Origin of the sequence: Veillonella sp. LMAG:90, assembly GCF_008679445.1 — a bacterium.
Classification (GTDB): domain Bacteria; phylum Bacillota; class Negativicutes; order Veillonellales; family Veillonellaceae; genus Veillonella_A.
On sequence record NZ_NAND01000001.1, the window covers coordinates 932,672 to 990,342 of the forward strand.

Consider the following 57,671-nt stretch of genomic DNA (forward strand, 5'->3'; position numbering starts at 1 on the left):
TTAAATTCTAGTTTAAGGTGTGACCATGTTTGAGAGTAGTGTAAAACTAGTTTGGTCTCCAATTTGAATGATATTTGAGTTGTTACGTACGTAGTTTGAGAGTAGTGTAAAACTAGTTTGGTCTCCAATAAAAGGAGGGTGAGCTATGGAAAATGTAATGTTTGAGAGTAGTGTAAAACTAGTTTGGTCTCCAATACTATCGAACTACGGCTTGTAGACGACATCGTTTGAGAGTAGTGTAAAACTAGTTTGGTCTCCAATAGGTGAGAAGTATGAACACACAAGCAAGTGGTTTGAGAGTAGTGTAAAACTAGTTTGGTCTCCAATACCAAACATATAATACTACCCGAGCCTCCAGTTTGAGAGTAGTGTAAAACTAGTTTGGTCTCCAATGATATGCTCTTTACCATAGTCAATAGCCTTGTTTGAGAGTAGTGTAAAACTAGTTTGGTCTCCAATTGGCTGATGATTTGCTAGTGACCTTTGGGTGTTTGAGAGTAGTGTAAAACTAGTTTGGTCTCCAATAGGTCGGCAGGATTCGGCGCGAAATACTACGTTTGAGAGTAGTGTAAAACTAGTTTGGTCTCCAATGCCAATTTTTGGCGGCAAGGATATAATATAGTTTGAGAGTAGTGTAAAACTAGTTTGGTCTCCAATGTCGCTCGTGATGCGTTGGCCGCATCAATAGTTTGAGAGTAGTGTAAAACTAGTTTGGTCTCCAATTTTCTTTAACGATGATGAACTAAAGATGATGTTTGAGAGTAGTGTAAAACTAGTTTGGTCTCCAATCCGGCATATGCTGTAATGTATAACAATGACGTTTGAGAGTAGTGTAAAACTAGTTTGGTCTCCAATCGTACGCGCTAACGGAACGTTATGACAAATGTTTGAGAGTAGTGTAAAACTAGTTTGGTTTACTATTCATTTGTCAATAAATAGTATGAAATATCCTCTCTTTTTATACTGATTTAATCAAAATTGTACATTCATATATCATCAGTTTTGTGCGTATGAGAGTATCATTTATAAGCTTTATTTCGGCTTTTCTGTAAAAGAGCCAATTTTAATAGTTGTATATACTATCGTGTTATTTGATGCTGTAAAGTATGTAAGTCTAGTAGTGGCGTTTGAGAGTAGTGTAGAGCTAGAGTGGTCTAATTAGTGTATAGGGATAAGTGTGCTTTATTCGTACTTATCTCTATACAATATCTCGTTTTCTAATATTCCTCACAAAAAAATGTAAAAAAATTCATTTTGCCTCTTGCACACAAATTAAAATCGTGCTATTATATTTAAGTACCTGAAACAACGGTATTGCGGCCCCGTGGTGTAGCGGTTAACATGTCGCCCTGTCACGGCGAAGATCGTCAGTTCAAATCTGATCGGGGTCGCCATTTTTTTTGCCTCAAAAAAATATTTGCCTCGGTAGCTCAGTCGGTAGAGCAAAGGACTGAAAATCCTTGTGTCGACAGTTCGATTCTGTCCTGAGGCACCATTTAATAACAATTCCATGCGGTTGTGGTGGAATGGCAGACACGCCATCTTGAGGGGGTGGTGAGCTTACGCTCGTATGGGTTCAAGTCCCATCAACCGCACCATATCAGTAAATAAGCGCCTTGCGAGATTTCGCAGGGCGCTCTTTTTGTTTATTTTTTGTTTGTAGATTTCTTTTGTTCGTCTTTAGATTCGTTGACATTAATAATCACATTTTTCTCCTGCCAACTGCGTACGGCATCATTGACATACGAATTACGCAACTCATCAGCTTCTTCCGGAGTCATGATGATTTTTTTACGTGGGATAATGATTTCACGATTTGCAGGTACATCTTCACTATACGAATAACCATCATCAGGATCCCACTGATTGATGGTTGCGCTGCCGTCAGGATGGCGAATTACTTGCGTTTGCAATTCTGCAAAGACTGTTGTAGAACTGATTAATAGTAACCCCGAAAGGGCCATTAGCATCTTTTTCATAAAAACCTCCACAAATACAGATATAGAACCTGCAATTCTGAATAAACTTCAAAGATATAAACGAGCCTTCGAAATATACTTTCGGAGGTCTTTTCTATTTTTATAATGTAACTAAATTTTATGTTTTAATCGTTTGTTTTTTACTTTGAAAACAAATATCAAAACTTAATTCTATTATACAGTAATCATATGAAAAAATGGTAATTATTTACAACAACGGTAGCTGATTAATTCTTATTTTACTATCCGTATATAGGGGACTTTAAACACCGTATTGTGCTATAATAAAGTGATATATTTGAGACAAAGAGACCATTATTTCATGTTGTTTGTAAATTACAAGGAATTAAGGAGTAAACATCTTGGAATTATTATGGCTTATTTTTGACATGGTGGGCACCATTGCCTTTGCCGTTTCGGGGACGCTTGTAGGCATCGGGCGGCGTATGGATATTTTCGGCATGCTTGTTTTAGCTTTGGCTACGGCCATTGGTGGCGGTATTATGCGTGATTTAATTGTGGGTAATATTCCGCCAAATTCGCTTCGCACCGGCATTTATGTGGGAACGGTCATTGCGGTAACCTTTATTATGTTCCTTATTTATCGCTCACGCAGCGATCATTACATCGGGACTCGTTGGGTTCGCCGGATGTATTTGGCAGCCGATACGTTGGGGCTTGCATCCTTTACGGTTACCGGCGCCGGCATCGGCGTGTACAACTATCCGGATATGCCGGTTTTGAGCGTTATCTTAGGTTTGTTGACGGCCGTAGGTGGCGGGGTAATCCGTGATATCTTGGCACAGCGCGTACCGTCGGTGCTGCGTGAAGAAGTGTATGCCTTGCCGGCCATTATCGGCGGTATCGTGTATTGTGCGTTTTACTACGGAGGCATGTGGCAAATGGCGTCGTACAGTGCGTTTGTCATTGTAGTTGTTATTCGTACGCTGGCCATTCGGTATAATTGGAGCTTGCCGCGCATTAAATAAAATAGGGTCACATATTAACTTAGTTCTATATGTTTAATTAACACAAAATATGATATAATACTAGAGATTACAAGAATTTCGATGAAAATCGATGTTTATTATGTTAATATAAGTCAATTACATTTTATAAAAAAATCAAGTAAAGCTAAGAAGAAGGAGTGAGTGTATTGAAAAAACGATTTTCCTGGCTGGCAGGGGCTTTAGCGGCTGCTGTTTTATGGGGAACATCGCAGGTAGAGGCAGCTACCATTTTATTTGTACCGCAGGATAACCGTCCGGTTAGCTTATCTTACACCGTTGACACGGCGGAAGGTGCCGGTTATACGGTGATTACGCCGCCGGATTATCTGATTTCCGGTAAAAATTATCATGGTGAAGCGGATAAAATTTGGCAGTGGGTTGATGAAAACGCCGGCCGCGCCGATGTGATGGTGCTCAGCACGGATACGTTGGTGTACGGTGGCTTGGTAGATTCCCGTAAACACAACTTATCCTTGAATACGTTGTTGAACCGCACGAAACAAATCGGAACTTTGCACGACAAATTCCCGAATGTGCCGATTTATGCGTTCGGTACGGTAATGCGTTCGCCGCGAGCCAGTGGGGGCGGGGTAGAGCCATCCTATTATGATGAATACGGCCCGACTATTTTCCAGATTGCCGCGTTGCAGGATAAAATGGATGCCGGTAATTTGACACAAGAAGAACAGTCTTCATTGGTACAACTGACCGCTACGGTGCCGGTTGAATACTTACAAGACTGGTTTAACCGTCGTCAGAAGAATATGACGGTTAACCGTGCGCTTATTGATGAAACTCGCAAAGGCGTTTTCAAATATTTCGCCTTAGGTCATGACGATACGAGTACTTTATCGCAGTCAGCTTTGGAAAGTCGTTATTTGAAGTTATACAGCAAAGGGCTTAACATTGATCGTTACGGCAGCTTCCCAGGCGCCGATCAGCTCGGCTTGTTGCTTATTGCCCGCGCTCATGTGGACCGCAATAACTTGAAACCGTCCTTTGAAGTGATTTATCCGTTGGGCGGTGCCGGTGAAACGGTGCCTCATTACGAGGATCAGACCGTTGCCAAGACGATTGCGGAGCACGTGGAAGCCGTAGGTGGCACGCTGGCTACCAAAGGCAAACCGGACATTTTATTGGCCGTAAATACGCCGCTTGGCAAAGTAACCGGCGAATCGGAAGCGTTTGAAAACTTCCCGATGATTTCTGCCAGCACGAATGCCTTTTTAGACAAAATTCAGACCGCCATTGAACAGAACGTACCGGTAAGTGTTGCCGATATTTCTTACTCTAACGGCGCTGACAATACATTCGTATATGGACTCTACAAACGGGATTTACTCTACAAAGTAGATGCGTACAATGGTTGGAATACGGCAAGTAATACCGTAGGCTATGCCATTGCGCAGGGCATTTTGGGCAAAGCTATGCCAACTCAGGCTCATCGCGATATGTTGACGCAGCAGTATTTGGATAACTGGGCTTACCAGGCTAACATCCGTAAAGATATTTATCGCATGCAGGATTCGATTCGCACCGATAATGTGCGCTACACCGGTACTTTGAATGAAAAACTGGAAAGCTACATGGGTGAACGCGTTCAGGATTTTGCCGAAAAATATCTGAAGATTGATCCGCGTACTGTTTCAGCACGATTCCCTTGGGGCCGTCTGTTTGAAACAGATATTACTGTGTATGATCAGCCGATAGCACCTTTGCAAAAAGAATTACGTTTACAGCGTGAAGCGGAAGCCAAGGCTAAAGCGGAAGCCGAAGCAAGAGCCAAGGCCGAGGCGGAAGCCAAAGCTAAAGCGGCAGCCGCCGGCAATGCAGCCCCGGCAGCACCTGCTACGGGTGGCATGTCCACTCAAATTCCGGTAACGCAGGAATAAGTGAGGCAGCATCAAATCTTAGCGGCAAAGGGTTGCGATTCAGCCGTTAAGAATAAGTGATATAGCATCAAATCTTAGCGGCAAAGGATTGCGATTCAGCCGTCAGGAATAGTGATGTAGCCGTAATTTACCAAAAGAAGTAACAGATATATACGGGACGGAGGGCTTAGTCCTTCGTCCCGTTTGTGTTAGAGAGGAGATACTGTTTTGAAACAGGCCTTTTTACCTGAAATAACTTATATGCGCGGTCTCTGTATGCTTGGCGTTATCGGCATACACGTAGGCTCATTTGCCCTCGCCAATCCGCAAGCCAATGTACAGTTAATCGGTTTGTTGGAGATTTTATCGCGCTTTACCGTGCCGGCATTTTTCTTCTTGTCAGCCTTCGGTTTGTTTTATCACACGTCAAGCTTTGACGAGTTTTCCTACAAGGATTTTCTGTGGCGCCGTTCCCGCGTTGTCTTGTTCCCCTATATTGCTTGGTCTATTTTATATATTGCGTATGCCGGGGCGACAGTGGGCAATTTTGCAGGCTTAACACCGCGCCATTTATTGCCGGCCTTGTTTTTTGGCAACGGCTACTACCACTTGTATTTCATGGTTATTTTGCTCTGGTTTTATCTTATGATGCCCCTTTGGCGGGCCATGGTGCGCGGTATTTTGCAAAAGCCCATTCTTTGGTTGTCGCTCATCTTCGTGGTTCAAGTGGCGTTCAACTTTTGGTCGTCCTATTACAGTGGCCAGATTAAGTTTGCTAATCACTGGCTTCAATATGCGTACTCCATGAAGCTCAATTATTGGGTGCTTCACTATATTTGGATCTTCCTCTTAGGCGCGGTGGTAGCGGAACGCTATGAAGCAACCTGTGAGTTATTGTGGCGCTATAAAGGGCTTTTGACAATCATCTTTGCTTTTTCGGTGGCCCTCATGATAGGCAGTTATTTTTACGTCCTCAATGAGCGGCATTATACCTTGTTGGAAGCAATTTATACGGTTCATCAATTGAGTCCTATGGGGATGCTCTATACCGGTGCCGCCACGCTGTTCTTCCTGTTCTTTTTCATTGCCACGCCGATGAGCAGTGCTGCGAGGGCTATTTGGGAGCAGATTGGTGAGACGTCGTACGGGATTTACTTAATTCATCCGTTTATGCTCATCATTCTCTCGGCCGGTATGTTTGAGGCAAAATTGCAATATACGGCTTTGGTTGTTATCGGGATTTATATTTGTACGGTGTGTCTGTCTTATTTGGGGACGCTTGTTTTAAAAAAATTACCAAAACCGGTGCGTCGAATTCTTCTGGGCCGTTAATAATCTTTTTGACGGAGTACGCTGCGTTTGCTTGGCTGATAAACGATTTTGACTATACCGTAAATTGAATAGTTAATAAAATTATTTACCTTGTGGGCAAGTGTCCGTCGACTGTGCTATAATCGTTACATAAACAATATTTGATTTTTGTTGGATGTTCCCGATGTGTAATTTCGGGTTGCCACATAGGATATGCGAGGTGTTCTTATGAAAGAGTTAACCTATTTTAACGGTGAATTTGTAGAGCCTGGTGCTAAATGCGTCAGCTTAGACGATCGCGGCTATTGCTTCGGCGACGGTGTGTATGAAGTAACACGTGTTTTTGACGGCCGTTGCTTTGCTTTTTCGTACCATCAGGACAGACTCTATCGCTCCATGCGCTTCATGGATATTCCGGTAAAAATGCGTCCGGAAGATTTGCAGGAACTGCATGAAATTATGATTGAACAGAGTGGTATTACGGACGGCTATATTTATCTGCAGATTACCCGTGGTGTGGAACCGCGTCATCATGCATATGATCGCTCCAAATTGGAACCGACCATGTACATGTATATTCGCCCGATCAAAGAAGATTTGAGCAAATTGGGCGAAGGGGTCAAAGCAATCAGTTTGCCTGACGAACGTTGGCTTAATGTGGATATTAAAACTTTGAACCTCATTCCGAATATTTTGGCCCAGACTAAGGCTGAAAAGAAATTCGCTTATTCCGCCGTTTTATTCCGCGACGATATCTGCACGGAAGGGGCTACTTCTAACGTATTTGCTGTTAAAGACGGCATTTGCTATACCCATCCGGCCAATAACTTGATTTTAAAAGGTATTACGCGTCAGCTCGTAGTAACTCGCGTAGCTCCGACGGCAGGCGTTTCCGTCATTGAAAAAGAATTTGACCGTGAATTTGTTGAAAATGCGGATGAACTCTTCTTCACCGATACAATCGGCGGTATTATTCCGATTACGACCTATGACCGCAAGCCGGTTGGCAATGGTGAAGTAGGTCCTGTAGCCGCCAAATTGCGTGCCGGTTATGAAAAATTATTGGCAGAAGGGTTGGCTTAATTAATTTATGAATACCCGAATCATTACGGGGACGGGATTATTATTGGCGCTGGCTTTGCTTAGTCAAAGTCTGCGCCTTATTATTCCGTTGCCCAATATGGTAAGTATGTTTTTGATTGGCTCCTTAGTGGGGCTTTGTATGTTGGTGGCGGCCATGCGTTACGGCTTGGCAAGCGGTCTTGGTATTGCGTGGGCAACGCCGGTGATTGCTTTTATGCAGGCCATGTTGCCATTTGCGCCTTTCGTGCCGCTCGTGGCGTTAGGGAATACGGTATTTGTAATACTTGGTTATTTACTTAAAAATCAGTCCGTATGGCTGCAAGCTCTTGTGTGCAGTGTGGCCAAATGCGTCGTTTTATATTGCAGTTTTGCCCTGCTGTTTGTAGGCTTTGCCGTGCCATATCCGATTGGACGGGCCGTTCTGTTTATGATGAGTTGGCCGCAGATTGTGACGGGCACGTTGGCTGTTGTAGGGGCGAGGTTCCTTTTGAATCACAGCTCACTGGGAGGCAATAAATAATCTTATAAATGGTTATATAAGAACTCTATAGGTAGCTATATAAAAGCCCTATAAGCTGTCTATGAGTCTTCTATTGACAGTCATTCGCTACAGTGTTATGATTTTATCACGCTAAAAATACATAGGTTCATCAAGAGTTGACTGAGGGACTGGCCCTATGAAGTCGCGGCAACCATCCGGTAAGGAACGGTGCCAATTCCAACGAAGCTAGGCTTCGACAGATGAAGAAACTGTAACTCTTCATGTGTGTGAAGAGTTTTTTTATTGTATTAAATATATTTCAAATAGAGAGTTAGAGAAAAGGAGAGCGATCACATGATTGAACTTACGCATATTAGCAAAGTTTATGACGGTCCGAATCGCGTAGAAGCGCTAAAAGACATTAGCCTATCCGTTAAAGAGGGCGAAATCTTCGGGGTTATCGGTCAAAGTGGGGCCGGTAAATCAACCTTGATTCGTTGTATTAATATGCTGGAACGACCTACATCCGGTTCTGTTGTAGTAGACGGTGTAGATCTTACGAAATTGAATGAAAAGGACCTCAGGGAACAGCGGAAAAACATCGGCATGATTTTCCAGCACTTCAATTTATTGTCGTCCCGTACGGTTTATGATAATGTAGCCTTCCCGCTGGAGTTGCAGGGGATGAGTAAAGCGGAAATCAAGGAACGCATTTTGCCGATTCTTGATATCGTTAAATTGGGCGACCGTTTGAATAACTACCCATCTCAGTTATCGGGTGGTCAGAAACAGCGTGTCGGCATTGCCCGCGCTTTGGCAAGTAATCCGAAAGTATTACTTTGTGACGAAGCCACGTCTGCGTTGGATCCGCAGACTACCAAATCCATCTTGGAATTATTGAAAGATATTAATGAAAAATTAAAATTAACTATCGTCCTCATTACACATGAAATGCAGGTTATCAAAGAAATTTGCGACCGCGTTGCCGTTATTGAAGGCGGCGTTATTTTGGAAGAAGGTCGTGTAGTCGATGTATTTACAGGCCCTAAAGAAAAGACAACGAAGGAATTCGTAGGGGCTATTATCAGTCATAAATTACCGGAAGAAGCATGGCGCCATCTCAATGTACAGCCCGATTGGAAAGACGGCTTACATCCGATTATTCGTTTGAACTTCACCGGGGATGTTGTGGATGAGCCGATTGTAGCGGGCATGATTCGCCGCTTCGGCCTCGATGTAAGTATTCTCTTCGGCGGCGTCGATTACATTCAAGACACGAGCTTTGGTCATTTGATTGTAGTGTTAGACGGTAACAGAGAGAATGAAGAGCAGGCGATTCAGTACTTGAATGAATTGCCTATTGGAAGCGAGGTGATCGGCTATGTCGCAACAAATCATTAATTTGTTGATTCAAGGTTTAGGCGAAACCTTGCAAATGACAGTTATCTCTACCATTGTATCCATGATTGTAGGGATTCCGCTCGGTGTTATTTTGGTAATCACCGGCAAAGGCCATATTATGGAAAATAAGGCAGTGAATGCCACATTAGGTTCGGTTGTAAATGCACTCCGTTCCATTCCGTTTATTATTTTGATGGTAGCGATTATTCCGCTGACCCGTATTATTGCCGGTTCCTCCATCGGGACTACGGCGGCTTGTGTACCGCTTACGATTGCGGCTATTCCGTTCTTGGCGCGTTTGGTAGAAACATCGATTCGCGAAATCAACAGCGGTGTTATTGAAGCAGCGCAGGCTATGGGGGCTTCACCAATGCAGATTATCCGCAAAGTGTTATTGCCGGAAGCATTGCCTACAATTATTGATAACATAACTGTTTTGGTAGTTAACTTAATCAGCTACTCCGCTATGGCCGGTGCTATTGGGGGCGGCGGTCTTGGGGATATCGCGATCCGTTACGGTTATCAGCGTTTTCAAGGCGACGTAATGTTGGCGACTATCGTTATCTTGATTGTATTGGTGCAATTGATTCAGTCTTGCGGTGATTTCTTGTCCCGCAAAGTGAATAAACGTTAAGCTTTTGTAAAAAGCATTGGCATGCATGACGTGCCGGACAGATAAGTTTTTTTGAAAAAGAAAAAGAGAGTAGAGAAAAGACTGGGAGGAAACATATGAAAAAATTAGCATTCTTATTGGCAGCCATCGCAACGTTCGCCTTGGTATTGGTTGGTTGCGGCAATGACAGCAAAGACGGCGCCGCAGCGGGGAATCATGAAATTTCCGTAGGTGTAACAGCCGGTCCGCACGCTCAGGTTATGGATTTTGTAGCCAAAGAGGCGGAGAAACAAGGTCTTAAAGTTAAAGTCGTAGAGTTTAATGATTATATTCAGCCGGATGTGGCGCTTGAACAAAAAGAATTGAGTGCCAACTCCTATCAGCATCAGCCATTCCTTGACAACATGGTGCAGGAACGGGGGTTGAAATTAGTGTCTATCGGCAAAACAATTCTTTTGCCAATGGGTCTTTATTCCAACCAGTATAAAGATTTGGCTACTGTACCAAACGGTGCGAGCGTAGCGATTCCAAATGATCCGACTAATGGCGGTCGTGCTCTATTGTTATTACAGCAAGCAGGGCTCATTCAGTTGAAAGACGGCGGTTCGCCGAAATCTACGGTAGCGGACATTACCTCCAATCCTAAGAACTTACAAATTAAGGAATTGGAAGCCGCTCAGATTGCCCGTTCGCTTAACGATGTAGATATTGCTTTAGTTAATACAAACTACGCGCTTAATGCAGGGTTAAATCCTTTGAAAGATGCCGTTGTAGTTGAAAGCAAAGATTCCCCGTACGCTAACGTATTTGTTGTCCGTCAAGGCGATGAAAACAACGAAACTATTAAGAAATTATTGGCTGTTTACCAGTCTGATGCAACTAAGAAATTTGTAGAAGATACCTTCAAAGGTTCCATTATTCCGGCATTCTAGTCGGGTTGAAAAAGACTTTTTCACTTTTTTGTGTGAAAGTCTTTTTCTTTTGCTTAAATATGTATATAATAAAATTATCTAATTAAGCAAAGGGAGGATTCTTATGAGCGTCAATGAAAAACTACGTAATCCTTTAAATAATCAATTGTTTGAAGCCATCTTAGCCTTGAAAACAATCGACGAATGTTATGAGTTTTTTGAAGATATTTGTACGGTCAATGAATTGAAAGCGTTGGCACAGCGTTTGCAGGTAGCACGTATGCTGGAAGCCGGCGAAAGCTATGATAATATTGTGGAGACGACGGGTGCCAGTACAGCCACAATCAGTCGTGTAAAACGTTGCTTGGTCTATGGAGCTGATGGCTACAAAACTATTTTGGCACGTTTGAAATGAGGCATATATGGATGTAAGTTTTATTGATCCGGCACTTTTGATGCCGCTGATGTTATTTTTTGCCGGAGCGTTGGCCGGTTTTGTGGACTCCATTGTAGGCGGTGGCGGATTAATTTCCGTGCCGGCCATGTTGCTTACTAATTTACCGCCCAGTGTGGCACTGGGGAGTAATAAATTATCCAGTGTATTCGGGGCGTTAACGGCGGCTATTGCGTACGCTCGTTCCGGCAAAGTGGAATGGCCTTTAGTAAAACGCTTAATGCCGATTACGTTTGTAGGCTCCCTCCTCGGGACTTGGCTGGTTATCAGCATTCCCCCTTTATATTTAAAACCGATTATCATCGTGCTCCTCGTCAGCGTTTTGATTTTTGTGCTGTTTAAAAAAGACTGGGGCACAGTGACCACCTATGCGGGCGCATCGAAGCAAAAGTTGATTTTACTCGCCATCGGTGCGTTAGGTATCGGCTTTTATGACGGCTTTGTCGGCCCCGGCACAGGCACGTTTTTAATCTTTATGTTTATTTATGCCGGTTTTAACTTTTTATATTCGTCAGGCAATGCTAAGTTTTTGAACTTTACCAGTAATCTGGCGTCACTGATTCTGTTTATAAGTTTGGGTCATGTAGACTATGTGCTCGGCCTTTCGGCTGCGGCGGGACAGATTATAGGAGCTACGCTGGGGGCACGCTTGGCCATCAAAAAAGGTGTGGGCCTGGTGCGTTTTGTATTTATTGCCACCACCGTAAGTATGCTTTGTAAATTAACTTATGATTATATCGTTGCGCAATGGTGACAAAGGAAGGTGAGATACTATGCCAATTAACAGTGAAAATCAGGTGGCTCTTATTAGTGGCGGTACTTCCGGGATTGGTTTTGCTACGGCGCAATTACTACTCAAAAAAGGTTGGAGTGTTGTGATAAACGGTCGCAATGAGCGAGCCGGCCAAGAGGCGGTCGTTAAATTGCGTCGCATTTCGTCTAAAGTACGCTTTGTACAAGGGGATGTAAGTAAAGTCATGAATTGTCGGCGTATCGTTGATGAAACCTGTCGTTTGTTCGGCGATATCAGCGCATTGGTGACTGCCGCCGGTTTTTATAAAGAAGAACTCATTGATGATGTGACGGAACAGGACTTCGATGAAATGATTGGCACCAATGTGAAGGGTACCGTCTTTTTATGTCAGGCTGCCGCGCCTTGTTTGCGTCGTACGAAAGGCAGTATCGTAACCGTGTCCAGTGATGCGGGGATTCAGGGCAATGTGGCATGTTCCGTATACGGTGCATCTAAAGGTGCCATTGTAAGCTTTACCAAATCGTTGGCCCTTGAAATGGCCGTCCATAAGGTGCGCGTTAATTGCGTGTGCCCCGGCGATGTAGATACTTCGCTCGTAGCTCGCCAGCTTGCGGAAAGCGATCAGACCTTTGAAGAAGCTATGGAAGAAATGGCCATGCATTATCCGTTGGGCCGTATTGCCAAACCGGAAGAAATCGGGGAAGTCATCGCTTTTTTACTCAGTGAAAAAGCCTCCTTCGTAACCGGTGCCGCTTGGACTATTGATGGCGGCTTAACGAGTTGGTAATAACGGCCTATAGAGGCTTTCGACTCCCGATTAGGCGTATGGTTAGGCGTATGACTAGGCAAGCCGGATAGAACCTCTGTGCCGGGCGGAATTAAGTCGGCGTAAGATTGCATAATTAATATAGATAAATAAAGAGGATTTTTCACCCTTCATATAGAAATAGTTAGAATGAAGGGTTATAATTAAATTGAATAGTATTAATTTGTCTGTTATTTGACTTTACAGGTGATAAAGGAGCGATATAGATGGAAGATGTAAAAGATTTGATGACTCATCCGGAAGGAACGTTAGCAGCCGTAGAAGCGGAACTCGCGAATCGCGATGCTGAAATTGAAAATATCTGCCGTTGGGCGGCCGCTCGTGCCGGCGTACTCGTGATGGCACCAAAACTTAGCACCACTGCATTGATTGCCAATGATGCGTATATGGTAAGCCGCATTGCCGCTGTTTATGGTCATACGGCTACAGCCGGTGCGATTATCGGCTTCCTCGGCGGTTTGGGCGGTAGTGTAGTGAGCGCTTTATTGACGTCCGTATTCCCTAATCCGAAAGTTAAAATCCCATTGGCTATTTGCTTGACCTATGCCGTGGGCAAATGCGCTAAACTTTGGGTAGAAAACGGCATGCCTATGCCGGGCGATTTCTCCGAATACAGAGAACGTTTGACAGACATTATTGAGCATAATAAAACAACGGTGGGCATGTTGGTAAATTCGCCGCTTAAAGATAAACCGTTAGGCGATGAAAACAAAGACTTCTTAAAAGAAGCCGGTGTGGGCAGCGATGAATTCTTAGGCCTTAATAAATTCAATTTAGACAGCTTGTTGACGGGCGACTTATTGGAAAGCTTTGGCTCTATTAAAAACATAGTAATCGGTGTAGCCAGTGCGGCCGTAGCCGGTATTGCCGGCAAAGCTCTTGCCAATTCCGACAATGAGTATGTAGCCAATGCTAAACATGCTTTGTCCGGTATCGGTGCTTTATTGGCAACCGTAGGCTCCACAGCCATTGACTTGGCAGCCGGTACAGCTACATCCGCTATTAAATCGACCGGTGAAGCAAAATCTACCGTACTCGGCAAAGTGAGCGATATTTTGACATCCGCCGGCGATACTAAAGATGATGTAGTAGATAAAGTAAGCGACTTTGTTGCCTCCGCAGGGGATAAAAAAGACGAAGTTGTGGAAAAAGTAAGCGATGTTGTAAAAGGCATGAAAGACAATTTACAGAAATAATCACCGCGGCAATCCAGTATAGGTATACGAGAATTATAGGAGTGAGCATCAAAATGAATCCTTTGAAATTAATAAAGTATGCGAAATTCTTTTCGTCATCTAAGTTTTTAAATTTTGCCACCGGTGTCGGTAAAAATGTCGCCTTCTTGCGTCGTGCGGCTATTTTGTTCTATTGTTTTCGTGACCCTGACACCCCTAAGTACGTAAAAGCTATCGTGGCAGGCGCTTTAGGGTATTTGATCTTGCCAATCGATTTAGTATCGGACCGCATTCCGTTTATCGGTTGGGTTGATGATGCCGCTGTCATTGCGTTGGCTTTTAAAGTGGCTAACCGCTTTATTAAACCAATGCATCGTGAACAGGCTCAAAAACTTGTTCCGTTCGGTTCAGAAGAATAAGAATTTATCAGCTTTTTGGGAAATGCTGAATAATAAGAAGGCCGACCTGCGAGATTTCTCGCAGGTCGGCCTTTGCTTTTCAAAATATTGGGTTTACTGAAGCGGTAACGAGTTTGAAGAACGTCGTTCCTATCGTTTTAAAACGACCGTTTGCCTAATTTAGGATGGCTGCATGGCTTGAGGGACAAGGTGTCGATGAGATGGGTCGCTTCGTCCAGACTCACGTCCTCATAATTGCCATGTCGCTCCAAGACGCACATAGGGGAATCAACGCCTACTTCGCCGGCGGGCAAATAAATATATTCTTCATTGGCTATATCTCCAAAAATATAGCCTGCTTGTAAATGTTCACGATGAATACGACTCATAAAAAGCTCCTTATAAAATTTGTTTAAGTTTGAAATCCATATAATCTGCTGAAACAAGATGCAATTTAGTATTGCCAAACGTTTCAGGAATGCGATCAAAGGAATTTTTGTCATGAAGATGACCGAAAATACAATGGTCAACTTTATATTTTTCTAAAAGTTCCGTAAAGCCGCTCGGTTCGTTTTTATCATTAAACGGCGGATAGTGCAAGAGCAAAATACGAATCGGAGCGTGTGCTGATGAGCTTGCGGCTACATTGTTGTCAGCTTGCGTGGCTACGGTTTCGGTTGTCGAAGTGACAGAGCCGTTTTTACGAAGGGCCTGTTCCATTTCCTGAAGAGCCGCTTCGGTGCGAAGCAATTCGCGGGCATAGATGGAAGTATCAGCTGCCTCATCAAAGGATGTATCATTGGGGCAAAGATAACCGCGCGTGCCGCCAAAAGCAATGTGGTCTATAGCGGTGCCGTGACCTTGCAAAAAGGTCAGCTCCTGTTGCATAGCGGTGTCCATTTTCTTGGCACTGCTCCACCAGTAATCATGATTGCCGCGGATTAAATAAATTTGGCCCGGCAGTTGGGCAATTGCTTTTAAATCAGACACTGCCTCCGCCAGGCGTAAAGCCCATGAAGTATCGCCGACAACAAAGACAATATCGTCATCGCTCACTTGTTCACGCCAAGCGGCTATGATGCGCTCGCGATGGTTTTGCCAATGTGGACCGAATACATCCATTGGCTTGGTAGGCGGTTCGCCTGAAAAGTGAAGATCGCCAATGGCAAAAATTTTCATGGTATCTCCTAACTAAATAAAAAAGTCGCAATTCAATTCATTTTTAATCTGTTCAACCCGTTCCTTGTTGCTGATCTGGCTAATAGAATAGCCGATATACAACGGTGACGTAACGTAACGAGGTACTATTTTAACATACTGTGAGCCGGTCTGTAAATCGTAGAAGAACAGATTGTACGAACCGCTGTGTCGTGAAAAGTCTGTTAAAATATAGTGTAAGATTTGTTGAATTCGTTTAGCCATTAAGGCTCTGGACGTTTTTTCATTAAACTCCATATTGAATTCGAAAAAACCGATAATGGGCTTATCGGATAAGGTAATTTTTAAATTATCGTCTTCTTTGAGAATAGGACCGTCAAAATGGTGAACTTTAATGTCTTCCCGATAATCGTAATCGTATAAGCCGATGATTTGGCTGTGAGGATGACGAATGGAGCCGCCGGACATTGGCCCGTAGTTTTTAAAATATAAGACGGATTTGAATTCTTCGCGGGCCATGGTTTCTTGCCATTTGCGCAAAGAAAAATCAAGCACTTCGGTAGCGGTTTCCGGTGAATATCTGGAATATTCACTAAAACAGTCGTGCGTTTCGATGATAACGGTGGGCCAGGTACGATCTAAGACGGGATATTTGTTCATAAGCCAGATAATATCGCCCTTTGTTTCCAATATGTCCGTAAGCTTATCCACGGCACAGAACGGGCAAGCCACTTCGCGATGGCGAATATTTTCCGGTTTGGTGCGGCCCATGGCTATGTTAAATATTAGTGGTTCATTCATAAGTACACCTCTCTTACTCTAATACTAACACAGGATTGACCTTTTGGGCAGTGTGATATAATTAAAATATATTAATTTACTAAAATCGATTTAGAATCACAGCATAGCTTGATGAATCAGAATTAAGGTTTAAAATAAAGTTTGAAGATTATATACAGTTTTTTTGAAAAAACAAATGAGGCAATGATATGAGACCGACTACATTATGTTTTATTATAAATGATAAAAAAGAGATTCTCTTGGGCCGCAAAAAGCGCGGCTTAGGCGCCGGTAAGCCTAATGGTTTTGGCGGCAAGCGGGAAGATGGTGAAACATTCCGTCAATGTGCGGTGCGCGAATTGTTTGAGGAAACGTCCTTGCTGGCTAAGCCGGAAGACTTGGAACCGGTAGCTATTTTGGATTTTCAATTCCCTTATAACGAGGATTGGACCCATGTCAATTATGTGTATCTATTGCGTAAATATGAAGGGCTTCCTATGGAAACGGAAGAAATGGAACCGTTTTGGACTTCTTTTGACAAAATTCCTTACGATACCATGTGGGCCGGTGATGAGGATTGGATCCCGCAGGTTTTAAACGGTGAACTTTTGAAAGGCACCCTTGTGTTTGGCAAGGATAATGACGGTGTCATGGACATGAAGATAACAAAAGTAACGGAGATTCCTGAGTTGGAATCGGTGGAGGCAATGAAAGAGTGGCTCGAAGCGTAAATGAGGATAAAGGTTTAAAAAATAAAAATATAGACACAGTAGCTTTAAAGGCGAAACCGGAATCCAATCAGGCTGCCGCTGAAAATGCTGTGGCTGAGGCGGCGTGGGTCAAGACGCTCCTTAGCTGGTACGATGCCAATAAACGGGACTTGCCGTGGCGCAAGACAAAGGATCCCTATCGCATTTGGGTATCGGAAATTATGTCTCAACAAACTCGTATTGAAGCAATGAAGCCGTACTACGAGAATTGGATGGAGCAATTCCCCACCAAGGAAGCCTTGGCTGAAGCTGATGAAGATACAGTAGTCAAAGCTTGGCAAGGTTTGGGTTATTACTCCCGGGCTCGTAATTTACGACTTGGTGTTCGCGAAGTAATGACTAAGTACGGCGGCGAGATGCCACGAACCCGCAAAGAGGTGGAAAGCCTTAAAGGCGTCGGAGCTTATACGGCGGGGGCTATTTTGTCGTTAGCTTTTGGTCAGCGCGAAGCCGCCATTGACGGTAATGTATTGCGTGTATATGCACGGCTTTACGCAGTGCGTGAAGATATTATGCGCACCGCCGGTAAAAAAGCGATTGCCGCGTTAGTTGAGGAAACATTGCCCTACGACAGACCGGGGGATTTTAATCAGTCCCTTATGGATTTTGGGGCGAGCATTTGTATTCCTAAAGCGCCCCGTTGTGAAGGTTGTCCTTTACGACGTTGGTGCCAAGCTGATGCACTGGGCATTGCCGCTGAATTACCGGTGCGTATTGTTAAGAAATCGGTCCCTATTATCTCTGTGGTAACGGGGCTTATTCGCAATGAAAAAGGGGAATATTTGCTTCATCGGCGCCCCGCTAGAGGGCTTTTGCATTCCATGTGGGAGTTTCCAAATGTGGAAGTGCCGCGTAATGTGACCATGCAGGATAAAAAAGAGTTGCCGTTAATCGGCGTTGATGAACTGGCTCGTGAATGGCAACGTAAATTTACAGACTCGAAGCGTCTAAAGGGCCGGCTTAAAGATACTGAAATTAAATGGCATAGCAAGGCGGTTACCACCTTGCGTCATGTGTTTTCCCATCGCTGTTGGGATATGGAAGCCTATGAGGCAGAGTTTACCGGTGATGACACGCTCGCAATAGAGCAAGACAATAGCGAATGGCGCTGGGTTTCGCCGGAAGATTTTACGGAGCTGCCTTGGGCTGGCCCTCATGGTAAACTGACAGTGTATTGTAGAGATTAAACTTTGAGAATGGCAGGTGAAAGAATGTCGGCACGATTAATATTTCTCATTATAACGACGCTTATTATCTTTCTTATAGTATTCGCCAACTCCTATTTGATTGTCCGTCTAACTAATGTGAAACGGCGTTCCCGTTGGTTTTGGCGATTAGTTTTGCTTCAAGTACTGGCTATCGGGGGGACAACGTATTACCAGATGGCACAGGTTCAACTTTTGGGAACCTCTATGTATGAGTTCTGGCGAGGCTGGGCGACCGGTACCTATGGGCTCATGATGGGTCTCGGCGTTTGTTTTGCCATATTGATTCCTTTGGGTATCGTTATGGCAGCCGTTAATTGGCGAGCTAAAAAAACGACTGCAGAAGAACAGGATAGTCGGCGGCAGTTTTTACGCAAAGCTATTTGGGCGGTGCCGGCAGTAACAGCCGGTGGCGGCGTAGTCAGAGCGTATGAAGGAGCCAAGGAGGTTCAAGTCAACCATATTGACTTGGTATTTCGCAGTTTGCCTGAATATTTAAAAGATTATAAATTGGCGCAGATTAGTGATGTTCATATCGGGCCGTTCATTGATTTGAAAGATTTCGACAAAATTACGCAGACCGTTTTAAATGAAAAGCCGGATCGCTTGGTTATTACGGGCGACTTAATTGATGACTTGGATTTTTTAAACCCTCTCTGTGGTCGCTTGGAAGAGTTATTTCCTAAAATTCCGGACGGCATCGACTATATTTTGGGGAATCACGAGTATTTTAAAAACCTGCCTCGCGTGTTGGAAGCCTTCAGCGGTATTTCCATGCGTATGCATCGTAACTCTTCGCTTCGCTTAAGCGGTGGCTCATGGCCCGTATATTTGGCCGGCGTTGAATATTCCTTTGACCACAGCGGTGAACAGCGTGAAACCTATCTGAAGGAAGCCTTAGCCAATGTTCCATCGGAAGCGTTTACCATTTTATTGGCTCATCATCCTGATTTTATTGAAAACGCGTTTGCCCATAATATTCCGGTGACGCTCTCCGGCCACACCCATGGTGGTCAGATTGTAGTCGGCGGCACAGCCCTTGTGCCGGTGGGAACGAAGTATTTTAAGGGTATGTATCGGGACGGCACGAAGTACGGTTATGTAAATAACGGCACGGGCCATTGGTTCCCGGTTCGCTATAATTGTCCGCGAGAAATTACGATATTCACATTTAGAGAAGGAAAAGTTGCAAAAGTATAGTAAAATATTAAAATTTTTTAAACTATTTGCTTAAAAGGGAAATTTCCATTGTCTAATTTTGTCAAAAAGTCTATAATGGTTGAGTTATCACATGAAACCGGCATATATTATGCGGTTATCATGTAGGCGAAGAAGATGATTATGATGAGAGGCCGGCGCTTGAGCGGCCAGTTGGTAGTCGAGGTGAAATAATGGATCAAAATCTTATTGCCTTTATACTTGGTATCGTAGAAGGGGCAACAGAATTCTTGCCGGTATCCAGTACCGGGCACATGATTTTAGTAGGTGACTTTTTAGGATTTACCGGCGAACGAGCCAGTGTATTTGAAGTATTTATCCAGTTAGGCGCGATTCTTTCCGTATTCTTCTATTATCGCGAAAAATTCATGAGCATGCTTCGTCGTGAGAACTGGATTCGTAATGACAGATTATCCTTAGCTCATATTTTCTTCGGCATGTTGCCGGCTATGGCCATCGGCTTCTTGGGCCATTCGTTTATTAAAAACTATTTATTCTCGGCGGGTACGGTTATTATCGGCTTAATCATCGGCGGTTTATTCATGCTTTGGGCTGAAAAACGTCATAAACCGATTACGGTACACGAAGTGGATCAATTGAGCATGTATCAATGTCTTCAAATCGGTTTGTTCCAGGTGTTGGCTTTGTGGCCGGGCTTCTCTCGCTCCGGTTCGACTATCGCCGGTGGCTTGATGCTCGGTGTAAGCCGTAAAGCAGCGGCTGACTTTTCCTTTATCATGGCCGTACCAATCATGTTGATTGCCTGTATCTATGATTTGCTCAAAATCATCGACCAGTTGCAATGGTCCGATTTCGTTATGTTTGCTATCGGTTTTGTAACGGCTTTCGTATTTGCATACTTGTCCATCGTATGGTTCTTGAAATTTTTAAATAAATCATCCTTGGCCGGTTTTGCGTATTATCGCTTTATAATCGCAGTGATTGCGTTTGCATACTTCTTCATTTTCTAATATAAGGGAATTCTATTTTGTATAGAATTTTGTGTTGACACACAAATAATGTCTTGTAGGGTGAGGAAGAATTAAACGTTTTGTTTATTTTAGTATCAGTAAAAATTGTTGATATAATCTTGCCATATCACAAAGAAAAAATGAATATTTGAACAGTAACGCTGTATATGAAGTTCTTAATGAATTCATATACAGCGTTTTTTACTGTCAGTGAAAAAACTTGATTGATGAATGAATTGTGAGCATGTTATAATTTCATTAAATGATTAAAAAAGGCTCTAATCAAAAAAGGAGTTTTAATCAAAAGGTATAGGTTAGTGGTTTTTGGAGGAAATTATGTGGCATATGGGTAAATCAAAGTATGGGAGTGTTAAGAAAAGCACTGAAAGTAAAATGAAAAAATTGGCAGCTGCTTTAGCTGTATTGGCCTTAGGTGCTAGCACCACTAATGTGGCTTTCGCGGAAACAAATGTAGCAGGGACCGATAGCTCGACGGCTAAGAATGGGATTGTTTTTGGCGCCGGCAGCACGGTAGATGGAGATAAGAGTATAGCTATCGGTAATGGCAGTAAAGCTACGATGACAGGTGGTGGTACAGTTGAAAATGCCGTGGCTATAGGGACTAATAGTGTGGCAAATGGAAGTGGGAGTATTGCAATCGGTAACGGCAGTAAGGCTCAAACCGGAGGCTCTGGTCCAAATCCGCCAAATACAACTAAAGCTATTGAAGATGCCGTAGCTATAGGGACTGAGGCTCATGCTTTTGCAACAAATGGGATCTCTATAGGTAAATTAAGTAAAGCTCAGAAGGCTTATACTCCATCGGAAGATGCTTCAAAAAATGGTTCTTCTTTGGCTATTGGTTACAACAGTCTTGCACAAGGTGGTGGCGTGGCCATTGGCTCCAATAATGAAACGTATGGGAACTTAAGCATAGCAATTGGTAAAGGTAACGTAGCAAAATATACTAGTATAGTTATAGGTAATGATAGTTCAACTGCGGAAAGTACGAATAACTCTATAGTGTTAGGGAATAACTCGAAAGTTTTAATTAATGGGAGAAATTCGATAGCAATAGGAACTAAAGCGACAAGTTTACAAGCAAGATCAATTGCTATTGGTGAAAGAACGGTGGTAAATAAATATGGTATTGCTTTAGGCCTAAACAGTATTGCGGCAGGGAAAATTGACGGAAGCACGGCAAATACAGGACAAAATAATATTGCTATAGGTAGAGAAACATATAGTAATATAAATTCCATTGCTGTTGGCTATAGAGCGAGTGCTATAGATTTAGGTGTTGCTTTGGGATTCAAAAGTAAAGGCGGCACTAATGGAATTGCTATTGGAAACTCGGCTAATGCAGCAGATAGAACAATAGCTATAGGTCTTATGGCTAAAAGTCTCAATGAGTACAGTGTGGCCTTAGGTAGCTTGTCAAAAGCTGAAGCTACAGGGGCAACCGCTTTTGGCTATAATGCGACTGTTACTCAAAATTCTAAAGATGCCATAGCATTGGGAAGGGATAGCCAAGTAAAAGTGGAAGGCGGTATTGCTGCGGGAGCATATACGGTGGCAGACCGAGGAGGTCAAATCATCGGTTATTTACCAACACTAACAACTGATTTGCAAAATAATTCAGTAAGTGGTGATATGATTGGAACCAGTGATAGTAATTTAATCGCAAATATTGCAAAATTGAATGCAGGTGATTCGTCATTTGATTCGCAGTGGGACAAGGCATTACATTTTTATGATGATACAAGTAATGTAGAAAAAGAAAAGAAATATAATGAATTGTTGCAAGTTTACTCAAGTGCTCAAGAAGCTGCTGATAATAAATCCGCTGAGGTATCGGCTATAAAGCAGGAAGAGATGGCTAAGGCTATGGATGTATATGCTAAGTCGAATAAGTCTACTCCTGATGGTACTGAAGAATATGGGGCAGAGTATAATGCGAATGCATTTGATTATAAAAGTAATCAAAGGTTTAAAGATGCTGATAAGGCACGAGCAGAGTTAGCAACTGCAGCGTGGAAGGCGAAACAAGCATTAAATAGTTGGGTTGCCGTTAACAGTGAATTTATGCAAGCCAAAATACAGAAGGATAATCTCGTATCTATTTACAAATCCACAACCGGCGCCTTTAGTGTAGGCGCATCCGCCTATGTAGATCAAAACGGTGCTTACCATGGTGCCGTTACACGCCAAATCACGAATTTAGCGGCCGGCACTGCCGATACGGATGCAGTTAACGTGGCGCAGTTAAAAGCAGTGGCCAATCACATTGTGCCTATTTATAGTGGCAGCACCAAGAAGGGTGATACTTATACTGTTGAGGCTTCGAAGTTTTCACCAACACTAAGTAATTTAGCCTTATCTTTTGGCAATGGCCTAAAAGCAGAAGAAGTAACGTCCGCCGATAATGAAAAGCATATTTTTGTGTCCTTAGATAAAGATTCGCTAAAAGGTGATGATGCCTTTAAAGGTGACAAAGGGGTTAAGGGGGACAAAGGGGATGCCGGTGCTGACGGTCCTACAGGCCCACAGGGTCCGCAAGGTCCGGCCGGTCCGCAAGGCCCTAAAGGTGACAAGGGTGAAAAAGGCGACACCGGTCATAGCGTTGTTTGGTCTGATGCGGTGATTCATTTAGATAATAGCGGTAATCAGGTTGTCTATGTAGACGGCAAACCGTTCTTAGCTACGGATATTACCGAATCCGGCGAAGTAAAAGCCGGTGCCACCGAATTCACCGGTAAATCCACGGTAAGTACGTTGGCCGGTATGAATCGTGATACTACGGAAACTATTACGTTGACCAATGTGAAAGCCGGTAAAATCTCGGCTGATTCCACCGAAGCCGTTAACGGTTCCCAGTTATATGCTGTGAATGAACGAATTAATGCCCAAGGTAATAATATTCAAACGATTAATAATAATTTGAATCGTTTGGACAATCGTGTAAATAAAGCCGTAGCCGGGGCGGTCGCTTTAGCCGGTTTAAATCCGCTTGATTTCGATCCTAATGATAAAATCTCTTTTGCAGCCGGTATGGGGGGCTATAAGGGTGAGCAGGCTTACGCCTTAGGTGCATTCTATCGGCCAAATCGTAATACTATGGTGAATGCAGCGGCAACTTTAGGAGATGAAACAATGTATAATGTGGGTGTTTCCTTTAAATTTGGCTCTGAATCCGAGTATAGCGCGTATTCTAAGGCAGAGCTTGCGGGCTACGTAGAAGCGCAAGCGGGTGCCATGAATGAGTTACAGGCTAAATATGCAGCTCAAACTGATACCGTAGTTGACTTACAATCACAAGTTAGTGCGTTGGAAGAACGATTAGCTCAGTTGGAAGCAAGTCTGAAAAAATAATATATCCGTTTAATAGCCGTAGTGTGTTATTTTATAATGCAGTACGGCTATTTTACATTGAGGAGTACGTCTATATTAGTTTGCTCGATAGCGTTGAATTGTAGCTGTTAAATAGGACAAGAAATATGTTTGAACAGAGTCTGGAGATGGGAAGAGTACAGTGTTTTTACACATTGTAAAAAAAATAGTGTGTTTTGCAAGAATTTTGTAAAAAAGTACTTGCGCAAAAATATTACCTATGCTATTATAATAAAGCGCTATACGGGAAACGGAAGCGCAGAACAAAATGTCAATCTGAGCTAAAAAATCTATTGACAAGATGTTCAGGAATATGTATAATATTCCATGTTGTGGTATGCTGGCGTAGCTCAATCGGTAGAGCAGCTGACTTGTAATCAGCAGGTTGTGGGTTCAATTCCTATCGCCAGCTCCATTATTTTTGGAGGGATTCCCGAGCGGCCAAAGGGAGCAGACTGTAAATCTGCCGTCTTCGACTTCGAAGGTTCGAATCCTTCTCCCTCCACCATTCATCGCGGGGTGGAGCAGTTGGTAGCTCGTCGGGCTCATAACCCGAAGGTCGCAGGTTCAAGTCCTGTCCCCGCAACCATTCATTACGTATGCTGGTGTAGCTCAGTCGGCAGAGCGTATCCTTGGTAAGGATAAGGTCACCGGTTCAATCCCGGTCACTAGCTCCATATACACTTGGCGGCATAGCTCAGTTGGCTAGAGCAATCGGTTCATACCCGGTGTGTCCGCGGTTCAAATCCGTGTGCCGCCACCATTATTTTTCAGTTGGTAACTCACATATCAATGTGGGTTTATTTTTTTATTAAAATTAGTATTTTGGAGGTGGGCATTTGTATGCACGAGAAGAAGGAGTTAGCTAGGGGGTTAAAAAATCGACATGTACAGTTGTTGGCAATTGGGGGAGCCATAGGTACAGGTTTATTTTTAGGATCAGGCCGTTCCATTCATTTGGCGGGACCGTCCATTTTGTTAGCGTATATTATTACGGGTTTGATTTCGTTCTTTATGATGAGGGCCTTGGGGGAACTGTTGCTCTCGAATACAGATCATCATTCTTTCGTAGATTTTGTTGAAGAATATATTGGACCGGGCGCCGCTTTTGTTACCGGCTGGACCTATTGGTTCTGTTGGGTGTCGCTGGCCATGGCCGACGTTACGGCCGCGGGGGTATATATCCAGTATTGGATACCGAATGTAGAGCCGTGGATACCGAGTCTTTGTATTTTACTGATTCTGTTCGCTTCGAATTTGATGGCAGTCAAAATTTTCGGTGAATTGGAATTCTGGTTCGCATTAATTAAAGTTATCGCCATTTTAGGTTTAATCGGCGGCGGTTTATATTTAATATTTATCGGCTACCAGACCGATGTGGGACCGGTAAGTTTCTCTAATTTATGGAGTCATGGCGGTTGGTTCCCGAATGGCTGGGAAGGCTTTGTGTTGTCCTTCCAGATGGTTGTATTTGCTTTTACGGGGATTGAACTGGTAGGCTTAACGGCGGGCGAAACGGAAAATCCTAAGAAGGTAATTCCGCAGGCAATCAACAATATTCCGATTCGTATTATTATTTTCTACGTTGGTGCCTTGGCAATTATTATGAGTATTTATCCGTGGACAGCCGTAAACGCTGACTCTAGTCCGTTCGTACAGGTATTTAAAGCGGCCGGTATCGTAGCGGCTGCGGCTATTGTTAACTTTATCGTGCTAACATCGGCTGCATCGGCTTGTAACAGTGGTTTGTTCAGTACAAGCCGCATGGTGTACACTTTGGCTCGTGAAGGGAATGCACCGCGTCGTATGTTCCGTTTGCGTTCCAATCAGGTGCCTATGAACGCCGTTGTATTCTCTGCGTTGGTTATTTTTATCGCCGTTATTATGCAGTACATTATGCCTGAAAACGTGTTTATTTTGATTACCAGTGTGTCTACGTTCTGCTTTATTTTCATCTGGGCCATCATCTTGGTTTGTCATATGAAATATCGCAAACAGCATCCGGAATTGGCTAAACAAAATCCGTTTAAAATGCCGTTATATCCGCTTATGAACTACGTGATTTTAGGCTTCTACTTCTTAGTATTAGTTTCTTTAGCCTTTAATAATGAAACACTTATTGCCTTACTCTTTACACCGGTTTGGTTCGGTATGTTGTGGTGTTTCTACAAATTACAAACTTTAAAACAGAATTACGGCAACTAAATTTTTAATAAATCCCTAAAATCTCCTGTAGTTTTTAGGGATTTTAATGTTAGATTCTTTTCATTAGTGATTTTTTGTATTATAATGAGCGTATATAGGTTATTATTTTTGTGAAGGAGGCTATTACTTCAATGGCAAAAGCAAAATTCGAACGTACTAAACCGCATGTTAACATCGGTACTATCGGTCACGTTGACCATGGTAAAACTACTCTTACTGCAGCAATCACTAAAGTTCTTGCTGAAGAAGGTAAGGCTCAATTCCAAGATTACAGCATGATCGACAAAGCTCCGGAAGAACGTGAACGTGGTATCACCATCAACACTTCCCACGTAGAATATGAAACTGAAAATCGTCACTATGCACACGTTGACTGCCCGGGCCATGCCGACTATGTTAAAAACATGATCACCGGTGCTGCTCAGATGGACGGCGCTATCTTGGTTATCGCTGCAACTGACGGCCCTATGGCTCAGACTCGTGAACACATCCTTCTTGCTCGTCAGGTAGGTGTACCTGCTATCGTTGTATTCTTGAACAAAGCAGATATGGTTGACGATGATGAATTGATCGAATTAGTAGAAATGGAAGTTCGCGATCTTCTTACTACTTATGAATTCCCTGGCGACGAAGTACCTATTATCGTAGGTTCCGCTTTGAAAGCTTTGGAAGGAGACCCTAAATACGTAGAAAAAATCAAAGAATTGATGCAGGCAGTTGATGACTACATCCCAACTCCTGAACGCGACACTGACAAAACTTTCTTGATGCCGGTGGAAGACGTTTTCACAATTACCGGTCGTGGTACAGTAGCTACCGGCCGTGTTGAACGTGGCGAAGTTAAAGTTGGCGACACTGTTGAAATCGTTGGCTTGAAAGAAAAAGCTGAAAGCTACGTAGTAACCGGTCTTGAAATGTTCCGTAAAACTTTGGACTCTGCAGTAGCAGGCGACAACGTTGGTGCTCTTCTTCGTGGTGTAGACCGCAAAGACATCGAACGTGGTCAAGTATTGGCTAAACCGGGTTCCATTCACCCACATACTAAATTCAAAGGTGAAGTTTACGTATTGACTAAAGAAGAAGGTGGCCGTCATACTCCATTCTTCTCCAACTACCGTCCACAGTTCTACTTCCGTACAACTGACGTAACCGGTGTTATCCAGTTGCCTGAAGGTACTGAAATGTGTATGCCTGGTGATAACATCACTATGACTATTGAATTGATTACTCCAATCGCTATCGAAGCAGGTCTTCGTTTCGCGATTCGTGAAGGTGGCCACACAGTAGGCGCCGGTGTTGTTACTGAAATTATCGAAGGCTAATTTCAGACTCGTACACTGATACAAACTAATAAAATGCCGCTCGGATATCCGGGCGGCATTTTTGTTTGTCCTAATTATGGGTCATTTTGTCCTAATTATGGGGCATGATATTAAATCTCGAGCGTAATAGCGAAAGGTTGCTGAGATTTTTTTAGAAAAATAAAATTTTCGCTTGACATGGACAAATGTTTTCTCGTATAATGATTTCAATTTAAAAAAGCAGAATGCTTAGTGTAGCGGGCAACATAATTGCAAAGCTCGAAAGCAGGAAGCAACGTAAAAGTTATGACGAAAGAAAGTAGCCCTGTAAGGCATGCGCAGAGAGCCGTTGGTTGGTGTAAAACGGCAGTGATTACAGTGTGAAGTTCCTTTCCGAACTGCAAGGCTGAATTAAGTAGGCTGCGCCGGCGTGGTTGTCGTTAGAAGAACTATGAGTTGGTCGATTCGAGATAATGAGGGTGGTACCGCGGATATTCCGTCCCTTGGGTACTACCCTCTTTTTTTATACTCCGAAATCGTCAATGAGGGTGGTACCGCGATTCGTCATCGTCCCTTTTTAGGGGCGATTTTTTATTTCATAGTTGGCGATTTTGCTAATATGATGTTTTGAGAAAAAGGCGGACGGGCCGGTGATATGCCCCAATCACCAGAGAGAGGAGCGATTTAAATGACTATTTCAACTGTGATTGTAGGGCTGTATGTGGTATTACTCTTCGTGATTTCCTGGGCGTCGCGCAAATTGACGACGGGCAAGGCGGAAAATTATGTGCTCGCCGGGCGTCGTATGACAACACCGCTTATTACCGTATCTATCGTCGGTTTGGCCGTTGGCGGGGCATCCACCATCGGGGGAGCCGAACAGGCCTATGTAAAAGGTATTTCCGCCGGCTGGTACACGGCCGCTTGGGGCCTTGGGGCCATTGTGATGGGCCTTACGGTGGCGAAACGGTATCGTCGTTTGCAGATTACGACGGTTCCGGAAATGCTGGAGCGCTACTATGATAAAAAGAGCCGTATTGCAGGCATCGTGATTCAAATCATGGTTCAACTTTGTGTTATGAGTTTGCAATATGTGGCGGGCGGTACCATTTTGGCCGCTTTATTGCCGGATGTTTTCACCGTAACAACGGGCATGATCATGAGTGCCATCGTTTTCATCGGCGTTACTATGATGGGCGGCATGTGGTCCGCCAGCATCTCCAATTTGTTGAATGTTACCCTTAAATATATCGGCATTTCTGCCGCTGCTTATATGGCCGTTGTTATGATTGGCGGTACCGCCGCCATCGAGGCACAGGCACCGATGCCTCATATGTTTGATTTGGTAGACGGTGTTGGAGGCATGACGATTTTGACTTGGATTGTTACCTTGATTACCGTTAATCTATCCTTGCAGAGTATCATTCAAATTTCGCTTGGTGCCAAAACGGTGGGCATCGCACGTAAAGGGTTCATCTTGGGCGGCCTCATTATGTTGCCAATCGGTTTCATCAGTGCCTACTTGGGCGTAATCGCGGCTGAATTGTATCCCGGCTTGGCACCGGCGTTGGCCTTACCGAAATTAATCGTTTCGCTTCATCCGCTTTTGGCCGGTTTGACCTTGGCAGCCCTTTGGGCAGCCGATGAAAGTACCGCTTGTAATTTATTGTTGAGCTCCGGTACTTTATTCTCCCAGGATATTTACAAACGTTTTATCAATCCGAATGTAACTGATGAAAAATATACGCTTATTACCAAAATTGCCATCGTGGTTATGGGGCTCATGACATTCATCTTCGCACTGACTATCAGCGGCATCATCGCTACCTTGATGCAGGGCTTAAGCCTTATGGCAGCTTTCGCGGTTATCGTCTTGATGACCTTGTTCGCACCTAAATATTGCAGCCGTATCGGTGCGTTCTACACTTTGGTGGCGGCTGTAGTAACATTGCTTGCCTGGAATTTCGTGCCGGCCGTACGCATCGTGCCACATGTAATCTATTTGGAATGGATTGTGTGCAGCATTACCTTCGGCGTTTGTACCTTAGTAAGCCGTCAGGCTATTAAAACAGATGCCGCGCTGGAAGGGGAAACAGCGGAAGAAGGCATGGTTAATTCGTTGAATTAAAATTAGATTTTTTAAAAACAGTAAGGGTTAAATATTGTAAGGAGTGCTCCGGCTAAAACTGAGAGTGCTCCTTTTATTTACCTCATGCCCTTTTATTTTCGCTGTGTATTGAATTCGTGCTATAATTAATAATTAAGATGTGTTTTGCTCGAGGAGGTTGCGCCGTGACAAGAAATGAAATACTAAATGGCTTACAATCGCTTAGAGCCAATGAAGTAAGCCGTGTAGAAAGCAATCCTCACAAACCGTTTAAAGTTGGTTTGGTCTATCCGAATACGTATTTCGTAGGGATGAGTAATTTGGGGTTGCAGATTATATATGAAGAAGTGAATTTACGTGAACGAAGTTGTGGTGAACGGTATTTTATGCCGGCCTCGTCGGAGCTTCGTGATTATGAAAAACATCGTTTGCCGCTTATGAGTGTGGAGACGCAACGACCACTCAATGAATGTGATGTTATCGGTATCGATATTACCTTTGAGATGGATTATTTTAATATACCGCAGCTTTTGAAATTAGGTCGTGTGCCGGTGAAACGAATTCATCGCATCGAGCGCGATCCTATCGTAATTGCCGGCGGTCCCTGTGCTACGTTTAATCCGGAGCCGTTATCGGATTTTATTGATGCGTTTATCATCGGTGAAGGGGAAGAACTTATTTCGAAAATGCTAAGCGTTATCGAAGAGGGGCGTTTGAATAATGAGTCGCGTATTGATATTTTGAAAAATCTAAGTCGCTTGGAAGGTGTGTATGTACCGGAATTCTATGAACCGCAATATGATGAAAATGGTGATTTTGCCGGTTATAATATGAATTCAGATGGAGCTTTTGAAACAGGTTTTGAAGCGAAATCTGGAAGGCAAGCAGAAGATTCCGCCAAAGACAATCTGCCTCGTGTTACACGCCATTGGCGACAGTTGGAATCAGTGGGGGAAACGGTAATCGCCACGGATTATACGGAATTCGGGGCCATGTACATCGTAGAAGTGGCCCGCGGTTGCGGCCGGCATTGTCGCTTCTGCATGGCCGGTTATTGCTATCGCACACCGCGTTTGCGTAAACTTGATTTACTGAAAGCCGGCGTAGATAGGGCGGCTGAGTTAAACAAGAAAGTGGGACTCATGGGCGCCGCTATTTCCGATTATCCTGATATTGATGAGTTGGTGACTTATATTCGTTCAAAAGGTTTGCGTTATTCCTGTGCCTCCTTACGGGCCGATTCGTTGACCCAAGCCGTAGTGGATGGACTCGCCGCCAGTGGCCAACAGACGATTACTATAGCACCGGAAGCAGGCAGTGACAGGCTGCGCCGGGTTATTAACAAAGGCATTTCCAATGAGGATATGCGTAAGGCCGTAACCTTGGCGGCGAAGGCGGGCATTCCGCATATTCGGCTCTATATCATGGTTGGTTTGCCTACGGAGACGGATGAAGATATTGAGGCCATTGTGACTATGGCGAATGATGTGTTCGGCTACATGCAGGATGCAGGGTGTAAAGGGCGTTTGACCTTGAGTGTCAATCCGTTTATACCGAAGCCGTTTACGCCGTTTCAATGGATGCCTATGGCGAACCAAAAAGAAGTGACGAAGAAGCTGAATTCAATCAAGAAAGCGCTTGGCAAGAACCGACGCATTGAGGTGCTCGTGGAATCACCGAAAGAAGCCTATATTCAAGGTGTGCTGGCGCGCGGTGATCGCCGTTTGGGTGAGATTATTGCCTATGCCGCTGAAAATGGCGGCGCGAAAGCTTTCAAAAACGCTTGCCGTGAATTTGATTATGATATGGATAGCGCTTTATATCGAGAAAGAGAACTAACTGAGCCGCTTCCTTGGGACATGCTGGATATGCAATTGGCCGAAGGTTACTTGGCGACTGAGTGGCAACGGAGTTTGACGGAAACATATACAGCGCCTTGCCAAGCCGGCTGTAGGCGCTGCGGGGTTTGTAATGAAACGGGGTGTGATTATGGCACGACAGAATAGAACCGTAATTCGCGAAGGTGGCGGTTTTCCGGGACGTCCCTTTGAATTTGAAGCAGATGCCACATTGACAGGTTTTCCACTGATGCACGGTGTGACCCGGCGCTTTGGCGGTGTTTCTAAGAAGCCTTTTGATTCATTTAATTTAGGCCTTCATGTAGGCGATGATATAGAAGCCGTTTGGGAAAATCGCCGCCGTTTGGCCAAACATTTACGGGTCGGACCGGAGCTGTTAACCTGTGCGCAGCAGGTGCACGGCACGGAGATTTCCGAAGTGACGGAAGCGAATGTGGGGGCCGGTGCTTTTCAGATGGACAAAGCTATCCCTAATAGTGATGCCATATTTACCTGCTTGGAAGAAGTACCGTTATTACTCTTGGTAGCCGATTGTGTGCCCGTTTTGGTGTATGACCCGAACCACCATGCCGTAGCGGTCATTCATGCCGGCTGGCGCGGGACTATCGGTCATGTGCCGATTTTGACGATGGAAGCGATGGGGAATGCCTATGGTACACGGCCGCAAGACTGTCATGTATACCTCGGCCCGTCCATTCATTATAATTCCTTCGAAGTTAGTGAAGAACTGGCGGAAACCTTTCGCAAAGCATCCTATATTCCGGATCAGATTGTCGGTTATCGCTATCGGGCAGACAAGGGAATTCAGACGCCGCATGTTAATTTGCAGCAGTTTATCGTGCAGGATTTACGCCAAATCGGCGTACCTTTACAGCAGATTACCGTGTCTCCTACAGATAGTATGACGGCACCCGGTTGTTATTCGTATCGTCGTGAGTTTGGCAAAACCGGTCGAATGGCATTATTTGCAATGCTTAGAAAACAGAAGAAATGACCGATTTACTCATATTTTCATTGGCATTTTAGCTTATTTATTATATAATATTATCGCATGAAAGTATTTTTTACATGCACTAACGAGCGTATGCTGGTGCATAAGGGGGTAAGCTATGATAAAAGACGCGTTGGAAGCTGTGCAAAAGCGGATGGCTGATGCCATGGCGAAAGCAGGTCGCACTGACCGGGTAACGCTCATAGCTGTGACAAAAAATCATCCTGTATCAGCAGTGGAAACGGTGGCGCAATTAGGCGTCCGCACAGTGGGAGAAAATCGGGTCCAGGAAGCGAAGGAGAAGTTGTTGACTTACAATGGACCGGAGCTGGAATGGCACTTGATTGGTCATTTGCAAATGAACAAAGTGCGACAAGCTGTTCCATTGTTTTCCTTAATACACTCTGTAGATAGCAGTAAGCTACTGGATGAGATAAATAAAGTGGCCGCTAAATGTGGCAAAATACAAGATGTTTTGCTGCAAGTCAATGTGGCTCGGGAAGCAAGTAAGTCCGGGTTGACAGTAGAGGACTTTCCGGAAGTGCGCGATTATGCGAAGACATTGCCGAATGTAAGAGTCAAAGGATTGATGTGCATGGCACCTTTTTTCGAAGATCCTGAAGAGGCTCGTCCTATTTTTCGAGTAGCCCATGCATTATATGAGGATATGAAATCCCAATTCCCGGAAGGACAGATTGAATATTTGTCCATGGGAATGACCCATGACTTTGAAGTGGCTTTGGGAGAAGGCGCGAATATGATTCGCGTTGGCACCGCAATTTTTGGTAACCGAGTATATGATTAAAATAGCGCGTTGTAGGAGGGTTTATTAATGAGTTTAAGTTGGAATAGTATTAAGCAAATGTTTTTTGGTAATGACCATGACGTATATGATGAAGATGAATACACGGAAAATTCAGGTCCTGATTATGATGAGCCGGTTCCGCAGACGGCACCGCAGACCAACACAACAAGTTCAGCATTTCGTCCCGCAAAAACAGGAGGATATAACACCGTGGCCCAACGTCCTAATTCAATGAAAGTAGTCATTGTCGAACCAACAGTATTTGAAGATTCCGAACGTATTACTAACGAACTTCGCGATATGCGTCCCGTAGTAATTAATTTTGAAAAAACCGACCCTCATGAATCGGCGCGCATTGTTGATTTTGTGAGCGGCGCCACCTTTGCTTTAGACGGCAAATTGGAAAAAATCGGTAAAGATATTTTTATTTGTGTACCCGTAAATGTAACAGTTGATTATAACGACAAGAGCTATAACGACATGTCGGATCAATTCACATGGAAAGAACCTCAATTATAATAGGAGGTCAGCATGGCAGGCCAAATTTTATTCATTGGAGCCGGTGCGATGGGCGGTGCCATTTTGCGTGGTGCCTTAGCTAATCGCTTGGTTGAGCCCCAAGCTGTATATGTATTAGTAAAAACTGAAGCCAGTGCCCACGCATTGCGTGAAGAATTAAACGTCAATGCAGGCACTGAATTGCCTGATATAAAGGATGTTAAAACTGTCATTTGGGCAGTCAAACCGCAAGTATTGCCTGAAGTATTGCCGCAATTCAAAATCTTGCCGGCCGGGACAACTTGTTTGTCCGTGGCGGCAGGCGTAACCCTTAGTACTTTGGAAGCGGCGATTCCGCAGGCCGTATGGTATCGTGCTATGCCGAATACACCTGTGGTGGTGGGAGCCGGCTTGACGGCGCTTACGGCAGGCAGTAAAGGCAATGAAACCGTTACGGCTGAACTGAGTGCCTTATTTGGGGCCATCGGTGAAGCCGTCGTTTGTTCCGAAGCCGATTTGGAACGGTTGACGGCGATTTCCGGATCCGGCCCGGGCTATGCATTCGTTATCATGGATGCTTTGGCTGATGCGGGCGTGCGGTTGGGATTGACCCGTAAAGTGGCCATTAAAGCGGCTGCGTATACTTTGTTCGGTGCCGGTAAAATGGCACTCGAAACGGGGAATCATCCGGCGGTATTGCGCGATCAAGTAACGTCTCCGGGCGGTACGACGATTGCAGGCATTGCCAAAATGGAAAAAGAAGGCCTTCGCTCCGCCTTGCAAGAGGGTGTTGTGGCATGTTATGAACGCTCTTTGGAACTTGGCAAGCATTAGGAGGATTTGTGAAAGATAAAGAAAAATTAATTCGATATTTTGAAGCATCCGGTAGTGGCGAAGAAGCTCGCCGCATGCTCGACTTAGCCGAGCAAGTGGTGGCGGGCAAGCCATATCGGGTGACCGAGTTTATGTCGCCGGCAGGACTTGTGATTGCCGACGCAATTAAAGCGAATTTACCGCAACTTAAGGTAGAATTCGGCGGTGGCTATGAAGGAGCCGAGCGCATTCGCGTAGCATTCGTAGAAGCCGATTTTCAAGGCACCGTAGATTTAGGCATTAAAGCCTTAAAAGTGTCATGGGATCCGCGTTTCCGTTTGCTTACTCATCGTGATGTGTTGGGCTCGCTCATGGGGCTTGGCATTGAGCGCACCAATTTCGGTGATATTATTATGCAAACCGGTGGTGCTCAATTAATAGTGGATGCTGCAATGGCGGACTATGTGAAACAGAATTTTACAAAAATCGCCATGGTGTCCGTTTCGGTGGATGATATGGATATAGCCGAAATCCAACCGAAAGAAGAAAAAATTAAAGAAATACGAACCACGGTTGCTTCTTTGCGGCTGGATGCGGTAGCTTCTTCCGGATTCAGCGTATCCCGCACCAAAGTGGTTAGTTCAATCAATGCGGGACTTGTGCAAGTAAACTGGCAACCGGCCAAGGGACCGGCACAAGAAGTCAAAGAAGGAGATATTATATCGCTTCGAGGTCGTGGACGAATGAAAATTGAGGAAATTACCGGCACCTCTCGCAAGGGGCGCATCGGTGTCTATCTCAAACGATTCATGTAAATTAGGAGGTAAGCTGTATGATTACACCAATGGATATTCACAATAAAGAGTTTGAAACAGGCTTTCGTGGGTACGACAAGGAAGCGGTTAACGCGTTTATGGCCGAATTGGTCCATGATTATGAAACCTTATATCGCGATAATCGTGAAATGACGGATAAAATTGAACAACTCGAAAAACGCATTGCTCAATACGAAAAAATGGAAGCTACTATGAATGATGCTTTAGTATTGGCTCAGGAAACGGGCGAAAATGTTAAAAATTCTGCTCGTAAAGAAGCAGATCTCATCATTCAGGAAGCCGAACAGCAACGTCGTCAAATTATTGCGGAAGCTGAACGTCAGTTGCGTGAAGGTTGCGAAAAATATGCAGTCATTCGTAATGAAGTAGCTGTTTTCAAAGCCCGTATGGAATCCCTTTTGAACTCGCAAATGCAAATGGTGGATGGCTATGTGTTAGGTGACAGCAAAGTACAACTTGAGAAAGTTAATATCGATGAAGTAATTGCGGCAGCAGCCGAAGACAATTCAACAATTCATAGTAATGCCGGCGTAGCCGAGGATGTATTGGCGGCTCAGGCGGCTGTGGAACAGGCTGAAGAAGCAGCATCCACGGAAACAAGCGAAGATAATAAATAAATAGAGTGTTAATCGGCTTGATTTATATCAAGCCGATTTTGATATAAAGAACATATGAAAGAATTTCATAAAAAAGATAAAATGAAGTTCTAAGAAAGTGAGGCAATATGATTACAATGGCCTTACGACTGACCGGTCAACGTTGTTTGGTTATCGGCGGCGGTGCCGTAGCGGAGCGCCGAATCGGGCTGTTCCTTAAGGAAGGCGCCAAAGTAACCGTAGTAAGTCCCGAAGTGACGGCTAAGATAGCCGAGTGGGCCGCTGACAATCAATTAGTGTGGCAAAAAGCGGCTTATGATGAATCCGTTGATTTGGCAGCGGATTTTGTGTTATTGGCAACGAGTGACAGTGAGCTCAATGCAATGTGTGCTAAGAAGGCCAGAGCCTTGGGGGCCTTGGTAAACCGGGCGGATGACCGCAGTGATTGTGATTTTACCTTTCCGGCGACGGTAACAGTGGGAGATTTGGAATTTGCCATATTTACCGGACGGGTAAGTCCTCGATTAAGTCGTTTAATCAAAAAAGACTTGGCTAATCGCTATGGGGCAGTAGCCGAGATGTTGCCGGCTCTCAGAGAAATGCGTAAAACGGTACGTGAGCTTTTGACAACGCCGGCGGAACGTGAAGAATTTTGGCAAAAACATTTAGGTCAAAAAGAGTTGATTAAGATAATAGAGGGTGATTGGAAATGTGTGGAGGATATATTGAGCGATGAAATTAATCGTATTAGGTTTAAATCATAGAAGTGCACCGGTAAACGTGCGTGAAGTATTTTCTTTTGATAAAACGGAAATAAGCGAAGCCATTAATCATGTGTATGAACATGAACAAGTAGCGGAATGTGTCCTTTTATCTACATGTAATCGTACCGAATTATATGCGGTGTTGGAAGATGTGGAAAATCCGAAACAGTTCATGCTTCATTTATTACAGCATTTAAAAGGCGTCGAAGACATGGAGATTGAAGATGACTGGTTCTTCATGTATGAAGGACACGATTTATTGGCACATTTATTTAATGTAGCATCCAGCCTCGATTCGTTGGTGCTCGGGGAAGGTCAGATATTAAGTCAGCTTAAGATGGCCTATATTTCGGCGTATAGTCGCGGCTTGACCGGTCCTATTTTTAATATCATTTTCCAACGAGCCATCAGTGTCGGTAAAAAAGTGCGCACCGTTACAGGCATTGCCAATACGCCGGTATCCGTAAGTTATGCGGCGGTAAATTTGGCGGAAGATTGCCTGACAAAACCGATGAGTGAGGCAAAAGTGCTTGTTTTGGGAGCCGGTGAAATGAGTGAATTGACGGCTACCCATCTTCAGTCCAAAGGGGTTAAGAGCATTTTTGTATCCAATCGAACTTACCATAAAGCGGAAGCGTTGGCTAAACGATTCGGCGGTCAGGCTATTTCCTTTGACAGCTTTATCGATCAAGCCAAAGAGGCGGATATTTTAATTACCTCCACGGGCGCACCGCATTATATAATCGGGCCCGAAGAAGCGGCTAAAATTGCGGCTAATCGTCAAGGTAACCCTATTGTGATGATTGATATTGCCGTTCCGCGTGATATTGACCCGGATGTATCCGAAATTGATGATGTGTACTTATTTAATATTGACTCCTTGGAGAGCGTTGTTGAAGAAAATAAACATCAGCGTGAATTGGAAGCGGAAAAAGCGAAACCGATAATTGCTGAAGCAATTGATGAAATAGAGGAAAAATTAGGGTACTTGTCCGTTCGTCCGATGATGGTACTCTTAAGTGATAAAGCGGAACGTACTCGCAAACGCGAATTACACCGCGCCTTAGCAAAATTACCGGATGCGGATGATCGCCTGCGCAAAATTATGGACAACATGTCCCGCATGATTGTGCGTAAATTGTTACGCGATCCGATGATTCGCTTTGGCGAAGTGGCCGGTAAAGACGAAGAAAATGAATACTGGAAACTGTTCCATGATATGTTTGACTTAGAAAAGGAGCGAAAATCCTTATGAGAAATATAATTCGTATAGGTACGCGCAGCAGTGCTTTGGCTTTATGGCAGGCTGAATTTGTCGGCTCTGAGCTACAACGACTGTTCCCCGGTTGTGAAGTTGAACTTGTTCACCACAGCACCAAGGGTGACCGTATTTTAGAAAAGCCCTTAGCCGCCATCGGTGGTAAAGGACTTTTCACGGAAGAATTGGAAGCATCCATGCGAGAAGGCTCCATTGATATTGCTGTTCACAGCTTAAAAGATATGCCTACGGATTTGCCGGAAGGGTTGACCTTGGGGGCCATTACAAAACGTGAAACTCCTTGCGATGCTTTGGTTTCGCCAAAATATAAGACCCTCGACCAATTGCCGCAGGGCGCTAAAGTGGGAACCAGCAGCTTGCGTCGTCAGGCACAACTCTTACATCATCGTCCGGATTTACAGATTAATGTATTGCGCGGTAATGTACAGACCAGACTTCGTAAACTGGAAGAAGAAAACTTTGATGCCATCGTGTTGGCTCAGGCCGGTCTTAAACGTTTGGGCCTCGCCGATCAAATCACTCAAGTTTTTACAGCCGATGAATTGATTCCAGCTGTAGGGCAAGGTGCCCTTGCTATCGAATGTCGCAGTGATGACACGGAAATGCTCGACATGCTGGCTAAACTTAATGACGAAGATACCATGTGGTGTACTCGCGGTGAACGTAGCTTCTTGCGTCAATTGCAAGGGGGCTGCCAAGTTCCGATGGGCGTCCACGGTACAATCCATAAAGGCCAGTTAACTTTGAAGGCTATCATTTCATCCCTTGACGGTAAAAACTGTTATGAAGGGGAGTTAACGGGTCCTAAGAAAACGGCTGACATTATCGGCCGCAACTTAGCCAAAGCTTTATATGAAGAAGGCGGCAAACATATCATCGAAGAGTTGATTCAGGAGGGTGTAATTCAATGACGGGTATGGTGTATTTAATTGGGGCAGGTCCCGGGGATTATAAATTAATCACAGTTAAAGGTCGTGAATGTATAGAGAAAGCAGATGTCATCGTCTATGATTATTTGGCGGATGAACATTTATTGCGTTGGGCTCGTCCCGATGTAGAGCTTATTTATGCAGGTAAACAGTGCAAACATCATACCTTGCATCAATACGAAATCAATGAATTACTTGTTAAATACGGTAAAGAAGGCAAGATTGTAGCTCGTCTAAAGGGCGGCGATCCGCTCATTTTCGGTCGCGGCGGTGAAGAAGCGTTGGAACTTGCCAAAGCGGGCGTTCCCTTTGAATTTGTACCGGGCGTGACCTCCGGTATTTCGGCGCCGGCCTATGCGGGCATTCCTGTGACTCAGCGCGCCATGGCGACGTCTTTTGCCATTGTAACGGGTCATGAAGATCCGACTAAAAACGAATCCGGCATCAACTGGGAAGGCTTAGCTACCGCCGTTGATACCATCAGCTTCGTTATGGGTGTCGGTAATTTGCCGATGATTTCACAAAAACTCATGCAATACGGTCGCCCTAAAGATACACCGGTTGCCGTTATTCGTTGGGGTACCAAACCTATTCAGCAGACTTTGATTTCCACCTTGGAACATGTGGCTGAAGATGTGAAAAAAGCCGGTATTAAGCCGCCGTCCATTATTACGGTAGGCAATGTAGTAAGCCTGCGCGATTCACTCCGTTGGTTCGATAATAAACCGCTTTTTGGCAAAAACGTACTCGTAACCCGGGCTCGTTCGAAAGCCAGTGTTTTGAGTGAAAAACTGGAAGAACTGGGCGCTAATGTCATTGAAGCAGCGGCTATTAAGACGCAAGCTTTACCGGTTGGCGCAGCGGAAAAAGAAGCCATTCTTAATGCCGGTACTTATAAAACGGTTGTGTTTACCTCTGCCGAAGGGGTTCGTTATTTCTTCAAAGCCTTGGAAACTTTGGGCAAAGACAGTCGTGTACTGGGCACTGCTCAAATTTGTGCCATCGGCAGTGCCACAGCTAAAGCTTTGCATGACAAAGGCCTCTTAGCCGATATTATTCCTAGCGACTACAAAGGCGAATCCGTTGTGAAAGCATTGGCACCAATCCTTGAAAAAGGCGACAAAGCGTTATTAATTCAACCGAAAGTAGCGCGTAAAGTAATTCCGGAAGGCCTTAAAGCGGCCGGCGCCGACGTAACCGTAGCGCGTTTATACGAAACCGTGTTGGACGACTCGCAGGCCGATGCTTTGCGTGAAACCTTAGCTAACGGTGAAGCCGATTATATTACTTTCACCAGCTCGTCAACGGTAACCAATACGTTAACCATGCTTGGTAAAGACGGCGCCGAATTGATTAAAAAAGCCCGTGTTGCCTGCATCGGACCTATTACGGCCGCTACTTGCGTGGAACATGGCATTCAACCGGATTTAATCGGTGAAACCTTTACCATTCCGGCCATGGTCGATATGATTAAAGCAGACGTGGCGAAAAACGCTTCAGCAGAATAAATCTGTATTGACACAAGGCAAATTTGAAATAAAAGCAGTACCTTAAAGTAGCCCTTAGTAGAATACACTGGCTAGTTTTAAAAAATCGTACTACAATAAAAAGGTAGTACTCATATAAATAAAGGAGACGATGAATAATGTTAGACTTAACCTATCGTCCGCGCCGTTTGCGGACAACACCGGCCATGCGAGCTCTGGTTCGTGAAACAACGCTCAATGTAGAAGATTTGATTTACCCGTTGTTTATTGTACCGGGCACCGGCGTTAAGGAAGAAATTACATCGTTACCGGGACAATATCACTTATCCGTTGACGAAGCGGTAAAAGTGGCTAAAGAAGCACATGCCCTTGGTATTTTGGGTGTAGAAATTTTCGGCTTGCCAACGTATAAAGATGAACAAGGTTCGTCCGCTTGGGATATGGAACAACCGGTCCAACAAGCTATCAAAGCGATTCGCAAAGAAGTACCGGAACTCATCGTGGTATCTGACGTATGCTTATGTCAGTACACCAGCACCGGTCATTGCGGCTGTGTTGAAAACCATGAAGTATTAAATGACGAAACATTACCGTTGCTCGCCAAAGTAGCCGTAAGCCATGCGGAAGCAGGCGCTCATATGGTGGCTCCGTCGGATATGATGGACGGCCGTGTAGCCGTAATTCGTGAAGCTCTCGATGACGCCGGTTTTACCAATGTATCCATCATGAGCTATGCCGCTAAATACGCCAGCGCTTATTATGGTCCGTTCCGTGATGCGGTTCATTCTACACCGGAATTCGGTGACCGTAAAGGTTATCAGATGGACGAAGCTAACCGCCTCGAAGCCATGCGTGAAATCGAGCTCGACATTCGTGAAGGCGCCGATATTATCATGATTAAACCGGCTCTTTCGTACCTCGATATCGTACGCGAAGCGCGAGATAACTTTGACTATCCGCTGGCCGTTTATAATGTAAGCGGTGAATATGCGATGGTTAAAGCCGCTGCGCAGCAGGGCTTGGTTGATGAAAAACGCATCGTTTTGGAAACGTTGTTATCCATGAAACGGGCGGGCGCTAAAATTATCATCACCTACCATGCACTCGACGTAGCTCGCTGGTTGCGCAAATAATTGTTAGTACCGTTTTGGTTGCGCAAATAATTGTCAGCACAGTTTTGGTTGCGCAAATAATTGTCAGCATCGTTTTAATTGCGGACGAGGCACAATGTGTGCCAAATACATCATTTGAGCACAAGACTTTTAATACCCATTGTCGTTAGTATCATAAGGAGAAGATTATGTTTACATTAGATAAATCTAAGCAAGCTTTTAACGAAGCTAAAGCATATATGCCGGGCGGCGTAAACAGTCCGGTTCGCTCGTATCGCAGTGTGGGTTCCGAACCGCCGTTCATCAGCTCTGCTTCCGGCGACCGCATCTATGATATTGACGGCAATGAATACATTGACTATGTATTATCCTGGGGGCCTATGATTCTTGGCCATGCCAAATCGGAAATCGTAGCGGCATTGCAAGAAGCCGTTTTACGCGGCACCAGCTATGGTGCGCCAACTTTGCTCGAAACGGAATTGGCTAAAAAAATCCAGGCTTTCATGCCGAATATGGAAATGCTCCGCATGGTTAACTCCGGTACGGAATCGACTATGAGTGCCCTCCGTGTAGCTCGTGGTTATACGGGCCGCGATAAAATCGTTAAATTCATCGGTTGCTATCACGGCCACAGTGACGGCTTGCTCGTAAAAGCCGGCTCCGGCCTTGCCACTTTCGGTGTGCCCGATAGTCCGGGGGTACCGGCCGGTGTGGCTGCTGATACGTTGACCGTACCATATAATGATATTGATGCAATCAAAGCTTTATTTGAAAAAGAAGGCCATGCTATTGCCGCAGTTATTGTAGAACCGGTAGCCGGTAATATGGGGTGTGTACCACCTGTTCCGGGCTTCTTGGAAACACTTCGTGAATTGACCAAGGCTCACGGCGCATTGCTTATTTTTGATGAAGTTATGTGCGGCTTCCGTGCCAGCTCCGGCGGTGCGCAGAAGAAATACAATATTAAACCGGATTTGACTTGCCTCGGTAAAATCGTTGGCGGCGGCTTACCAATGGCCGTGTTTGGCGGCTCCCGTGAAATCATGAGCCAAGTAGCTCCGGCCGGTCCTATTTATCAGGCCGGTACACTGAGCGGTAATCCGATTGCCGTAACGGCGGGGTTAGCAACGCTCAGTATTTTGCAACAAGATCCGACTGTGTTTAAACGGATTAATCAATCCACCGAAACACTTTGCCAAGGCCTTAAAGAATTGGCGGCTAAACATAATGTACCGGTACAAGTACAATATGTAGGCTCCATGTTTACCTTGTTCTTCAGTGACAAACCGGTACTTAATTTTGATGATGCATCCGCTTGTGATATGGAAGCGTTCAAGAAATTCTTCCATTACAACTTGAGTCACGGCATTTATTATGCACCAAGTCAGTATGAAAGCAACTTCATGTCGGCACAACATTCTGCTAAGGATATTGAACATACCTTGGCCGTAGCTGACGAAGCCTTTGCAACTTTATAAAAAGTGGCGAAGTAGCTAGAGCGATGTTATAATAAAAATTAGATAATCAAATGTTAGACCCCTGCCATTTGGAAGGGGTCTTGTGCTAATACGGAGGAGATAGAATTATGCAAACGTTGACTCCCGAAATGGTGGCGGCTGCTCGCAAGAGTTTACAAGAATGTTTGGCCAAAAGTGTAATTCCCAAAGAATATTGGGATGAAATTACCCACTGGTTGGAAGCCACCCACATGGAAAATATTTATTTAGAAGGTCGTGAGGCGATCGGTGCTTGGTGGGCGTCCAAAGAAGTTCGCAAAATGGGCTATGCCATCAATTTTGCCAAGGGCGGCTGTATGCCGAGCAATTGGTTCCCGGAAGGGGAGAACTGGGATATGGCACAAGCACAGGCTAAATACCGATTGGTTGCCGATTGGCAATGTTTGATCGAACACGACGCATTAATCAAAATATAACGAGGTTCGTGTATGAGAAGTGTCAAAAAAAGTGCCAGCCTATCCGTTGTCACTTTAAGCTGGCCTATATTTATCGAGATATTCTTGCAAATGCTTATTGGGAATATTGACCAGTTTATGATGAGTCACTATTCCCAAGAAGCGGTAGCCGCTGTAGCCAATGCGAATCAGATTATGAATATTTTCATCTTCCTGATTACCGTTATGAGTACGGCTACAACGATTTTGATTGCTCAATATTTGGGGGCCAAAAATCCGACTAAGATCAACGAAGTAACAACCGTAAGTATTGCCTTTAACTTCGTATTCAGTTCCATTGCGGCGCTGTTTATTTTGGTAGCCTATCGCATGCTCTTTGAGTGGCTCGGCGTACCGGAAGAAATCATCGATGATACGAGTCTTTATATGACGATTGTAGCCGCGAGTATTCCGATTACGGGGATTTATACGGCTTTTGTGGCTACCTTCCGCGGTTTTTCCTTGCCGGTTATTACCATGTGCGTGGCCTTCGTTATGAACGTAGTACACATTTTCAGTAACTTGGTATTAATCTACGGTTGGGGTCCTATTCCGTCTATGGGCGTGTTGGGCGTATCCATATCCACAGCCTTGAGCAAAGGCTTAGGTCTGCTCTTGGTATTTTATTTATTCAAAACCCAGCTCAATGTTAAGTTGTCCTGGTCTTATTTAAAACCGTTCCCTAAAGAAACGTTAAAACGGTTGCTGCACATCGGCGTGCCATCCGGCGGCGAAACGCTGTCTTATCAGTTATCGCAGACCACGATTATGAAAATGGTCAACATTTTTGGTATCATGGTTATTAATACGAAGGTATATGCCTACATTATTTCCATGTTCTGTTACATGTACACCATTGCCCTCGCCAATGCGGCGCAGATTATCGTAGGCTTTTTGGTTGGTGCCGACAGGGAAGACGAGATTTCCGGGCGTGTGTGGCATACCATGTGGCTAGGCATGGCAATCAGCCTGACCTTGTCCGTATCGTTCTATCTGTTGAGTGATTATATATTTGCCTTTTTCACGGACGAACAGGAGATTATTACGCTCGGCAAGACGATTATGTTGATTGAAATATTCCTGGAAATCGGACGAACGGTTAATATTATTATGGTTCAGTGTTTACAGGCGGCCGGTGATATCAGGACGCCGATGATTGTAGGTATCTTTGGCATGTGGCTGTGTGCCGTTAACTTGTCCTTTATTTTGGGCGTTTGGCTCGGTTGGGGGCTCGTAGGCATTTGGATTGCTATGGCCATCGATGAAGGTGTGCGGGCCATCATATTTGTATGGCGTTGGCACAGCGGTAAATGGAAGAACAAGAAGCTGATTGAAGAAACGGTGTGAGGTCTGTTTGCTTTTTTGAAAAAGTATTAAATTCAATCCGCTTGAATCTTCAATGGAAGTGAAGATTCGTGTAGTATAGTAGATTTTAGTAAAAAAGAGAGTCAGAGGAAGAAGAATGAAGCGTAAGGTAGGTATTATTGGTTTAGGTTTACTCGGCGGGTCTTTGGCAAAAGGGTTGGCGAAATATACAGATTATGAAGTGATTGGTTATGCACGGCGCCCGGAGATTTGTGAAGCGGCTTTGGTCGATAAGGTTGTGGCTCGTGCGTATACCGATCCCAAACAAGTGGTAGCGGAGGCGGATATTTTGGTATTCGCCTTGCCGCCTGACACGAATGCGAGGCTGTTTGAGGAGCTGGCACCGCTCATCCGGCCTCGCACTCTTATAACTGATGTGTCCAGTACGAAGACGAATTTTGCCGGTACGGTGAAACAACATTTGCCCGAAGGGGCTAAATTTGTATCGATTCATCCCATGGCCGGGTCTGAAAAAGGCGGCTATGACATGGCCAAGGCGGATTTGTTTAAGAATTGCACATGGATTGTCTTGGAAGATGACGTTAAAGACGGTTGGGATGCGGAGGCTGCGGCTGAATTGGCTCAAATGGGCAAACTGTTGGGCAGCCGCGTAGAGTGTATTCCCATGAGTGTTCATGACGGGTTTATGGCCACCATAAGTCATATGCCTCATACCGTGGCCTCCATGATCGCCACCATTGCCGGGGGCGATGAATACGGCGATTTACGCCTTCGCTTGGCAGCGGGCGGTTTTCGCGATGTTACTCGTGTAGCGGGCGGTAATCCCCATATGTGGCGCGAAATCATAACGGGCAACCGTGATGAAGTGGTGCGAGCGTTATCAGATTTAGAGAAGCAAATATCAATTATTAAAAATTTACTTTTAACTGCGGATGATGATACACTTGAATTATATTTGAGTAATGCGAAGCAGATTCGTGATAAATTTTCCCTTTTATAGGAGGATATGATGGGCTTATTTGAAGAAACTTGTAAAAAGATTACCCCAAAAGATGCCGCCATCGGTGAGAAAATTCAAGCCGTTTGGGACAAGGCTACGCCGTACGGCAGTTTTGGCAAATTGGTAGACATGGTTAAGCAATATGCTATGGATACGCGCCAAGAATCACCGACTATTCCGAAACGCTGTATGATTATTGCGGCCGCCGACCATGGTGTAGCGGAAATGGGGGTTAGTGCCTATCCTATCGATGTAACCGTCGGTATGACGCAGAACTATTTGATTCCAAAAGGAGCCGGTGCCAATGCGCTGGGCAATTATTGCGGTACCGACATGGAAGTAGTCGACGTGGGTATCAAAGCGGACATGAACTGGGTGCCAGGCTTACGCCACAATAAAATCCGCATGGGAACACGCAACTTTTTAAAAGAGCCGGCCATGACCAAGGAAGAAGCCATCAAGGCTATGGAAGTGGGCATTGCTCTCGTTAATGAAAAAGTCGCTGAAGGATATAATGTATTTCTCGTAGGTGAAATGGGGATTGCCAATACCACTGCCAGTGCTGTTATGACGGCAAAATTCGCCGGTATTACGGCAGAACAGGCCACCGGTCGGGGCACCAATATCTCCGACGAACGCCTTAAAGTAAAACAAAAAGTGGTTCACGATGCGTTGGAAAAATACGCCCATATAGATAAAAACGACGGCCTCGGCATTTTGCATTCCGTAGGTGGTTTGGAATTTGCCTGCATTACGGGGATTATTCTCGGTGCGGCGGCTGCTCATACGATGGTCATCATCGATGGTTTTAACACCACCGCTTGTGCGTTGGTAGCGCATTCCCTGGTGCCTGAAAGCATGGATTATGTAATGGCCTCCCATTTATCCGCCGAAAAAGCGCATAATCGCGCTTTAAATACCTTGGGCCTTGAGGCGTATGTTAACCTCGGTCTCTGCCTCGGTGAAGCATCGGGCGGCTCCATTCAAATGGGCATGCTCGATTTAGCGGTGCGCATGTATCAGGAATTAGAAGGAGGACAGCAGGCATGAGAGAGTTTACGATAAAACCATTAAATGAGGCATGCATGGATGCTTGCCAACTTCGCGTAGATAATTTGACTAAGCCGATTTACAGTTTGGCGCAATTGGAAAAAATCGCTGTTCGCTTAGCCGGTATTTACAATGTGGAACAGCCAAACCATATTAAAAACGGCGTTCTTATTTTTGCCGGTGATACGGCCGTTGACGGTATACAAAACCACACGAAAGGGAAGGAAAGCTTAGCCGCTGTTACGCGCCTTGGCAGTGGTCACAGTGCAACCGGTGCGGCGGCTAAGAAACTGGAAGCTGACGTAATTGTTGTTGACGTAGGTCTGGAACAAGATACGGCCAACGTAAAAGGCATTGTAAATAAAAAAGTAGCCAACGGCGCTCGTTTCTTCGGAAAAGGTCCGGCTATGACGGCGGAAGAAATGGAAGCGGCTTTGGAAGTTGGTTTTCAGATGGCCGATGAATTGGCCGGCAAAGGCGTGCAAGCCGTGGCCATCGGCAATGTAGGGGAACGCACCTTGTTAAGCGGTTTGGCCGTAACAGCAGCCATTACCGGTTATCCGATGGCTGAATTGTTGACTGATAACGAATGCACCTTGTCCATTCAGGAAAAAGCAGATCGTTTGAGTGCCACTTTACAGCACTATGGCTTAAGTGCGTCCGAACCTTTGAAAGTATTGCAAACGGTAGGATCCTTAGATATTGCCGCTATGGTCGGTTTTTACCTCGGTGCCGCCCATAACCGTATGGCCGTAGTCTTTGACAATGCCGTGACCGGCGCTGCGTTATTGGTAGCACGTGCCATTAATCCGGCCGTGATGGACTTCGTATTCCAATCGGCGGCATACAAAGAACCGGTACACAAAGCGCAGATGAAATTCTTGGGTATCAGCTCGTTCTTGTATTATGATTTGGAAATGGATGAAGCGTTGGGATCCGTTATGGGCTTGTCCGTGGTGGATGCGTCGCTTCACATGTTAAACGATATGAAAACATTTGGCGAAGCCACGGTGACCGTAGCCGAAGACGGCCCCGGCAACAAGCGCCAGGATGGACGGTAATTATGAGTAAGTATTTACACGGTTTATGTGCGTCTGGTATCAGCGGTAATATGATGATCGGCGCCTTGCTTAACTACGGGGTACCGTTTGATTACTTTAAAAAGTCATTGGCACCGCTTAATTTGAGCGGCTTTTCGCTCATTCATGAACAACGTGAAAAACTGGGCGTCGCAGGTACTTATTTTGACGTGAAATTGAAGGGTAAAGGCCGCACTCATACGCACAGTCATGATGGTGTTCATTTTCATACCCACACTCATGGGCACACGCATGATGGCATTCACTCTCATACCCATGCTCATGGGGAACGGCGCAATTATCCGGATATTAAAGCCCTCATTGAAGAGGCTCCTTTATCCGATTGGGTAAAAGAAAAAGCTTTGGCTGCGTTTTTAAATTTAGGCATGGCAGAAGCAAAGGTGCATAATACAACCTTGGAGGAAGTGCATTTCCACGAAGTGGGCGCCATTGATTGCATCATCGATATTGTAGGCACTATGATTTGCTTGGAATATCTCGGCGTGACCGGCATTATCTTTTCGCCGCTCCATTTGGGTCAGGGGAAGGTGAAATGCGAGCACGGCCTCATGGATATTCCTACGCCCGCTACGGCGAACCTTTTGGAAGGTGTTCCCACTTATGTGACGCCTGTGCAAGGGGAATTGGTAACACCCACAGGGGCGACTTTGGTGAAAACATTGAATGCCATCGGTTTCCAACCGGGGGCAGCGGCGCCATCTAAAGAAGAAATACAAATGGCATTGCTTTCCATGATGGATAAAGCTGAAAAAGCCTCTAAAAAGGGTGTTGGTCTCGGTTCCATGGATTTGCCTATCCCTAATGTGTTTACCCTCTTTGAGGCGTAAATACAGCCTTTAAATGAAGTGTTTAACACAAGGTAACAGTGACGGCTCACCTTCAATTGGTGGGCCGTTATGCTTTTGTAAAATATTTGTACAAATATTTTTACAAAAGTGTTGACATGGGCCTTAGTTCTTTGATATTATAATTAAGCAGTCAGGGACAAGACACTTTGAATGCAGTCAAGTTAAAAAAGTGCTTGACAAAATACAGTTAACGGTGTAGAATAGTTTATGTTGTGAAATGCGGAAATAGCTCAGTGGTAGAGCACCGCCTTGCCAAGGCGGGGGTCGCGAGTTCGAATCTCGTTTTCCGCTCCACTTTCATTCCTCGATAGCTCAGTCGGTAGAGCAATCGGCTGTTAACCGATCGGTCGTAGGTTCGAGTCCTACTCGGGGAGCCATTTTTATTTACTCAGGTTTATACCTTTGTATATATAGGGGTATCGCCAAGCGGTAAGGCAACGGACTCTGACTCCGTCATTCAAAGGTTCGAATCCTTTTACCCCTGCCAATTTACATGACTCATTAGCTCAGTTGGTAGAGCACCTGACTTTTAATCAGGGTGTCCCGCGTTCGAGTCGCGGATGAGTCACCACTTTCCGGCCCGTTGGTCAAGCGGTTAAGACACCGCCCTTTCACGGCGGTATCGGGGGTTCGATTCCCCCACGGGTCACCAACTTCATGGACGATTAGCTCAGCTGGGAGAGCGCCTGCCTTACAAGCAGGATGTCGGCAGTTCGATCCTGTCATCGTCCACCATATAGAAAAACGAGCACTTGATACTCCGTATGGGTATCAAGTGCTCGTTTTATTTTTAAGATTTTACATAGCAGTAGAGCCTATAAATGTCTGACGATTAATAATGGTGTATCGCGAACGTTCGAGTTATTTTAGAGTTATAGGACAAAAAGTGTGTGTAAAAAGTGCTGTAAACCTAGATAGATACTGGGTTTATAGCACTTTTATCTTTTTTTGACAAAGATAAAGGGTGGACAAAAAGTGTGTGTAAAAACATGCGTGAACCCACATAACTACTGACTAAAATGGTATTATATCTTCCTAAATAAAAACATAAATAGGAGGATGATTAATATTAAACAAGTAGTTTGCCCTGATTGTGGTCGAAAATGTATAAAACACGGTATATTGAAATCCGGTTCTCAGCGATGGTTTTGTAAGCACTGTAAAGTCGCTTTCACTAACAAAATTAACACCGATAGTCATAATCTAAAGCTGTTTTTGAAATGGTTATTTAGTAAACAGATGCAGCAGGATATGCCTGGAGGCGGGCGTACATTTAGACGTAAAACCGCTAAATTTTGGTCCATATGGTGCCTTCCACCAAAGATTGAGGAAGTATATGATGTGCTTTACTTTGACGGCATATACCTAACGCGTAAGCTCTGTGTACTTATTTGTTGTAGTAAGGACCATGTGTTAGGCTGGTATGTATGTAGATATGAGAACTCTAGAGCTTGGCAAGCATTAATGGACCGTATTGCTCCTCCGCGTGTTGTTATCTCAGATGGCGGATCCGGATTTGCTAAGGCCTTGGCAAAGAGGTGGCCGACAAGTAACCATCAACGTTGTTTATTTCACGTTTTTGCGCAAGTAAGAAGGTATACAACTTCTGCACCAAAAACAATAGCCGGCAAGGCTTTATATGAACTGGCAAAGCGTTTATTTAAGATTCAATCGATAGATGATGCTTATACTTGGATTGATGGATTATTAGCTTGGAGAGAAGAATTTGATGACTTCTTACGGGAAATGACAGTCGACGAAAATGGGAATAAAAGGGCTACTCATGAACGCCTCTTAAAAGCTGAGGCAGGACTTTTACGATTAATTAGAGATGACACTCTATTTACCTACCTGACGTTTGTAGATATTACCGTACCTACAACGAACAATCGACTGGAAGGAGGCGTTAATGCGCAACTTAGGGGGATGTTACGAGATCACAGAGGGTTATCCTTAGAAAGACGATTAAAAGCGGTCTATTGGTGGTGTTACGAGCACTCACCTAGACCGCTTCCTGTTGCTGAAATATTAAAATGTATGCCTACAGATAAAACAATCGCTGCTACTTACCGTAGGATAATGCGGAATAACCGTGTGGATAATATCTTGCCGCAATGGGGGGATGCCATTGTTTGGAATGAGTTCCATATGTCCACGGAATTTCCAATTTATTGGGATTAATTTAAAAAAGCCACACACACTTTTTGTCCTATAAGCCTTATTTTAGTGATAATAGACATTTGTCTTTGTGATATAATACTTTTTAAAGACGATTTATAACTAACGTTTTCAGATTGAAAAATTTAAGCATATTTTGCTTTTACACTTGATAAGGTGGCGGTTTGTTAACCGTCACCTTTTATTTTTGTACGCCGAATAGGCATGACAAAACCCCCAGTTAAACTGGGGGTTGGTAAAAAATTCTTATAGAAAAGGAAAGAACCTCCTAATGATACAATGAAGTTGGTCTGGCAACCACAACATTTCAACTTAGGAGGTTCAATGTCAATGAATGACGTAAAAAGCTTATCACATAGTAAATGGAGATGTAAATACCATATTGTCTTTGCACCTAAGTATAGACGACAAGTTATATATGGGCGAATAAAAGTTGATATAGGGAAAATATTAAGAGATTTATGTACAAGAAAGAATGTGGAGATTATAGAGGCGGAGTGCTGCCCCGATCATATACATATGCTCGTTACTATACCTCCACATTTAAGTGTATCAAGTTTTATGGGGTATTTAAAGAGTAAAAGTAGCCTCATGATATTCGATAAACATGCTAATTTAAAATATAAGTATGGGAATCGACATTTTTGGTGTAGAGGATATTATGTGGATACGGTAGGCAGATACGAAGGAGCGATAAAGGAGTATATTCGCAATCAATTACAAGAAGATATAGCTCAAGATACGTTAAATTTTAAAGAATATATGGACCCGTTCACGGGTGAGCAGGTAAAGTAGGCAAAAATAAAAGCCCCCGAGTAGGGGGCAGCCAGTGGTAATAGAGTGGTTGTCAGATTACTCAAAGCCCTCTTTAGAGGGCAACCACTAGAGAAAGACCCTTATAGGGTCAGAGCAAACCACCCGTTCTACGGGTGGTTATGATTTTGCACTTTGTTAAATAGCATATATAATTTTAAGTTATTACTATGTTATTGATATGACATAAATATAAACGATAAATGCATCAAAAATAAATGTGAATAAAAAGAGAAATACAGAATTTATAAGGTTCTTTAGAAAGTAGGAATTAATAAAATTTAAAATTAATTTTAAGAAAAAGTTTGATTAATTTTGATAAATATGTCATTATAATACTATAAATGATTAATGTGGATATAATATATAATATTTAATCATCTTTTTTGGGGAATTAAAACTGAATATAGAAACACGATAAGTATTGGATAATTTTTTACTTACACTACATGGGGACGATTAGGTTAGTGTTAATTGAAAGGGATACATCTTATGAGTAAAAAATCCAGAGCGCTGTTAGTGGCGTCATTGCTTACGAGCTCGGTGCTATACCCGAGTTTAGGTGTGTTGGCGGCGGATCTCACAGAAGATCAACAGGCCGTATATGATGCGGTGATTCAGCAGTTACAATTGGGAGAAGGTCCGGGCGTTACTATAGGGGAAAATTCGGCTACAAAAATGGACACGTCTGTAGCCATTGGTACAAATGCTAATGCCAACGCGAATTCATCGAATACTGCTGTCGGTTGGAATGCTACAGCTACGGGTATTGGGCATAGTGCGGCCTATGGGACTAACTCAAAAGCACTGGGCGAAGGATCTCTTGCCGTTGGTCCGGGCGCAGAGGCATATGGAAAGTCCGGTATTGCGATTGGTAATACTGCGATAAGTAATACGGAAACCTTGGCTGAATCATCCATTGCTATCGGTGATAGAGCGGAAGCAAAAAGCAGTGGATCTATTGGCATGGGCATTAAGAGTATTGCATCAGGAAAACGCAGCATGGCCATGGGGATTCAAACACAGGCTACCGGTAATTATTCAATGGCCATAGGTGGTTATTCAAATGCGAGTGGTGCAGATTCAATTGCATTAGGTCATAATGCTGTTGCTGCCACTAGCTCTTCCGTAGCAATTGGGGCTAAGAGTGTGGCAGATAGGGGCTATGATACCTACGGCTATACAGTAGATCATGCGGCGTTTACAAGTGATGCCGAATTACTTACTTATCTTGGAAAAATAGACGAGTATAATGCAACTGTAGATATTATTGCAGCGAATAAAAAAGATTATGACGAAAAATATGCGGCATGGAGAGCTGATAGAGGTAATGAAGAATTAAGAGTGGTGGCCGAAGAAGCTGAAGCAAAATGGGTTGCCAGCCAACAAGCTCTATTAAAACTTACGGCTGCGTATAAATCGTATTTTGGTGCTGCCTCGGTAGGTACAGATTTTGCGACACGTCAAATTACCGGTGTAGCAGCTGGTAGTGAAGATACTGACGCCGTTAACGTGGCTCAGTTGAAAGCTCTTAATACTAAAGTTGACGCGAATAAGATAGAGTATGTTTCAATTAACTCTTCTGTAGAAGAAAATAAAGGAAATGATGGAGCAACCGCAACGGATACGGTTGCTATTGGACCGAAAGCAAGTGCTACTTATGAAGGTGCAGTTGCTATTGGGCGTAACGTTACTGCAAATGGTGGGGTAGCTATTGGCCAAAATTCATCGTCAACTTCAGAACATAGCGTAGCTATTGGTTTAGGCTCGGTTGCAGGAGATTCTTTGCAGGCTGATGTAGCTATTGGTAATGTGGCTAAGGCAGCCGGATATAGTGTAGCCATCGGTAATGGTGCGAGTGCTTTTATGGATTCGGATCCTGAGCATGGTGGTAGTGGTTTGGCTGTTGCCATTGGTAGTGGTGCTGTTGTGTCGGGGCAAGGTGGTGTAGCCGTCGGTCAAGGCTCAAAAGCGGTATTCCAATCTAATGCTATGGGCTCTTTGGCTAAAGCAACTGCTCGCGGTGCAGTTGCTATCGGTGACACAACGGAAGCTACAGGTGTAGGAGCAGTATCAATTGGTAATAGAGCTGAAGCTGATAATGTAATGGGCATCGCTATAGGTACCTATACTAAAGGTTTGGGATACGGGACCATTGGTATTGGTGGAAATGCAGAAGCTACTGGCAATTGGAGTATGGCAATGGGGCAAAGTTCTGTAGCCAGTGCCAAGTTAAGTACTGCTTTAGGCCATTATAGTAACGTTACTTCAGAGAAATCTGTAGCAGTGGGACCTTATGCTAGTGCTCAAAATGGCAGTTTTGCTACAGCATTAGGGTACTCGGCTAGTACTAGCGCTGGAAGTGCAGTGGCTTTAGGTAGTTATTCTGCTGCATCCGGTGGTGCCTCTATGGCATTAGGGTATGATTCAGCAGCTAATGTGAATACCGGTGTAGCATTAGGTGCGTTCTCTGTAGCCGATAGAGGAAGTAAGGTACATGGCTATAATGTAGATAGCGTAGGCTTTGGAGCAGATGAAGATATTGCTGCTTATATTGGAAAAGCAGAAGCGTATCAGACAGCAACAGAAGATTTTAACGCTAAATTAGCTGTTTATAACGAGAAAAAAGCTGCTTTAGCTGATGATCCTGATAATGAACAATTAAAAACAGAATATGAAGAAGCAAGTAAGGCTGCTGAAGCTAGCTTTGATGCTCGTAATGCGATTGTATCTGCGTACCGCTCCGGTTTAGGTGCTATTTCCGTAGGTACTGCGGGTGATACTCGTCAAATTACCAATGTAGCTGCAGGTAGTGAAGATACTGATGCAGTTAACGTGGCACAGCTGAAAGGGCTGAAGACTTTAGTAGATACTAAAACTGAAAGTCTTGAAGATAATAGTAAAGGTTATTTCCATGCAAATATAAAAGAAGCTACAGATCCTACATGGAATAACTATGGATTGATGAGTGAAACCGGTGGTGCAGGTGGACTTTACTCAGTGGCAGCTGGTATAGAAGCTCAAGTTAATAAAGACGCGGAAAAGGCTGTCGCTATAGGGTATCGGACAAAGACAAAACAAACAGGTGGAATAGCAGTCGGTTATGATACTGTTAGTGACGGCAAACATGCTGTAGCGATTGGTCAAGATGCTGTGGCAAAAGGCGTTGATGCGACGGCTTTAGGGTTTAATGCACAGGCATTAAATGCACAGTCATTGGCGTTGGGGAATCAGGCGAAAGCGACTGGGGCATGGAGTATTGCCATTGCTCAAGATACAGAAGCGTCAGGTCATTTGTCTTTAGCTGCTTCATATGGTGCTAAGACAGCAGGGCTTCAGTCAGTGGGTATTGGTGTTTTAGCAGCAACATCCTCGGCTGCAGAAAACTCGGTAGCTATCGGCACAATGGCGCAGGCGTTGGGCGAAAATACAACGGCTATTGGTCCTACGGCAAAAGTGCAAGGGAGTCGTTCGGTTGGTTTAGGTCAAGGTGCAACTACAGAAAGCACCGCTTATAATGGCACTGCAATCGGTAGAAATGCATATATTGGCTCGATACGTGATTCTGGTGGGGGAATCGGTATACCTTCAGATGGAATTAGTGAAGGAGATGACACGACACCTGAAGTAGGTAAAGAGCATATGAACTCTACTGCATTAGGTTTTGCAGCCAAAGCTTTTGGCTTCCAAACATTATCCGTAGGTGCCGGTGCTGAAACTTATGATACCAATACCATAGCAATAGGGGTAAATGCCGTAGCAAAAGATCATTACGCGACAGCTTTAGGGAAACAAGCGCGTGCGACTGGTAAAAATTCGACTGCTATCGGCCACTGGGCAACTAGTGTCGGTGAAGATTCTGTGTCTATCGGTACTCTTTCTACAATTCAAGGTTTAGATGGAAAGACGGCAATCAATAAATCTGCTACATCAGGTAGTTACTCTCGTGCAGCTATTGATAATTCTGTAGCATTAGGTTATGAATCTTTAGCTTATGTAGGTGATAATGTTGCCACTAAAGCTTATTTAACTGATGAAGCTTTTACAAAAGAAAATGGCGTCGTATCTGTCGGTAATGCTGAATATACTATCGGTGAAACCACGGTTGAAGCCAATCGTCGTCGTATTACTAACGTAGCAGGTGGTGCTGCTGATTATGATGCGGTTAACGTGGCTCAATTACAAGCTGTAGAGGCTGAAGGCCTTAACTTTAAAGGCGATGGTGATACTATTGTTCATCGCAATCTAGGCACTGAATTAATTATTTCCGGTGGTAATACAGATACTACAACATTAACAGATAATAATATCGGTGTTGTAGCAGACAAAGACAGTGGTTCTTTAAGTGTTAAATTATCTAAGAACCTTAACTTGGCTGATGGTAGTGTAACCTTTGCAGAAACCGCAAAAGATGCAGACGGTAACCCTCTAGTTAAAGGTGAAGATGGTAAATGGTACACGGATTTAACAGATGCGGTTTATAATGCAGATTCGCAGACTTATACCAAGGATGGTGCAGATTTAACGGCTGTCGAAAGTCCGATTGTAGGAGCGGTGAAGTTGAGTTCAACTGGCCTAGACAATGGTAATCAACGAATTACTAACGTGGCAGCTGGTGTTGATGGTACCGATGCTGTAAATATGTCTCAGTTAACTGCTCTTACTAATAAAGTCGATGCCAATAAGATTGAATACGTATCTATTAAATCTGCCGAAACTGAGAATAAACTTAATGATGGGGCTACGGGAGATAACTCGATTGCTATTGGTCCTAAAACAAAAGTAACGTCTGCAAGTGCTGTTGCTATTGGTTCCCAATCTGAAATTAGTAATTCTAATTTTAGCAGTGCGTATGGTGCCACTTCTAAGGTAACCGGTTCGGAACAAGGTACTGCAATTGGTTACGGGGCTATAGTAGATAATTCGTTATTTGGAACTGCACTCGGTACAAGGGCTAATGTTACTAATTCACTCCAGGGGACTGCTGTAGGGCAATCGGCTATTGTTAGTAGTTCAAATTATGGAACTTCCTTGGGCACATTCTCGAAAGTAATAAACTCTGATTCCGGTATTGCTATTGGTTCTATGGCAAATGTTAATAACGCAAATTATGGCATGGCCATAGGTATTAACAGTTCTGTTACTATTCAAGGCGGTACAGCCTTAGGCTATGGAACGTCTGTAACAGAAAAATCGGGGGTTGCCTTGGGGTTAGGTGCAGTGGCTAATCGAAGTGCTGAAGTATATGGCTATTCACCTGATGGTGTGACCTTTACGGATGATGCATCAGTAGCAGCTTATCTAGGTAAAACTGCTGAATTCGAACAGGCGAATCAAGATTATGTTGAAAAAGTTCAAATTTTCCAGGAAAAATTAGTGGCATATCAGCAAAATCCGAGAGATCCAAATGCAATACAAGCTTACGTAGATGCTGCAAACGCTATGACTGAAAGTTTTGAAAAACGAACTGGTATTATTGCAGCCTATAAACCTAGTTATGGTGCCGTTTCAGTAGGTGGTTCGGGTGCAACTCGTCAAATTATTAATGTTGCGGCTGGTACGGAAGCTACTGATGCGGTTAACTTGGCACAGCTTAAAACTGTAGAAACCATTGCTAAAGCTCATACCGAACTTACTCTTGACGGTAAATCCGCAACAGCCGGTGCTGATGGTAAGTTAGGCGATTACATTGGTGAAAACAATCTCACCATGGCTGTTAAAGACGTTAACGGACAGAAAGTTTATGACCTCAAATTGAAGAATGAAGTTGTCATAGGTCAACCTGGTAAGGATGGCAAAGACGGTACACCTGGTAGCATTGGTTTAGTTGGTCCTCAAGGTCCGGCCGGCGAAGATGGACAACCTGGTAAGAATGCTTACGGCGAAATTTCCGTTAAGAACGGCGTCGATGGTGTTGATGGCACTAACGGTAAAGACGGTATGACTCGTATCGTTTATGTTGATGAAAACGATAAAGAGCACACAGTAGCTACTTTGGAAGACGGCTTGAAGTTTGCCGGCGATACAGAAAATGTAACTATCGCTAAGAAACTCAATGAAACAT

The 57,671-nt window shown here is 44.2% G+C and carries 47 protein-coding genes, 14 tRNA genes, 1 CRISPR repeat array, 1 riboswitch and 1 other annotated feature (2 of these 64 running past the window's edge); of the genes, 57 read left to right on the forward strand and 4 right to left on the reverse strand.

The genetic code is table 11. From position 1 onward, the window contains the following. A CRISPR array of direct repeats spans window positions 1-921; the repeat unit is 36 nt; unit sequence GTTTGAGAGTAGTGTAAAACTAGTTTGGTCTCCAAT (it extends 1,360 nt beyond the left edge of the window). Window positions 922-1,318: 397 nt separating this feature from the next. The 3 genes from CCC71_RS04075 (at window position 1,319) to CCC71_RS04085 (ending at window position 1,598) form a co-directional block, all read left to right on the forward strand. Further along, window positions 1,319-1,394 (forward strand) — tRNA-Asp (locus CCC71_RS04075). Window positions 1,395-1,419: 25 nt separating this feature from the next. After that, a tRNA-Phe gene (locus tag CCC71_RS04080) sits at window positions 1,420-1,495 on the forward strand. A gap of 17 nt (window positions 1,496-1,512) precedes the next feature. Continuing rightward, window positions 1,513-1,598: transfer RNA gene (locus CCC71_RS04085), tRNA-Leu, on the forward strand. 48 nt (window positions 1,599-1,646) lie between these two features. Here CCC71_RS04085 and CCC71_RS04090 read toward each other — a convergent pair. Then, a complete protein-coding gene (locus CCC71_RS04090; protein WP_021840640.1) occupies window positions 1,647-1,979 on the reverse strand; it encodes a hypothetical protein in 333 nt (110 codons plus the stop codon). A 362-nt stretch (window positions 1,980-2,341) separates the two neighbouring features. Here CCC71_RS04090 and CCC71_RS04095 point away from each other — a divergent pair, with 362 nt between their 5' ends. The 13 genes from CCC71_RS04095 (at window position 2,342) to CCC71_RS04155 (ending at window position 14,288) form a co-directional block, all read left to right on the forward strand. After that, on the forward strand, window positions 2,342-2,968 hold the full coding sequence (locus tag CCC71_RS04095) for a trimeric intracellular cation channel family protein (RefSeq protein ID WP_021840639.1): 627 nt from the start codon (window positions 2,342-2,344) through the stop codon (window positions 2,966-2,968). A 167-nt stretch (window positions 2,969-3,135) separates the two neighbouring features. Beyond that, window positions 3,136-4,881 carry a DUF4127 family protein gene (locus tag CCC71_RS04100; protein WP_156704574.1) on the forward strand — a complete coding sequence of 582 codons (1,746 nt, stop codon included), beginning with the start codon at window positions 3,136-3,138 and terminating at the stop codon, window positions 4,879-4,881. 207 nt (window positions 4,882-5,088) lie between these two features. Beyond that, entirely contained in the window at window positions 5,089-6,192 is a 1,104-nt protein-coding gene (locus tag CCC71_RS04105) for an acyltransferase (protein ID WP_156704572.1), read from the forward strand. Between the two features lie 207 nt (window positions 6,193-6,399). Next, a complete protein-coding gene (gene dat, locus CCC71_RS04110; protein ID WP_021840637.1) occupies window positions 6,400-7,254 on the forward strand; it encodes a D-amino-acid transaminase in 855 nt (284 codons plus the stop codon). A gap of 7 nt (window positions 7,255-7,261) precedes the next feature. Continuing rightward, window positions 7,262-7,774: a hypothetical protein gene (locus CCC71_RS04115; RefSeq protein ID WP_295224794.1), complete on the forward strand. Its 513-nt coding sequence runs from the start codon at window positions 7,262-7,264 to the stop codon at window positions 7,772-7,774. 124 nt (window positions 7,775-7,898) lie between these two features. Continuing rightward, window positions 7,899-8,002: riboswitch (SAM riboswitch) on the forward strand. Between the two features lie 87 nt (window positions 8,003-8,089). Next, entirely contained in the window at window positions 8,090-9,136 is a 1,047-nt protein-coding gene (locus CCC71_RS04120) for a methionine ABC transporter ATP-binding protein (protein WP_021840635.1), read from the forward strand. Continuing rightward, complete coding sequence (locus CCC71_RS04125; RefSeq protein WP_021840634.1) at window positions 9,117-9,770, forward strand: methionine ABC transporter permease; 654 nt, start codon at window positions 9,117-9,119, stop codon at window positions 9,768-9,770. The genes CCC71_RS04120 and CCC71_RS04125 overlap by 20 nt, the downstream gene beginning before the upstream one ends. A gap of 95 nt (window positions 9,771-9,865) precedes the next feature. Then, window positions 9,866-10,681, forward strand: a complete 816-nt coding sequence (locus CCC71_RS04130) for a MetQ/NlpA family ABC transporter substrate-binding protein (protein WP_156704565.1) — start codon at window positions 9,866-9,868, stop codon at window positions 10,679-10,681. A 103-nt stretch (window positions 10,682-10,784) separates the two neighbouring features. Then, window positions 10,785-11,075 (forward strand): YerC/YecD family TrpR-related protein, encoded by a 291-nt coding sequence (locus CCC71_RS04135; protein ID WP_006556263.1) that lies wholly within the window; start codon window positions 10,785-10,787, stop codon window positions 11,073-11,075. A 7-nt stretch (window positions 11,076-11,082) separates the two neighbouring features. Then, window positions 11,083-11,868, forward strand: coding sequence for a TSUP family transporter (locus tag CCC71_RS04140; RefSeq protein ID WP_021840632.1), 786 nt, complete (start codon window positions 11,083-11,085; stop codon window positions 11,866-11,868). Window positions 11,869-11,887: 19 nt separating this feature from the next. Then, window positions 11,888-12,655 carry an SDR family NAD(P)-dependent oxidoreductase gene (locus CCC71_RS04145; protein WP_021840631.1) on the forward strand — a complete coding sequence of 256 codons (768 nt, stop codon included), beginning with the start codon at window positions 11,888-11,890 and terminating at the stop codon, window positions 12,653-12,655. 245 nt (window positions 12,656-12,900) lie between these two features. After that, a complete protein-coding gene (locus CCC71_RS04150; RefSeq protein ID WP_021840630.1) occupies window positions 12,901-13,890 on the forward strand; it encodes an antitoxin in 990 nt (329 codons plus the stop codon). 53 nt (window positions 13,891-13,943) lie between these two features. Continuing rightward, complete coding sequence (locus tag CCC71_RS04155) at window positions 13,944-14,288, forward strand: YkvA family protein (RefSeq protein ID WP_021840629.1); 345 nt, start codon at window positions 13,944-13,946, stop codon at window positions 14,286-14,288. A 137-nt stretch (window positions 14,289-14,425) separates the two neighbouring features. Here CCC71_RS04155 and CCC71_RS04160 read toward each other — a convergent pair whose 3' ends face one another. Genes CCC71_RS04160 through CCC71_RS04170 form a run of 3 tightly spaced genes read right to left on the reverse strand, consistent with a single transcriptional unit; the run spans window position 14,426 to window position 16,226 of the window. Further along, window positions 14,426-14,656, reverse strand: coding sequence for a hypothetical protein (locus tag CCC71_RS04160; protein WP_021840628.1), 231 nt, complete (start codon window positions 14,654-14,656; stop codon window positions 14,426-14,428). Window positions 14,657-14,666: 10 nt separating this feature from the next. Beyond that, a complete protein-coding gene (locus CCC71_RS04165) occupies window positions 14,667-15,446 on the reverse strand; it encodes a metallophosphoesterase (RefSeq protein WP_021840627.1) in 780 nt (259 codons plus the stop codon). A gap of 12 nt (window positions 15,447-15,458) precedes the next feature. Next, complete coding sequence (locus tag CCC71_RS04170) at window positions 15,459-16,226, reverse strand: DUF4931 domain-containing protein (RefSeq protein ID WP_021840626.1); 768 nt, start codon at window positions 16,224-16,226, stop codon at window positions 15,459-15,461. 188 nt (window positions 16,227-16,414) lie between these two features. Here CCC71_RS04170 and CCC71_RS04175 point away from each other — a divergent pair, with 188 nt between their 5' ends. From CCC71_RS04175 to CCC71_RS04375, 41 genes are all read left to right on the forward strand, one after another. Next, window positions 16,415-16,936, forward strand: coding sequence for an 8-oxo-dGTP diphosphatase (locus CCC71_RS04175; protein WP_021840625.1), 522 nt, complete (start codon window positions 16,415-16,417; stop codon window positions 16,934-16,936). An 89-nt stretch (window positions 16,937-17,025) separates the two neighbouring features. Then, the gene (gene mutY / locus CCC71_RS04180; RefSeq protein ID WP_296333606.1) at window positions 17,026-18,162 is read left to right on the forward strand and encodes an A/G-specific adenine glycosylase; all 1,137 of its coding nucleotides are present in this window, start codon (window positions 17,026-17,028) and stop codon (window positions 18,160-18,162) included. A gap of 117 nt (window positions 18,163-18,279) precedes the next feature. Further along, complete coding sequence (locus CCC71_RS04185) at window positions 18,280-19,380, forward strand: metallophosphoesterase (protein ID WP_295243797.1); 1,101 nt, start codon at window positions 18,280-18,282, stop codon at window positions 19,378-19,380. Between the two features lie 191 nt (window positions 19,381-19,571). Continuing rightward, window positions 19,572-20,369, forward strand: a complete 798-nt coding sequence (locus CCC71_RS04190) for an undecaprenyl-diphosphate phosphatase (RefSeq protein WP_247240168.1) — start codon at window positions 19,572-19,574, stop codon at window positions 20,367-20,369. Between the two features lie 336 nt (window positions 20,370-20,705). Then, a complete protein-coding gene (locus CCC71_RS04195; protein WP_296333062.1) occupies window positions 20,706-23,741 on the forward strand; it encodes a YadA-like family protein in 3,036 nt (1,011 codons plus the stop codon). A gap of 357 nt (window positions 23,742-24,098) precedes the next feature. Then, a tRNA-Thr gene (locus tag CCC71_RS04200) sits at window positions 24,099-24,174 on the forward strand. An 8-nt stretch (window positions 24,175-24,182) separates the two neighbouring features. Further along, a tRNA-Tyr gene (locus tag CCC71_RS04205) sits at window positions 24,183-24,267 on the forward strand. 5 nt (window positions 24,268-24,272) lie between these two features. Then, a tRNA-Met gene (locus CCC71_RS04210) sits at window positions 24,273-24,348 on the forward strand. Between the two features lie 12 nt (window positions 24,349-24,360). Beyond that, window positions 24,361-24,436: transfer RNA gene (locus CCC71_RS04215), tRNA-Thr, on the forward strand. A 9-nt stretch (window positions 24,437-24,445) separates the two neighbouring features. Beyond that, window positions 24,446-24,522: transfer RNA gene (locus CCC71_RS04220), tRNA-Met, on the forward strand. A gap of 80 nt (window positions 24,523-24,602) precedes the next feature. Next, on the forward strand, window positions 24,603-25,964 hold the full coding sequence (locus tag CCC71_RS04225; RefSeq protein WP_247240178.1) for an amino acid permease: 1,362 nt from the start codon (window positions 24,603-24,605) through the stop codon (window positions 25,962-25,964). Between the two features lie 131 nt (window positions 25,965-26,095). Next, window positions 26,096-27,286 carry an elongation factor Tu gene (gene tuf / locus CCC71_RS04230; RefSeq protein WP_296333065.1) on the forward strand — a complete coding sequence of 397 codons (1,191 nt, stop codon included), beginning with the start codon at window positions 26,096-26,098 and terminating at the stop codon, window positions 27,284-27,286. A 276-nt stretch (window positions 27,287-27,562) separates the two neighbouring features. Beyond that, window positions 27,563-27,772: a binding site (T-box leader), on the forward strand. A gap of 181 nt (window positions 27,773-27,953) precedes the next feature. Further along, on the forward strand, window positions 27,954-29,393 hold the full coding sequence (locus CCC71_RS04235) for a sodium:solute symporter family protein (RefSeq protein ID WP_296333068.1): 1,440 nt from the start codon (window positions 27,954-27,956) through the stop codon (window positions 29,391-29,393). A 164-nt stretch (window positions 29,394-29,557) separates the two neighbouring features. Further along, the gene (locus tag CCC71_RS04240) at window positions 29,558-31,378 is read left to right on the forward strand and encodes a radical SAM protein (protein WP_247240105.1); all 1,821 of its coding nucleotides are present in this window, start codon (window positions 29,558-29,560) and stop codon (window positions 31,376-31,378) included. Beyond that, window positions 31,362-32,225 (forward strand): peptidoglycan editing factor PgeF, encoded by an 864-nt coding sequence (gene pgeF, locus CCC71_RS04245; RefSeq protein ID WP_247240106.1) that lies wholly within the window; start codon window positions 31,362-31,364, stop codon window positions 32,223-32,225. The genes CCC71_RS04240 and pgeF overlap by 17 nt, the downstream gene beginning before the upstream one ends. A gap of 115 nt (window positions 32,226-32,340) precedes the next feature. Further along, window positions 32,341-33,027: a YggS family pyridoxal phosphate-dependent enzyme gene (locus tag CCC71_RS04250; RefSeq protein ID WP_021840487.1), complete on the forward strand. Its 687-nt coding sequence runs from the start codon at window positions 32,341-32,343 to the stop codon at window positions 33,025-33,027. Window positions 33,028-33,054: 27 nt separating this feature from the next. Continuing rightward, entirely contained in the window at window positions 33,055-33,546 is a 492-nt protein-coding gene (locus CCC71_RS04255) for a cell division protein SepF (protein WP_247240107.1), read from the forward strand. 12 nt (window positions 33,547-33,558) lie between these two features. Continuing rightward, window positions 33,559-34,359: a pyrroline-5-carboxylate reductase gene (proC, locus tag CCC71_RS04260; RefSeq protein ID WP_247240108.1), complete on the forward strand. Its 801-nt coding sequence runs from the start codon at window positions 33,559-33,561 to the stop codon at window positions 34,357-34,359. An 8-nt stretch (window positions 34,360-34,367) separates the two neighbouring features. Beyond that, window positions 34,368-35,153, forward strand: coding sequence for a YlmH family RNA-binding protein (locus CCC71_RS04265; protein WP_021840490.1), 786 nt, complete (start codon window positions 34,368-34,370; stop codon window positions 35,151-35,153). Between the two features lie 17 nt (window positions 35,154-35,170). Beyond that, window positions 35,171-35,791: a DivIVA domain-containing protein gene (locus CCC71_RS04270; RefSeq protein WP_156704329.1), complete on the forward strand. Its 621-nt coding sequence runs from the start codon at window positions 35,171-35,173 to the stop codon at window positions 35,789-35,791. A gap of 107 nt (window positions 35,792-35,898) precedes the next feature. Next, complete coding sequence (locus tag CCC71_RS04275; protein WP_156704331.1) at window positions 35,899-36,534, forward strand: precorrin-2 dehydrogenase/sirohydrochlorin ferrochelatase family protein; 636 nt, start codon at window positions 35,899-35,901, stop codon at window positions 36,532-36,534. Further along, entirely contained in the window at window positions 36,503-37,789 is a 1,287-nt protein-coding gene (gene hemA / locus CCC71_RS04280; protein WP_156704333.1) for a glutamyl-tRNA reductase, read from the forward strand. The genes CCC71_RS04275 and hemA overlap by 32 nt, the downstream gene beginning before the upstream one ends. Further along, window positions 37,786-38,724: a hydroxymethylbilane synthase gene (gene hemC, locus CCC71_RS04285; RefSeq protein ID WP_247240111.1), complete on the forward strand. Its 939-nt coding sequence runs from the start codon at window positions 37,786-37,788 to the stop codon at window positions 38,722-38,724. Before hemA ends, hemC begins: the two co-directional genes overlap by 4 nt. Next, entirely contained in the window at window positions 38,721-40,250 is a 1,530-nt protein-coding gene (gene cobA, locus CCC71_RS04290) for a uroporphyrinogen-III C-methyltransferase (protein ID WP_226974580.1), read from the forward strand. Before hemC ends, cobA begins: the two co-directional genes overlap by 4 nt. Before the next feature lie 137 nt (window positions 40,251-40,387). Continuing rightward, window positions 40,388-41,362: a porphobilinogen synthase gene (gene hemB, locus CCC71_RS04295; RefSeq protein ID WP_127059323.1), complete on the forward strand. Its 975-nt coding sequence runs from the start codon at window positions 40,388-40,390 to the stop codon at window positions 41,360-41,362. Between the two features lie 167 nt (window positions 41,363-41,529). Continuing rightward, window positions 41,530-42,819 (forward strand): glutamate-1-semialdehyde 2,1-aminomutase, encoded by a 1,290-nt coding sequence (hemL, locus tag CCC71_RS04300; protein ID WP_021840497.1) that lies wholly within the window; start codon window positions 41,530-41,532, stop codon window positions 42,817-42,819. A gap of 107 nt (window positions 42,820-42,926) precedes the next feature. Continuing rightward, on the forward strand, window positions 42,927-43,274 hold the full coding sequence (locus CCC71_RS04305) for a hypothetical protein (protein WP_021840498.1): 348 nt from the start codon (window positions 42,927-42,929) through the stop codon (window positions 43,272-43,274). A gap of 12 nt (window positions 43,275-43,286) precedes the next feature. Continuing rightward, complete coding sequence (locus CCC71_RS04310; protein WP_226974582.1) at window positions 43,287-44,639, forward strand: MATE family efflux transporter; 1,353 nt, start codon at window positions 43,287-43,289, stop codon at window positions 44,637-44,639. Window positions 44,640-44,754: 115 nt separating this feature from the next. Then, the gene (locus CCC71_RS04315; RefSeq protein WP_021840500.1) at window positions 44,755-45,618 is read left to right on the forward strand and encodes a prephenate dehydrogenase; all 864 of its coding nucleotides are present in this window, start codon (window positions 44,755-44,757) and stop codon (window positions 45,616-45,618) included. A 9-nt stretch (window positions 45,619-45,627) separates the two neighbouring features. Continuing rightward, window positions 45,628-46,668 (forward strand): nicotinate-nucleotide--dimethylbenzimidazole phosphoribosyltransferase, encoded by a 1,041-nt coding sequence (gene cobT / locus CCC71_RS04320; protein ID WP_295240982.1) that lies wholly within the window; start codon window positions 45,628-45,630, stop codon window positions 46,666-46,668. Next, window positions 46,665-47,729: a nicotinate-nucleotide--dimethylbenzimidazole phosphoribosyltransferase gene (locus tag CCC71_RS04325; RefSeq protein ID WP_296333074.1), complete on the forward strand. Its 1,065-nt coding sequence runs from the start codon at window positions 46,665-46,667 to the stop codon at window positions 47,727-47,729. Before cobT ends, CCC71_RS04325 begins: the two co-directional genes overlap by 4 nt. A 2-nt stretch (window positions 47,730-47,731) precedes the next feature. After that, window positions 47,732-48,595 carry a nickel pincer cofactor biosynthesis protein LarC gene (larC, locus tag CCC71_RS04330; RefSeq protein ID WP_295240969.1) on the forward strand — a complete coding sequence of 288 codons (864 nt, stop codon included), beginning with the start codon at window positions 47,732-47,734 and terminating at the stop codon, window positions 48,593-48,595. A 240-nt stretch (window positions 48,596-48,835) separates the two neighbouring features. After that, window positions 48,836-48,910, forward strand: a tRNA-Gly gene (locus CCC71_RS04335). 7 nt (window positions 48,911-48,917) lie between these two features. Next, window positions 48,918-48,993 (forward strand) — tRNA-Asn (locus tag CCC71_RS04340). 35 nt (window positions 48,994-49,028) lie between these two features. Further along, window positions 49,029-49,103: transfer RNA gene (locus tag CCC71_RS04345), tRNA-Gln, on the forward strand. Between the two features lie 8 nt (window positions 49,104-49,111). Continuing rightward, a tRNA-Lys gene (locus tag CCC71_RS04350) sits at window positions 49,112-49,187 on the forward strand. A 6-nt stretch (window positions 49,188-49,193) separates the two neighbouring features. After that, window positions 49,194-49,268 (forward strand) — tRNA-Glu (locus CCC71_RS04355). 7 nt (window positions 49,269-49,275) lie between these two features. Next, window positions 49,276-49,351, forward strand: a tRNA-Val gene (locus CCC71_RS04360). Between the two features lie 333 nt (window positions 49,352-49,684). Beyond that, window positions 49,685-50,797 (forward strand): IS1249 family transposase, encoded by a 1,113-nt coding sequence (locus CCC71_RS04365; RefSeq protein WP_296333591.1) that lies wholly within the window; start codon window positions 49,685-49,687, stop codon window positions 50,795-50,797. Between the two features lie 327 nt (window positions 50,798-51,124). After that, window positions 51,125-51,589, forward strand: coding sequence for an IS200/IS605 family transposase (tnpA, locus tag CCC71_RS04370; protein ID WP_156703932.1), 465 nt, complete (start codon window positions 51,125-51,127; stop codon window positions 51,587-51,589). A 510-nt stretch (window positions 51,590-52,099) separates the two neighbouring features. Beyond that, window positions 52,100-57,671 carry the 5' portion of a hypothetical protein gene (locus CCC71_RS04375; RefSeq protein WP_226974663.1) on the forward strand. The gene runs 299 nt beyond the window's last position, so the window shows 5,572 of its 5,871 coding nt (coding positions 1-5,572); its start codon is at window positions 52,100-52,102; its stop codon lies beyond the right edge, outside the window.

Bases quoted from the DNA above. Each gene is read 5' to 3' on its own strand.
- CCC71_RS04090 (WP_021840640.1), bottom strand. From the start codon at position 1,979: ATGAAAAAGATGCTAATGGCCCTTTCGGGGTTACTATTAATCAGTTCT.
- dat (WP_021840637.1), top strand. From the start codon at position 6,400: ATGAAAGAGTTAACCTATTTTAACGGTGAATTTGTAGAGCCTGGTGCT.
- CCC71_RS04115 (WP_295224794.1), top strand. From the start codon at position 7,262: ATGAATACCCGAATCATTACGGGGACGGGATTATTATTGGCGCTGGCT.
- CCC71_RS04120 (WP_021840635.1), top strand. From the start codon at position 8,090: ATGATTGAACTTACGCATATTAGCAAAGTTTATGACGGTCCGAATCGC.
- CCC71_RS04125 (WP_021840634.1), top strand. From the start codon at position 9,117: ATGTCGCAACAAATCATTAATTTGTTGATTCAAGGTTTAGGCGAAACC.
- CCC71_RS04130 (WP_156704565.1), top strand. From the start codon at position 9,866: ATGAAAAAATTAGCATTCTTATTGGCAGCCATCGCAACGTTCGCCTTG.
- CCC71_RS04135 (WP_006556263.1), top strand. From the start codon at position 10,785: ATGAGCGTCAATGAAAAACTACGTAATCCTTTAAATAATCAATTGTTT.
- CCC71_RS04140 (WP_021840632.1), top strand. From the start codon at position 11,083: ATGGATGTAAGTTTTATTGATCCGGCACTTTTGATGCCGCTGATGTTA.
- CCC71_RS04145 (WP_021840631.1), top strand. From the start codon at position 11,888: ATGCCAATTAACAGTGAAAATCAGGTGGCTCTTATTAGTGGCGGTACT.
- CCC71_RS04150 (WP_021840630.1), top strand. From the start codon at position 12,901: ATGGAAGATGTAAAAGATTTGATGACTCATCCGGAAGGAACGTTAGCA.
- CCC71_RS04155 (WP_021840629.1), top strand. From the start codon at position 13,944: ATGAATCCTTTGAAATTAATAAAGTATGCGAAATTCTTTTCGTCATCT.
- CCC71_RS04160 (WP_021840628.1), bottom strand. From the start codon at position 14,656: ATGAGTCGTATTCATCGTGAACATTTACAAGCAGGCTATATTTTTGGA.
- CCC71_RS04165 (WP_021840627.1), bottom strand. From the start codon at position 15,446: ATGAAAATTTTTGCCATTGGCGATCTTCACTTTTCAGGCGAACCGCCT.
- CCC71_RS04170 (WP_021840626.1), bottom strand. From the start codon at position 16,226: ATGAATGAACCACTAATATTTAACATAGCCATGGGCCGCACCAAACCG.
- CCC71_RS04175 (WP_021840625.1), top strand. From the start codon at position 16,415: ATGAGACCGACTACATTATGTTTTATTATAAATGATAAAAAAGAGATT.
- CCC71_RS04190 (WP_247240168.1), top strand. From the start codon at position 19,572: ATGGATCAAAATCTTATTGCCTTTATACTTGGTATCGTAGAAGGGGCA.
- CCC71_RS04195 (WP_296333062.1), top strand. From the start codon at position 20,706: ATGTGGCATATGGGTAAATCAAAGTATGGGAGTGTTAAGAAAAGCACT.
- CCC71_RS04225 (WP_247240178.1), top strand. From the start codon at position 24,603: ATGCACGAGAAGAAGGAGTTAGCTAGGGGGTTAAAAAATCGACATGTA.
- tuf (WP_296333065.1), top strand. From the start codon at position 26,096: ATGGCAAAAGCAAAATTCGAACGTACTAAACCGCATGTTAACATCGGT.
- CCC71_RS04235 (WP_296333068.1), top strand. From the start codon at position 27,954: ATGACTATTTCAACTGTGATTGTAGGGCTGTATGTGGTATTACTCTTC.
- pgeF (WP_247240106.1), top strand. From the start codon at position 31,362: ATGGCACGACAGAATAGAACCGTAATTCGCGAAGGTGGCGGTTTTCCG.
- CCC71_RS04250 (WP_021840487.1), top strand. From the start codon at position 32,341: ATGATAAAAGACGCGTTGGAAGCTGTGCAAAAGCGGATGGCTGATGCC.
- CCC71_RS04255 (WP_247240107.1), top strand. From the start codon at position 33,055: ATGAGTTTAAGTTGGAATAGTATTAAGCAAATGTTTTTTGGTAATGAC.
- proC (WP_247240108.1), top strand. From the start codon at position 33,559: ATGGCAGGCCAAATTTTATTCATTGGAGCCGGTGCGATGGGCGGTGCC.
- CCC71_RS04270 (WP_156704329.1), top strand. From the start codon at position 35,171: ATGATTACACCAATGGATATTCACAATAAAGAGTTTGAAACAGGCTTT.
- CCC71_RS04275 (WP_156704331.1), top strand. From the start codon at position 35,899: ATGATTACAATGGCCTTACGACTGACCGGTCAACGTTGTTTGGTTATC.
- hemA (WP_156704333.1), top strand. From the start codon at position 36,503: ATGAAATTAATCGTATTAGGTTTAAATCATAGAAGTGCACCGGTAAAC.
- hemC (WP_247240111.1), top strand. From the start codon at position 37,786: ATGAGAAATATAATTCGTATAGGTACGCGCAGCAGTGCTTTGGCTTTA.
- cobA (WP_226974580.1), top strand. From the start codon at position 38,721: ATGACGGGTATGGTGTATTTAATTGGGGCAGGTCCCGGGGATTATAAA.
- hemB (WP_127059323.1), top strand. From the start codon at position 40,388: ATGTTAGACTTAACCTATCGTCCGCGCCGTTTGCGGACAACACCGGCC.
- hemL (WP_021840497.1), top strand. From the start codon at position 41,530: ATGTTTACATTAGATAAATCTAAGCAAGCTTTTAACGAAGCTAAAGCA.
- CCC71_RS04305 (WP_021840498.1), top strand. From the start codon at position 42,927: ATGCAAACGTTGACTCCCGAAATGGTGGCGGCTGCTCGCAAGAGTTTA.
- CCC71_RS04310 (WP_226974582.1), top strand. From the start codon at position 43,287: ATGAGAAGTGTCAAAAAAAGTGCCAGCCTATCCGTTGTCACTTTAAGC.
- CCC71_RS04315 (WP_021840500.1), top strand. From the start codon at position 44,755: ATGAAGCGTAAGGTAGGTATTATTGGTTTAGGTTTACTCGGCGGGTCT.
- cobT (WP_295240982.1), top strand. From the start codon at position 45,628: ATGGGCTTATTTGAAGAAACTTGTAAAAAGATTACCCCAAAAGATGCC.
- CCC71_RS04325 (WP_296333074.1), top strand. From the start codon at position 46,665: ATGAGAGAGTTTACGATAAAACCATTAAATGAGGCATGCATGGATGCT.
- larC (WP_295240969.1), top strand. From the start codon at position 47,732: ATGAGTAAGTATTTACACGGTTTATGTGCGTCTGGTATCAGCGGTAAT.
- tnpA (WP_156703932.1), top strand. From the start codon at position 51,125: ATGAATGACGTAAAAAGCTTATCACATAGTAAATGGAGATGTAAATAC.